33 protein-coding genes (1 of these 33 cut by a window edge) are annotated in these 41,073 nt (G+C 66.9%); 17 read left to right on the top strand and 16 right to left on the bottom strand.

Translation table 11 applies throughout. The features are described from left to right. Positions 1 to 159: 159 nt before the first annotated feature. The 9 genes from mgtA to V9L21_RS11300 all read right to left on the bottom strand — a co-directional run bounded on the left by mgtA (position 160) and on the right by V9L21_RS11300 (position 11,166). Positions 160 to 2,886: a magnesium-translocating P-type ATPase gene (mgtA, locus tag V9L21_RS11340; protein WP_337311888.1), complete on the bottom strand. Its 2,727-nt coding sequence runs from the start codon at positions 2,884 to 2,886 to the stop codon at positions 160 to 162. Between the two features lie 213 nt (positions 2,887 to 3,099). Next, positions 3,100 to 3,309, bottom strand: coding sequence for a hypothetical protein (locus tag V9L21_RS11335; RefSeq protein WP_337311886.1), 210 nt, complete (start codon positions 3,307 to 3,309; stop codon positions 3,100 to 3,102). A 358-nt stretch (positions 3,310 to 3,667) separates the two neighbouring features. Next, positions 3,668 to 3,880 carry a hypothetical protein gene (locus V9L21_RS11330; protein ID WP_337311884.1) on the bottom strand — a complete coding sequence of 71 codons (213 nt, stop codon included), beginning with the start codon at positions 3,878 to 3,880 and terminating at the stop codon, positions 3,668 to 3,670. A gap of 61 nt (positions 3,881 to 3,941) precedes the next feature. After that, on the bottom strand, positions 3,942 to 4,361 hold the full coding sequence (locus V9L21_RS11325) for an acyl-CoA thioesterase (protein ID WP_337311882.1): 420 nt from the start codon (positions 4,359 to 4,361) through the stop codon (positions 3,942 to 3,944). Between the two features lie 19 nt (positions 4,362 to 4,380). Continuing rightward, entirely contained in the window at positions 4,381 to 5,382 is a 1,002-nt protein-coding gene (locus tag V9L21_RS11320) for a Bug family tripartite tricarboxylate transporter substrate binding protein (RefSeq protein ID WP_337311880.1), read from the bottom strand. Between the two features lie 35 nt (positions 5,383 to 5,417). After that, on the bottom strand, positions 5,418 to 7,034 hold the full coding sequence (locus tag V9L21_RS11315; RefSeq protein ID WP_337311878.1) for an indolepyruvate oxidoreductase subunit beta family protein: 1,617 nt from the start codon (positions 7,032 to 7,034) through the stop codon (positions 5,418 to 5,420). Positions 7,035 to 7,042: 8 nt separating this feature from the next. After that, positions 7,043 to 9,202: an indolepyruvate ferredoxin oxidoreductase subunit alpha gene (locus V9L21_RS11310; RefSeq protein ID WP_337311876.1), complete on the bottom strand. Its 2,160-nt coding sequence runs from the start codon at positions 9,200 to 9,202 to the stop codon at positions 7,043 to 7,045. Positions 9,203 to 9,307: 105 nt separating this feature from the next. Next, complete coding sequence (locus V9L21_RS11305; protein WP_337311874.1) at positions 9,308 to 9,919, bottom strand: c-type cytochrome; 612 nt, start codon at positions 9,917 to 9,919, stop codon at positions 9,308 to 9,310. Positions 9,920 to 9,963: 44 nt separating this feature from the next. Beyond that, positions 9,964 to 11,166 (bottom strand): PQQ-dependent sugar dehydrogenase, encoded by a 1,203-nt coding sequence (locus tag V9L21_RS11300; RefSeq protein WP_337311872.1) that lies wholly within the window; start codon positions 11,164 to 11,166, stop codon positions 9,964 to 9,966. Between the two features lie 129 nt (positions 11,167 to 11,295). Here V9L21_RS11300 and V9L21_RS11295 point away from each other — a divergent pair, with 129 nt between their 5' ends. The 9 genes from V9L21_RS11295 to V9L21_RS11255 all read left to right on the top strand — a co-directional run bounded on the left by V9L21_RS11295 (position 11,296) and on the right by V9L21_RS11255 (position 24,136). Next, complete coding sequence (locus V9L21_RS11295) at positions 11,296 to 12,201, top strand: LysR family transcriptional regulator (RefSeq protein ID WP_443304674.1); 906 nt, start codon at positions 11,296 to 11,298, stop codon at positions 12,199 to 12,201. Positions 12,202 to 12,401: 200 nt separating this feature from the next. Beyond that, entirely contained in the window at positions 12,402 to 14,015 is a 1,614-nt protein-coding gene (gene xdhA / locus V9L21_RS11290; RefSeq protein ID WP_337311868.1) for a xanthine dehydrogenase small subunit, read from the top strand. Positions 14,016 to 14,017: 2 nt separating this feature from the next. Further along, positions 14,018 to 16,468 carry a xanthine dehydrogenase molybdopterin binding subunit gene (xdhB, locus tag V9L21_RS11285; RefSeq protein WP_337311866.1) on the top strand — a complete coding sequence of 817 codons (2,451 nt, stop codon included), beginning with the start codon at positions 14,018 to 14,020 and terminating at the stop codon, positions 16,466 to 16,468. A gap of 127 nt (positions 16,469 to 16,595) precedes the next feature. Then, a complete protein-coding gene (locus V9L21_RS11280; RefSeq protein ID WP_258501765.1) occupies positions 16,596 to 17,579 on the top strand; it encodes a LysR family transcriptional regulator in 984 nt (327 codons plus the stop codon). A gap of 176 nt (positions 17,580 to 17,755) precedes the next feature. Then, positions 17,756 to 19,039 carry an NCS2 family permease gene (locus V9L21_RS11275; RefSeq protein ID WP_443304684.1) on the top strand — a complete coding sequence of 428 codons (1,284 nt, stop codon included), beginning with the start codon at positions 17,756 to 17,758 and terminating at the stop codon, positions 19,037 to 19,039. A gap of 102 nt (positions 19,040 to 19,141) precedes the next feature. After that, positions 19,142 to 20,671 carry an ABC transporter ATP-binding protein gene (locus V9L21_RS11270; protein WP_337311860.1) on the top strand — a complete coding sequence of 510 codons (1,530 nt, stop codon included), beginning with the start codon at positions 19,142 to 19,144 and terminating at the stop codon, positions 20,669 to 20,671. Further along, positions 20,664 to 21,812, top strand: a complete 1,149-nt coding sequence (locus V9L21_RS11265) for an ABC transporter permease (protein ID WP_337311858.1) — start codon at positions 20,664 to 20,666, stop codon at positions 21,810 to 21,812. The genes V9L21_RS11270 and V9L21_RS11265 overlap by 8 nt, the downstream gene beginning before the upstream one ends. A 177-nt stretch (positions 21,813 to 21,989) precedes the next feature. Continuing rightward, complete coding sequence (locus V9L21_RS11260; protein WP_258501762.1) at positions 21,990 to 22,910, top strand: ABC transporter permease; 921 nt, start codon at positions 21,990 to 21,992, stop codon at positions 22,908 to 22,910. A 50-nt stretch (positions 22,911 to 22,960) separates the two neighbouring features. Continuing rightward, positions 22,961 to 24,136 carry a BMP family ABC transporter substrate-binding protein gene (locus tag V9L21_RS11255; protein WP_337311856.1) on the top strand — a complete coding sequence of 392 codons (1,176 nt, stop codon included), beginning with the start codon at positions 22,961 to 22,963 and terminating at the stop codon, positions 24,134 to 24,136. Positions 24,137 to 24,206: 70 nt separating this feature from the next. Here V9L21_RS11255 and V9L21_RS11250 read toward each other — a convergent pair whose 3' ends face one another. Further along, positions 24,207 to 25,346: a DJ-1/PfpI family protein gene (locus V9L21_RS11250; protein WP_443304682.1), complete on the bottom strand. Its 1,140-nt coding sequence runs from the start codon at positions 25,344 to 25,346 to the stop codon at positions 24,207 to 24,209. A 41-nt stretch (positions 25,347 to 25,387) separates the two neighbouring features. Here V9L21_RS11250 and V9L21_RS11245 point away from each other — a divergent pair, with 41 nt between their 5' ends. Both V9L21_RS11245 and V9L21_RS11240 read left to right on the top strand, forming a co-directional pair. Then, the gene (locus V9L21_RS11245) at positions 25,388 to 26,386 is read left to right on the top strand and encodes a GlxA family transcriptional regulator (RefSeq protein ID WP_337311852.1); all 999 of its coding nucleotides are present in this window, start codon (positions 25,388 to 25,390) and stop codon (positions 26,384 to 26,386) included. Then, positions 26,373 to 27,557 (top strand): amylo-alpha-1,6-glucosidase, encoded by a 1,185-nt coding sequence (locus V9L21_RS11240; protein ID WP_337311850.1) that lies wholly within the window; start codon positions 26,373 to 26,375, stop codon positions 27,555 to 27,557. The genes V9L21_RS11245 and V9L21_RS11240 overlap by 14 nt, the downstream gene beginning before the upstream one ends. Position 27,558: 1 nt before the next feature. Here V9L21_RS11240 and V9L21_RS11235 read toward each other — a convergent pair whose 3' ends face one another. After that, a complete protein-coding gene (locus V9L21_RS11235) occupies positions 27,559 to 28,572 on the bottom strand; it encodes a zinc-dependent alcohol dehydrogenase family protein (protein WP_337311848.1) in 1,014 nt (337 codons plus the stop codon). A gap of 138 nt (positions 28,573 to 28,710) precedes the next feature. On the opposite strand from V9L21_RS11235, the gene V9L21_RS11230 reads away from it, so the two are divergent. Further along, positions 28,711 to 29,613: a LysR family transcriptional regulator gene (locus V9L21_RS11230; RefSeq protein WP_337311846.1), complete on the top strand. Its 903-nt coding sequence runs from the start codon at positions 28,711 to 28,713 to the stop codon at positions 29,611 to 29,613. A gap of 44 nt (positions 29,614 to 29,657) precedes the next feature. After that, positions 29,658 to 31,208: a serine hydrolase domain-containing protein gene (locus V9L21_RS11225; protein WP_337311844.1), complete on the top strand. Its 1,551-nt coding sequence runs from the start codon at positions 29,658 to 29,660 to the stop codon at positions 31,206 to 31,208. Positions 31,209 to 31,222: 14 nt separating this feature from the next. Here the strand turns inward: V9L21_RS11225 and V9L21_RS11220 are convergent, their stop codons facing one another. Both V9L21_RS11220 and V9L21_RS11215 read right to left on the bottom strand, forming a co-directional pair. Further along, entirely contained in the window at positions 31,223 to 32,461 is a 1,239-nt protein-coding gene (locus V9L21_RS11220) for a glycosyltransferase (protein WP_337311842.1), read from the bottom strand. Further along, a complete protein-coding gene (locus V9L21_RS11215) occupies positions 32,458 to 33,102 on the bottom strand; it encodes a TetR/AcrR family transcriptional regulator (protein ID WP_337311840.1) in 645 nt (214 codons plus the stop codon). Before V9L21_RS11215 ends, V9L21_RS11220 begins: the two co-directional genes overlap by 4 nt. A gap of 148 nt (positions 33,103 to 33,250) precedes the next feature. Here V9L21_RS11215 and V9L21_RS11210 point away from each other — a divergent pair, with 148 nt between their 5' ends. After that, positions 33,251 to 34,954 (top strand): PAS domain-containing protein, encoded by a 1,704-nt coding sequence (locus V9L21_RS11210; protein ID WP_337311839.1) that lies wholly within the window; start codon positions 33,251 to 33,253, stop codon positions 34,952 to 34,954. On the opposite strand, the gene V9L21_RS11205 is transcribed toward V9L21_RS11210, so the two are convergent. Next, a complete protein-coding gene (locus V9L21_RS11205; RefSeq protein ID WP_337311837.1) occupies positions 34,941 to 35,837 on the bottom strand; it encodes an amidohydrolase family protein in 897 nt (298 codons plus the stop codon). The genes V9L21_RS11210 and V9L21_RS11205 overlap by 14 nt on opposite strands. A gap of 108 nt (positions 35,838 to 35,945) precedes the next feature. Between V9L21_RS11205 and V9L21_RS11200 the strand changes: the two genes are divergently transcribed. Next, a complete protein-coding gene (locus V9L21_RS11200; protein WP_337311835.1) occupies positions 35,946 to 37,007 on the top strand; it encodes an adenosine deaminase in 1,062 nt (353 codons plus the stop codon). On the opposite strand, the gene V9L21_RS11195 is transcribed toward V9L21_RS11200, so the two are convergent. Further along, positions 36,968 to 38,278 (bottom strand): MFS transporter, encoded by a 1,311-nt coding sequence (locus tag V9L21_RS11195; protein WP_337311833.1) that lies wholly within the window; start codon positions 38,276 to 38,278, stop codon positions 36,968 to 36,970. The genes V9L21_RS11200 and V9L21_RS11195 overlap by 40 nt on opposite strands. A 96-nt stretch (positions 38,279 to 38,374) precedes the next feature. On the opposite strand from V9L21_RS11195, the gene V9L21_RS11190 reads away from it, so the two are divergent. After that, a complete protein-coding gene (locus V9L21_RS11190) occupies positions 38,375 to 39,319 on the top strand; it encodes a LysR substrate-binding domain-containing protein (protein ID WP_337311830.1) in 945 nt (314 codons plus the stop codon). Between the two features lie 88 nt (positions 39,320 to 39,407). Then, positions 39,408 to 40,508, top strand: a complete 1,101-nt coding sequence (locus V9L21_RS11185; RefSeq protein WP_337311829.1) for a BMP family ABC transporter substrate-binding protein — start codon at positions 39,408 to 39,410, stop codon at positions 40,506 to 40,508. Positions 40,509 to 40,518: 10 nt separating this feature from the next. Here the strand turns inward: V9L21_RS11185 and V9L21_RS11180 are convergent, their stop codons facing one another. After that, on the bottom strand, positions 40,519 to 41,073 hold the 3' portion of the coding sequence (locus tag V9L21_RS11180; protein ID WP_337311827.1) for a LysR family transcriptional regulator. 309 nt of this gene lie beyond the right edge of the window; only the last 555 of its 864 coding nucleotides appear in the window; its start codon lies beyond the right edge, outside the window; the stop codon is at positions 40,519 to 40,521.

The following is a 41,073-nucleotide window of genomic DNA, read 5'->3' as shown; positions in this document are numbered from 1 at the left end:
GTGCACAGGGCATCGGGTGCTCCGCGCAGCGAAATAAAGGAGGAGGGGCGCAGCCCCGGGGGACATTCGCGGAGGGGGGTACCCGGTGGCCTTTGCACAAGCCCTGAACAGCAGTGCCCTAAACAGAGCGCCCTGACAAAGCACAGACAAGACAAAACCTCACTGCCACCCATACCGCCGCGCATACCACCCCTTGACCGCCTGCGTCAGCGTCGCATACCCAGCCAGCATCGCCGCCAGCCACGGAAAGTAGGCCAGCGGAAGCGCCTGCAGCCTGAAGTAGTGCGCAAACCGTCCCATTGGCAACCAGATGCCCGCCGCGGCAATGGCCGCGCCCATTGCCAGCAGCGGCCAGGCGGCACGGCTTTGCAGGAACGGGATCTTCCGCGTGCGGATCAGGTGCACGATGAGTGTTTGCGACAACAGGCCCTCGACGAACCACCCTGATTGGAACAACGTCTGGTGCCCCGCCGTGTTGGCCGAGAACACGAACCACATCACTGCGTAAGTCAGGATGTCGAACACCGAACTCAGCGGCCCGAAGAACACCATGAACCGGCCCAGGTCGGCCGGGTTCCAGCTTTGCGGCTTGCGCAGGAACTCGGGGTCGACGTTGTCGAACGGAATCGCAATCTGCGACACGTCGTACAGCAGGTTCTGCACCAAGAGGTGCAACGGCAGCATCGGCAAGAACGGCAGGAACGCACTCGCCACCAGTACCGAGAACACGTTGCCGAAGTTCGAGCTTGCCGTGAGCTTGATGTACTTGAGCATGTTGGCGAACGTGCGGCGCCCCTCGATCACGCCCTGCTCCAGCACCATCAGGCTCTTCTCCAGCAGGATGATGTCCGCCGACTCCTTGGCCACGTCCACCGCGCCCTCCACCGAGATGCCGATGTCCGCCGCACGCAGGGCCGGCGCATCGTTGATGCCGTCGCCCATGAAGCCGACCACGTGTCCGTTGGCGTGCAGCGCATGCACGATGCGCTCCTTGTGCGCCGGCGTGAGTTTGGCAAACACCTGGTGCTGCTCGACCAGCGTGCGCAACCCCGCGTCATCCAGTGCCTCGATCTCGCGGCCGAGCACCACATGGCCGGCTTCGATGCCCACGTCGCCGCAAACCTTGCGCGCGACCAGTTCGTTGTCGCCCGTGAGCACCTTGACTGCCACGCCATGCTCGGCCAAAGCTCGCAGCGCAGGCGCGGTCGATTCCTTCGGCGGATCCAGGAAAGCGACGTACCCCAACAGCGTGAGCCCTGATTCATCGGCCACGCCGTAGGCGGGTTTGCGGGCGTCGGCTCTGAGCGCGCGGCTGGCAACAGCCACCACACGCAGCCCCTGTGCATTCAGCTCCGACGCCACGCGGTGGATGCTCGCCAGCAAATCACCGTCGAGCGCCAGCACTTCCGCGCCGCGCTCGACCGCGGTGCACACCGAAAGAATCTCTTCCAGCGCACCCTTGCAGATCAGCAGGTGCTCGCTGCCGCCGTTCTCCACCACCACCGACATGCGGCGGCGCGAGAAGTCGAACGGCACTTCGTCGATCTTGCGCCAGGCCGTCTGCAGGCGGGTCTCGGGCTGCATCTCGGCGTGGTTCAGCACGGCCTTGTCGAGCAGGTTCTTAAGGCCGGTTTGATGAAAGCTGTTCAGGTAGGCCAGCTGCAGCACGCGGTTCGACGCCTCACCCCAGGCGTTGGTATGGCGCTCTAGCACGATGCGGTCCTGCGTCAGCGTGCCGGTCTTGTCGGTGCACAGCACGTCCATCGCGCCAAAGTTGTGAATGGCTTCGAGCCGCTTCACGATCACCTTCTGGCGCGACATCACCACCGCGCCCTTGGCGAGCGTGGCCGTCACGATCATCGGCAGCATCTCGGGCGTGAGGCCGACGGCGATGGAGAGCGCGAACAGCGCCGCCTCCCACCAGTCGCCCTTGGACACGCCGTTGATCACCAGCACCAGCGGCGCCATCACCAGCATGAAGCGGATCAGCACCCAGCTCACGCGGTTGATGCCGGCCTGGAACGCGCTCGTACCTTGGTCGGCGGCGGCCACGCGCTGCGCGAGCGCGCCGAAGAAGGTGCGGTTGCCGGTGTGCACGATCAGAGCGGTGGCAGTGCCGCTGATCACGCTGGTGCCCATGAACAGAAGGTTCTCGCGCTCCAGCACGCCGGCTTCGCGGCTGCTCCGGTCGATGACGGAAAATTTCTCGACCGGCATGGCTTCGCCCGTCAATGCGGACTGGCTGATGAACAGGTCCTTGGCGCCCAGCAGGCGGCAGTCGGCCGGAATCATGTCGCCGGCCGAAAGCGCGATCACGTCGCCCGGCACAAGGTCGCGCATCGGCACTTCAACGCGCGGCGCGCTCGCGGCGCCGGGCGCCGGCCGCAGCACGGTGGCGGTGTTGCTCACCATCGCCTTGAGCCGCTCGGCCGCCTTGTTGGAGCGCGACTCCTGCAAAAAGCGCAGCACCGTCGACAGCCCCACCATGCTGCCGATCACGAGTGCGGCCTTCATGTCTTCGGTCACGTAAGACACGAGCGCCAGCACCGTGAGCAGCAGGTTGAACGGATTGCGGTAGCACTGCCACAGGTGCGTCCACCACGGCAAAGGTTGCTCGTGGCGAACCTCGTTGCTGCCAAGGCGCTTGCGCAGCGCCTGTGCCTGCTCTTCGCTCAGGCCCTGTGGCGAGCTGCCGAGTGTGGCGAGCAGCTCGCTTGCATCGGCATGCGATGCGGCGGCCAGCGCCTTCGCAATGTCCGGCGGCATGGCCGCGGAGGCTACGCCGACGGGCTTCGAGCCCAGCATCGTCTGCCAGCGCTCGAAGTGATGCAGCATGCGGCGGCTGCGCAGGAAGCTCTCGAAAACGGACTTCAGGACGTTCTTCATTCTTTTTTCCTTCGCGGCGCGGGCCGCGAAGGGAAGAACCTCCCGCGTCAATCAGGCGTGGGAATCCCCTTGCGGCGCGGTGCGCTGCAAACTGTTGTTATCGATGGGTCGGAACATGGGCGGCGCGCAGGGGCGCCAATGAGAAGCGGGGTCCATGGAAGGCCTCCTTGATTCGTGCGTGCGGAGCTGTGCAATGCAGTGCAGTGCACTGCTTCAGCGTTGCGTGGTGCGGGAGGGTTGTTCCAGCAGCAGGAAGAAGCTGCGGATGCGCCGCGTAGTCCAGAGCGCGGCGGCGCGGTCGAGCATCTCGTTGTCGAGGTCCTGCCTGGTGGCTGCTTCGCGCGCAGGCACGTGCGCCGCCGGGCGAACGGTGTTGTCCTGCACCGGTTGCTGGTGCTGCTGACGAGATTGGAATTGACGCATGGCAAGGCTCCTTCGCGATGAAGGGCCTCGCGCACGGACGCACGCAAGCTGACTGAAAAAGTCAGTGACGCAGAACGGCGGGATTCGGAAGGGGGGAACCGTTGGCCTGATTGGCGAACGGGTCACGCTGCGTGCACGGCGGCCGCAGCGCAAGAGAGCCTGCGCTAGAGGGCCGGATGTGTCACGCCTGCCGAGGCACGCGTCTTGTCACTGATCCAACTGGCACTGTCCACGCACGAGGCTCCGAAGTGAAGATCTCTCGATTGTTGCACTGCGTCATGAGGCGCGTCAACCCTTGGCGGCATATTCCGCGCTGCCAGCGCGGTGGTTCCGAACGTGCGGGAGCGGCCTGCTGGCTTCAGTTGGCGATGCACTGGAACAGCACGCCCGACTCGGCGGGCGCCCTGCCGAGCCACTTGGGCGTTGCATTTCGTGCGCTGCAGTAGTCGGAGGCCTGCACGTAGGTAGGGGCACGCAGCGCGCCATCGCGAAACGACGTCACCTCGTTGGGAGGCGAGGAGCAGCCGGTAACAACAAGCAAGGCGAGCGGAAAAAGGAGGTGCCGGTTCATCAGGCCATTCTAAGTAAGAGAGAGTAAGAGCGGCCGGCTCGCCCCTCGCTAGGTAGCGCAGCTATTCGCACAGTGCGCGAATTTCCGGCGGAATCGGCACCGCGCGGATACCGCCACCCTCGCGCTTGGCCGCAAAGATGCGCACCTCCTCGCACTCGAGAATCAGCTCGTCGCCGCGCGTCACGCGATAGGTCTGCACAAAGCTCTTGTCGCGCCACTCGGCAATGCGCACCGCAATGTGCAGCGTGTCGCCGTAGCTCGCCGCCTTGACGAAGCGCGTGTGCGTGTCGACCAGCGGCGTGCCGATCACGCCCAGCGTCTTGGTGGTTTCTTCCCAGCGCGGCACGCCGCATTCCGCAAAGAAGTGGCGCGAGGCCGCATCGATCCAGCGGAAGAAGTTGGGAAACCAGACGATACCGGCCGGGTCGCAGTCGCCGAACTCGACGCGCGCGGTGTAGGTGATTTCTTTGCTGCTGCTCATCTGTTCATTGTCGCGGTGCTCAGTCGGCAACGATCTTGCGGTCGCGAATCAGCGCGCCGAAGCGCTGCGAATCGGCCGCGGCGCGCTGCTGGAAATCGGCCGGCGAGCCCGGCAACGCTTCGCCGCCCAGCGCGGCAATGCGCTCCTTCACGGCCGGCAGCGCGAGCGCGCGGTTGATCTGCGTGTTGAGTTGCGCCACCACTTCGGGCGGCGTGCCCGCTGGCGCGTAGAAGCCGAACACCGTGTCGGCATCGAAGCCGCGCAGTCCGGCCTCGTCGAGCGTGGGTACATCAGGAAACTGCGGCGAGCGCTGGGGGCTGCCCACCGCCAGCAGCCGGAGCTTGCCGGCGCGCACCTGCTGCAGCCCGATGCCGGGATCGAACGCATAGTCGATCTGGCCCGCGAGCAGGTCCTGCAGCGCAGGCGCCGCGCCGCGGTAGGGCACATGCAGCGCGAAGACGCGGGCCTGGCTCTTGAACATTTCGCCCGCCAGGTGCGGCGAGCTGCCGTTGCCCGGCGAGCCGTAAGAGAGCTTGCCCGGGTTGGCCTTGAGGTACGAAATGAACTCGCGGACGTTGGTGGGCGGCAGCGAAGGCTTGGCCACCAAAAAGACAAGCACGCGCGCGGCGGCGGCCACAGGCACCAGGTCCTTCGCCGGGTCGAAGCTCATGCGCGAATACAGGTGCGGGTTCACCGACACCATGCCGCCGGAACTCATGAGCAGCGTGTAGCCGTCGGCCGGCGCGCGCGCCACTGATTCGCCGCCGACGTTGCCGTTGGCGCCGGCACGGTTCTCGATGACCACGGGTTGCTTGAGCGACTCCTGCAGCGGCTGCGAGACCGCGCGCGCAATCTGGTCCGCGGCGCCGCCCGGCGGAAAGTTGACGACGACCTTGATCGGCTTCGCGGGCCATGCGCCGGGTTGCGCCTGGGCGTGCGTCTGCGCATGCGTGCAGGCCAGCAGCGCGCCGGCGGCGGTCAAAAGAAGGCGGCGTCGCCAGGGAAGGGTGGAATGGGGCATGGTGTCGTGTCTCCTTGGTTGTTATGAAAATTGCATCAGGCGGTGGTGGAAGGCGGCCGCTTCATCCAGCGGACAGGCTGCGCCTGCAACGGCCTTGGCGCGGCGCCGTGGCGCACCAGCGCAGCGTCGAGCGCCTTGCCGCCTTCGTCTGCCAGGGCCGCCTCGCGCGCTGCGGCAATCGCCTCCGCGCGCTTCGTTGCAGGCAAAGTCGTACGGCTCGCGAGTTCGTCGATCACGTGCAGCAGGTTGTGCTTGCCTCGCTCGTTGGTGCTGCCGTAGCCCTTGATGAGCCGCCCGCAGAGGGCCACTTCCCGGCCCAGCGCCCAGGCTTCGCGCGTGCCGCTTTCCACGGCCGCGAGCCAGCGTTCGATCAGCGCCTGTTCCTCCGCAAAGCGCTGGCCTCGGCGGCGCAGCCATTTGAGCGAAGACAGAAGGCGCAGCGACGCCATGCCGAACACCGAGTGGCTGCCCACCTTGAGCGGCAGCGCCCAAGGCTCGCGGCCGCGCGCCTGGCGGGTGCGGTCCCAGGCGGTCACGCGGCGCGCCAAGCCGGACGGCAGCAACGCGGCGAACTCAGGCGCGCCGGGCTTGAAGTGGTCGTACACCTTCACGATGTCTTCATCGGCGGCACGCACTTCCTGCCGTACGCGCTGCGCACGGCTTGCGCGACCCTTGAGTGCGGCCACGCGAACGATGTCGTCGAAGGCCATCCACAGCGCGAGCCACCGCGCGGCCTCGCGGGTGACGGCAAAGCCCTGTGCGCCGGCCGGGTCGGCGGCGCGCTCGGCATCGAGCACCCTGGCCAGTCGCGCCGCGTAGAGCTTGGCATAGGCGGCGTCCTGGTAGTCGAGCACGCGCGCATGGCCGAGCGCGAGCATGTCGTGCACCGCCGGCGGAAAGCGCCGTGCCACGTCGTCCGGCAGCGCACGGGCCGGTGGCGGTGCGTCGGCCGTGTCGCCGGCCATCACGCTGCTCACGAAGGCGGCCTGGGCGCGCGGCGCGCTCACCGCGTCGAAGGCGGCGGCAAAGCCGCGCAGGCTGGCCGCGGCCATCTTGTTCAGCTTTTCAGGCGCGCTCGTGTCGCCGCCGCGCACCACGTGCTCATAAGCTTCTCGCGGGAACGGAAAGAGGCCGCTGCCCGCAATGGCGCCGAGCATCACGGCGCTGACCACCGTGCCGGCCTCGCGCGCCACGGCGTTCATGTCGAACACATGGTGCTCGCGGCTGAAGGCCTTGACCACGTCGAGCAGGTGCTGCGCGTCGGCACGTCCGTCGCCGGGCTGCATGCGCTCGGCCGTGGTGAAGATGCGCGCCGAAGAGCTGATGACCAGCGTGCGCAGCGGCGCGCTCATGCCGTTGCCGATCTGGCGCGCGGTCTCGAGCAGTTCCGAAGAGACGATGGCGTCGAGCGCACCCGGCACCGGGCTCAGGCTGAACACCGGCCGCCTGCCGGCGAGCTGCGCGAGCGGCACCGGAAACACTTCGATGTAGTAGGTGGTGGCGCCGGTGCGCTGCGCCACGCCGGGAATCGATGTGCTCTGCGCGGCATAGCCGGCGTGGCGGGCAATGTCGACCAGCCATTCGGTGAGCACGCCGCCGCCTTCGCCGCCCAGGGCGCAGACGAGAAGGGTGATGGGTCGGCTCTGTTCCATGGCGTGACTCATGCGGGTTGAAGGGCACGCACCACCGCACCGCGAAGGCTGTGCAGAAGGCGTTCATGCCACTTCGGGTTCTGCACCACTTCGGCGCGGTAGAAGCTGGGGCACAGCGTGGCCGCATGCGCGTTCTCGCCGCACAGGCCGCAGCCCACGCAGCCGTCGATCACGGTAGCCACCGGGTCGACCTTCAGCGGATCGGGGTTGTCCTTCAGCGTGAGCGTCGGGCAGCCCGAAAGACGGATGCAGGCGTGGTCGCCGTTGCATACGTCTTCGTCGACGCCGTATTTCACGCGCACCACGCGCTCGCCCTTCTTGAGCAGGCTTGCAATCCAGGGCTTGATGCGGCGCTGCCGCTCCAGCTGACACTCGCCCTCGGCAATCACCACCTTCAGGCCGTTGAAGTCGCTGGTGAGCGCCTCGGTCAGCGTCTTGCGCATGCGCTCCACGTCGTAGGTGGTCACGGTGCGCATCCACTTCACGCCCAGGCCCGTCAGCGTGGCTTCGATGGTCTGGTTCTTGTCGACCAGGCTCTGCTGCTTGTCGACCGCACGCTCCTTCATTTCGTCGTCGGGCGTGGAGATGATGTCCTGCGTACCGGTGGCCGACGTGTAGCCGTTCTTGAAGATCAGCAGCACCGCGTCGTCGCTGTTGAAGAGCGCGCTCTGCACGCCCGTGAGCAGGCCGTTGTGCCAGAAGCCGCCGTCGCCCATGATCGACAGCGTGCGCCGGTTCATCATCGGTGTCACGCCCGCGCGGCTTGCCAGGCTCATGCCGTAGCCGAGGATCGAATGCCCCATCGAAAACGGCTCGAAGGTGCCGAAGGCATGGCAGCCGATGTCGGCCGCAATGTGCACGGGACCGGTCTGCTGCTGCGCAAGCTTCAGAGCCGAGAACACTGGCCGTTCAGGGCAGCCGACGCAAAAGCTCGGCGGCCGGTTGGGCAGCGGCGCGGAGAGCTGGCGCGCCACGGCCTCGCGCCTTTCGCGGTTGCCGGCCAGCCAGGCCGCGGCGGACGAAGAGGCTTCGCCCGGCCCGATGTATTTGGCCGCGAACACGCCGATGCCGCCCGCGAGCACCTCGACGCCGTACTCGCCCGCCGAAGGCAGCATGTCCTTGCCGTGCAGCGGTGTCTGGATGTCGCGCCGGCGCAGCAGCGTGGCGATGTCCTGTTCGATGTATTCGGGCTGGCCCTCTTCCACCACCAGCACCGCGCGCTTGCCCACGCAGAAGTCGGCCACCTGTTCGGGCACCAGCGGGTAGGTCACGTTGAGCACCAGAATAGGAATGTCCGTCTCGCCGAATGCATCGGCCAGGCCTTGCTGCTGCAGGCTGCGGATCAGCGCGTTGTACAGCCCGCCCTGTACCACGATGCCAAGATCGGCATGGCGGCCAGCCGGAATGAGTTCGTTGAGTCCATGCTCCACGATGTAGCGCCGCGCCGCCGGAATGCGCTCATCGCCCTTGAGCTTCTCGTGGCGAAAGGTGACCGGCGGATGCGCGAGGCGCATGTAGTCGAAGCCCGCGGGCTCGGTCATCAGCGCGCGGGTCGACACGGCGGGCGCGATGTTGTCCTTGCACTCGAAGCTGCCGCGCACATGGCAGGTGCGGATGCGCAGCTCCATGAGGCAGGGCATGTTCGATGCCTCCGAGAGCCGGAAACCGTGCTCGACCATGCGCACCATCTGGCCGAGGTCGGGCCGCGGATCGAGCAGGCACATGCTCGACTTGAGCGCGTAGGCATGCGTGCGCTCCTGGATCACGCTCGCCCCTTCGCCGTAGTCCTCGCCCACCACCACCAGCACGCCGCCCGTCACGCCGGGCGACGAGAGATTGGAGAGCGCATCGGCCGCCACGTTGGTGCCGACGATGGACTTCCACGTGACGGCGCCGCGCAGCGGGTAGTGAATGGAAGCGCCGAGCATCGCGGCAGCGGAGGCTTCGTTCGAGCAGGCCTCCACGTGCACGCCCAGCTCGTCCATGTATGTCTTGGCCTGCACCATCACGTCGAGCAAGTGCGAGACCGGCGCGCCCTGGTAGCCGCCAACGTAGGCCACGCCCGATTGCAGCAGGCCCTTGGTGATCGCGAGAATGCCCTCGCCGTGGAATGTGTCGCCGGCGCCCAGGCGCAGCGATTGCACTTCCTTGCTGAATGAAACTTCCAAGAGATTCGGCTCCGATGGGTTGATGTGGTGGTTGAATGTCTGGCGGCAAAGGCGCGCGTTTCCCGCGCCGCGCTTTTCGCCGGCGTTGCGCTGCGGTATCGGTGGCTACTTGCCGGGCGGCTTGGCGGCTGGGCCGGGAAAGCGCGCCGCGTAATACGCAAGGGTGTCCAGGTCCTCCGGCGGGATGCCGCTCACGGCCTCGGTCATCGCCTGCGTGTAGCCAGGCCGCTTGCCGGTGCGAAAGCCGTGCAGCGTCATCTGCAGGTAGTCCTCGCGCTGCTGTGCGATGCGGGGCACCTGCTGTCCGCCGCTCAGGTCGGCGCCGTGGCAGATCACGCAGCGGTGCGTTTGCGCCAGCGCCTGCCCGCGCGCCATGCGGGCGGCATCGGGCGGCGCGGCCGGGGCCGGTGCGGGCACGGCCGGCAGCGTGGCAATGAACTCCGAGAAGCCACGCAGGTCCTCGTCCTTCATGGTCTTGGCCACCGCCGTCATGGCGGGGTTGTCGCGCCGGCCTTCACGAAACAGAAACAGCTGCGTGATGGCATAGAACGAATGCTGGCCCGCGAGCACCGGTGTTCCCGCCATGTCGCTGCGCCCATTGGCTCCGTGGCACGAGGCGCACACCGCGGCATAGCGCTGCGCATAGCTGCCCTGCGCAGCCTGCGTGCCTTGCGCACTGGCGGAAGGCGCCGCTGAAGCGAGGAGCGTCATGGCCATGGCTACGCCTGCCTGCATGAAAGCCGCAAGAACGAAACCCCTGCTCATCGGCCGCTGTAGCTGATGCGGTAGATGGCACCCGCGTGGTCATCGCTCACGAGCATGGAGCCGTCCTTCAGCACCAGGAAGTCCACCGGCCGGCCGAGGTAGTTGTTGTTCTCGACGAAGCCCGTCATGAACGGCTCGACCTTCGCGCCGCCCTTGCCGTCCGGCCATGCCACGGCAATGTCCGCGTACTTGGTGGTGCGGTTCCATGGGCCATGGCGTGCAATGAACATCGCGCCGCGGTACTTGCTCGGGAACATCTTCCCGTTATAGAACGTGAGGCCCAGGCCGGCGGCATGCGCACCGAGCAGCGCGGCGGGTTTGGTGAACTCGCCGCAGTTCTTGCCCCAGCCGAATTCGGGGTCGGCAATGTTGCCCTGGTGGCAATACGGATAGCCGAAGTGCTGGTTGGGCGCGGTCACCACGTTCAGTTCGTCGTTCGGCAGGTCTTCGCTGAGCCAGTCGCGCCCGTTGTCGGTAAACCAGAGATTGCCGGTCTTCGGATCGAAGTCGAAGCCCACCGTGTTGCGCACGCCGCGCGCCACCGTCTCGATGCCGCTTCCGTCCAGGTTCATGCGAAAGATGCGCGCATGCGCCTCGTCGGGATCGCAGATGTTGCAGGGCGCACCCACTGCGTAGTACAGCTTGTTGTCGCGCACGCGCAGGTAGCGCCAGCTGTGGTCTTGCCCACCGGGCAGCTTGTCGTTGAGCACCGCCGGCGTGCCGGGGTTGTCGAGCTTGTCCTCGATGCCGTCGTAGCGAACGATCTGCTTGTGCGTGGCAAGGTACAGCGCGCCCTTGTGGTATTCGATGCCGGTGGCGAACTCGGTCTTGTCGACGATGGTCTTGGGCTTGCGGTCGCCCTTCTCGGCAATGGCATAGACCTTGTTGCCCACGAAGAGCGTGCTCACGAACACCGTGCCCTTGTCGCCCTGGCGCAGCGACCGCGCATCCAGCACGCCCGAGGCCCAGGTCTCCACCTTGAAGCCCGGCGGCAGCTTGAACTTGGCGGTGGGCAGTTGGTCCACCGCGGTCGGAATGGGGAAGGATGGGACGGGCGCCATGCGCGTGGCTGCCTCCGTCTTGGGGCGCCCCTTGGCCCAGCCCGGCTCTTCGGCCGGAGGCTGCTGGGCCCACGCGGCGGTGGTGGCAACGCAAAGCAGGGCGGCGGCAATTGCCGCATGCGGACGCAGTCTGGCCATGTCTTGTCTCCTTCTCGTGGGTGGGCTCTTCGTGCTCGCCGGCCCTTGGGCCGATCGGCAACGGCGGCCAGTGTGCGAGCCCTGCGCCGGGTCTTCAATAAAATAATCGAGCTAAGTAATATGCATGCCATGCATATACAAACGATAGACCTCAACCTGCTGCGCCTGTTCGATGCGGTCTATCGCGCCCGCAGCGTGAGCCGCGCCGCCGAAGAGCTGGGCCTTACGCAGCCCGCCGCGAGCCACGGCCTTGGCCGCCTGCGACTGCTGCTGAAAGATGCGCTCTTCACGCGCGCGCCCGGCGGGGTTGCGCCCACGCCCCGCGCCGACCGGCTGGCCGTTGCGGTGCAGGCCGCGCTCAACACGCTCGAAGAAGCGCTGCAGGAGCCCGGCCGCTTCGAGCCGCAGGCCTCGCGCAAGACCTTTCGCATTCACATGAGCGACATCGGCGAAGGCCGTTTTCTGCCTTCGCTCATGGCGCGGCTTGGCGAGCTGGCGCCCGGCGTGCGCGTGGAGACCCTGCCGCTGGCGCCCACTGAAATAGCGCCCGCGCTCGACAGCGGCCGCATCGACTTTGCCTTCGGCTTCTTGCCCAAGGTGCGCGACACGCAGCGCAAGCACCTGCTGAAAGACCGCTACATCGTGCTGCTGCGCAAGGGCCATCCGTTTGCGCGCGGGCGGCGCAACAGCCAGGCGCTCATCGAGGCGCTGCAAACGCTTGAATACGTGGCGGTGCGCACGCATGCGGAAACGCTGCGCATCTTGCAGCTGCTCAACCTGGAGGAACGTGTACGCCTGACCACCGAGCACTTCATGGTGCTGCCGGCCATCGTGCGCGCCACCGATCTGGCCGTGGTAATGCCGCGCAACATTGCGCGCGGTTTTGCAGAAGACGGCGGCTACGCCATCGTGGAGCCGGCTTTTCCACTGCGCGACTTCACGGTTTCGCTGCATTGGAGCAAGCGCTTCGAGGCCGATCCGGCCAACCGCTGGCTTCGGCAGGTGATCGCGGGGCTGTTTTCGGACGGCGCCTGACGCAAAAAGGCGGCGGCCCGCCTGAAATGGCCCGGTATGGCCCGGTATGGCCTAGGAATTGCTCACAGGCTCAAGGGTTTCCCCGTAGCTTGCATACCGCCCCCCACATACGCAATATGGGCGCTGCGGTATGTACCCGGCGGCGCAAGCCGCTAACGTCAACGCTTGGCCGAAACGAGCCGCCCACGAGCACGAAGAGCATGAGCACCGAGAGCAGCAACAAGATCCAACCCATCCGGTTTTTCCACCGTGGAAAAATCGTCGACGTCAGCGGCGTCCACCCCACGCGCTCCGTGCTCGACTGGCTGCGCGAGGATGCGCACTGCACCGGCACCAAGGAAGGCTGCAACGAAGGCGACTGCGGTGCCTGTACCGTGGTCATCGGCGAGCTGGCCGAGGCCGGCGGCCTGAAGCTGCAAACGGTCAACGCCTGCATCCAGTTCTTGCCCACCTTGCACGGCAAGGCGCTTTTCACGGTCGAAGACCTCAAGGACCAGTGCCAGACCCATGCGGCAGGCGAGACCGAAGTGAAGGCGCAAGACAAGCGCCCGCACCCCGTGCACCGCCTGCACCCGGTGCAGCAGGCCATGGTCGATTGCCATGGCTCGCAGTGCGGCTTTTGCACTCCGGGGTTCGTGATGTCGCTGTGGTCCGCCTACGAGCACCACCAGGCCGAGGGCACCCAGCCCACCCGCCAGCAGTTGGCCGACGAGCTTTCGGGCAACCTGTGCCGCTGCACCGGCTACCGGCCGATTCTCGACGCCGGCCAACGCATGTTCGACCTGCCGCCGGTGCGGCTCGACGCGCAGCCGGTGGTGGCCGCGCTCGCGGCGCTGCAGGGAAACCTGCAGGGAGAGGGCCTCGACTACGCCGCGCCGCTCGGCGCCCGCATCGACCACTTTCACGCGCCCAGAACGCTCGCGCAGTTGGCGGCGCTGCGCGTGCAGAAACCGGGTGCGCAGCTGCTCTCGGGCTCCACCGACGTCGGCCTCTGGGTCAACAAGCAGTTTCGCGACCTGGGCGACATCATCTACGTGGGCGACGTGGCCGAAATGAAGATCGTCGAAGCCCGTGCCGAGGAGGTCTACATCGGCGCCGGCGCATCGCTCGAATCGGCATTCGAAGCCCTGGTGCAGCGCGTGCCCAGCCTGCAGGACGTGTGGCTGCGCTTTGCCTCGCCGCCCATCCGCCATGCCGGCACCATGGGTGGCAACGTGGCCAACGGCTCGCCCATCGGCGATTCGCCGCCGGTGCTGATGTCGCTCGACGCAGAGATCGAGCTGCGCCGCGGCGATGTGGTGCGCCGCATGCCGCTGCCCGATTTTTATATCGACTACATGAAGAACCAGCTGCAGCCGGGCGAGTTTGTGCAGGGCCTCGCGGTTCCGCTCGCGGCCATGCACCGCCAGGTGCGCGCCTACAAGATCAGCAAGCGCTTCGACTGCGACATTTCCGCGCTGTGCGCCGGTTTTGCGGTGGAGCTGGAAGAGGGCAGCGACACGGTGAAGGCCGTGCGCCTGGCTTTCGGCGGGATGGCCGCCACGGTGAAGCGCGCCGCCCAGGCCGAGGCCGCACTCGTGGGCAAGCCCTGGACGCAGGCCAGCGTGAACACCGCCAAGCTTGCGCTTGCGCAAGACTTCAAGCCGCTGTCGGACATGCGCGCATCGGCCGACTACCGGCTGCAGGTGGCGCAGAACCTCATCCAGCGCCTCTGGCTCGAAACCCGCGCCGACGACGCACTCTCGCTCGAAGAGACCAGCGTCTGGAGCGTGATGCCCCATGCCTCGGCCAAGGCCGCGGCGGAAGGAGTCTGACCATGAACAAGCCCATCGACGCCCGCCTGCTGCAGCCCGCCGAGCCCTTTGCCGACTACCTGAAGAACACCGCCGCGCGCATCGACCCTGCGGCCGAGGCGGTGGCGCACGAACTCGGCGCGCGTGTCGGCATCAGCCGCCCGCACGAATCGGCGCACCTGCACGTGGCCGGCGAAGCCACCTACATCGACGACATTCCCGAGATTGCGGGCACGCTGCATTGCGCGCTGGGCCTCTCGCCCGCAGCCAACGGCCGGGTGACGGCGCTGTCGCTCGACGCCATCCGCGCTATGCCGGGCGTGGTGTCGGTGCTGACGGCCGACGACATTCCGGGCACCAACGACTGCGGCTCGATCGTGCACGACGACCCGATACTGCTTTCGCTGAAGGACGGCGGCCAGATCCGCTACCTGGGCCAGCCGGTGTTCGCGGTGATTGCGGAAAGCCGCGATGCCGCGCGCCGTGCCGCCGCAAAGGCGAAAGACGCCATCGCACTCGAGGCGGAGCCGCCCGTGCTCACGCCGCAGGATGCGCACGCCCGCGGCCAGTATGTGGTGCCGCCAATGCACATCGTGCGCAGCGGCGGCAGCGCCAACGAAGGCGACGAGGCGGCGGTGCGCGCTGCCATTGCCGCCGCGCCGCACCGCCACAAGGCCACGCTCGACGTGGGCGGGCAGGAACAGTTCTACCTCGAAGGCCAGATCAGCTACGCCATTCCGAAAGAGGGCGGCGCGCTGCACATTCATTGCTCCACGCAGCACCCGAGCGAGATGCAGCACCTGGTGGCGCATGCGCTGCACCTGCAGTCGAACGAGGTGCATGTCGAATGCCGGCGCATGGGCGGCGGCTTCGGCGGCAAGGAGTCGCAATCGGCGCTGTTCGCCTGCGTGGCCGCGGTGGCGGCCAGCAAGCTGCGCCGCCCGGTCAAGCTCAGGCTCGACCGCGACGACGACTTCATGATCACCGGCCGCCGCCACTGCTTCTGGTACGAGTACGACGTGGGCTATGACGACGACGGACGCATCCTCGGCGCGGAGATCACCATGGTCTCGCGGGCCGGCCACTCGGCCGATCTTTCGGGCCCCGTGATGACACGGGCGCTCTGCCACTTCGACAACGCCTACTGGCTGCCCAACGTGGCGATGCACGGCTATTCGGGCAAGACCAACACGCAGAGCAACACGGCATTTCGTGGCTTTGGCGGGCCGCAGGGCGCCATTGCCGTCGAGAACATCCTCGACTCCGTGGCGCGCGAGCTGAAGCGCGACCCGCTCGACGTGCGGCGCGTCAACTTCTACGGCAAGGCGGAGAACAACGTCACGCCTTACCGGCAGACGGTGACCGACAACATCGTGCACGAACTGGTGGCCGAGCTCGAAACCAGCAGCGACTACCGCGCCCGGCGCGAGGAGATCGCCGCGTTCAACCAGAAGAGCGTGGTGCTCAAGCGCGGTCTTGCGCTTGCGCCGCTCAAGTTCGGCATTTCGTTCAACGTGAAGCATTTCAACCAGGCCGGCGCACTGGTGCATGTGTACACCGATGGCTCCATTCTCGTGAACCACGGCGGAACCGAGATGGGGCAGGGCCTCAACACCAAGGTGGCGCAGGTGGTGGCGCACGAGCTGGGCGTGAGCTTCGAGCGCGTGCGCGTGACCGCAACCGACACCACCAAGGTGGCCAACACCTCGGCCACCGCCGCATCGACCGGCGCCGACCTGAACGGCAAGGCCGCGCAAGATGCGGCGCGTCAGATCCGCGAGCGGCTTGCGCAAAGCGCGGCCGAACGCCATGGTGGCAAGCCGGGCGAGGTGCGTTTTGCCAACGACAAGGTCGAAGTCAACGGCCGCACGCTGGCCTTCAGCACCGTGGTGGGCGAGGCGTATCTCGACCGCAAGCAGCTGTGGTCCGACGGCTTCTATGCCACCCCCGGCCTCAGCTGGGACAAGGAAAAGATGCAGGGCCGCCCGTTCTACTACTACGCCTATGGCGCGGCGGTGAGCGAGGTGGTCGTCGACACGCTCACCGGCGAGTGGAAGCTCTTGCGCGCCGACATCCTGCACGACGCGGGCAAGTCGCTGAACCCGGCCGTGGACATCGGCCAGGTCGAAGGCGCGTTCATCCAGGGCATGGGCTGGCTCACCACCGAAGAGCTGGTGTGGCATCCGCAAAGTGGCAAGCTCACCACGCACGCGCCCAGCACCTACAAGATTCCGACGGCCAACGACTGCCCGCCCATCTTCAACGTGCGCCTGTTCGAAGGCCAGAACTTCGAGGACTCCATCCACCGCAGCAAGGCCGTGGGCGAACCGCCGCTGCTGCTGCCGTTCTCGGTGTTCTTCGCCATCCGCGACGCGGTGTCCGCCGCGGGCGGCCACAGGGTCGATCCGCCGCTGAAGGCGCCGGCCACGAGCGAATCGATTCTTCGCGCCATCACGGCCGTCCAGTCCGCATAGCCCACTCGTAGACTTTGGCGCATGTCCAAAGTCCTTCCAATGCCCCACGCCCTCGTCCTCTTCGCGAACCACCGCGGAACCGGTTTTTCCGGGCCGTGGCTGCAGCCCGCTGCGCAGGGAGGACGGCATGCGTGACCAGGCCTTGTTCGACAAGATCGATTTGCACCTCATACGGGTGCTGCACACCGTGCTGACCGACCGCAGCGTTTCGCGCGCCGCCATTCGCCTGGGCATGTACCAGCCGGCCGTTTCGGCCGCGCTGAAGCGCCTGCGCGAACTCTCGGGCGACCCGCTGCTGGTGCGCTCGGGCTCGGGCATGGTGCCGACCGATGCGGGGCTGCGCATGATCGAGCCCGCGGCCAGCATTCTGCGTGCCGCCGAAATGCTGTTCTCCGATGCGCGCGGCTTCGAGCCGCAATCGGCGGCGACCACCTTCCGCATTGCGGCCAGCGACTACATGGACCCGCTGTTCCTGCCGATGCTGGTGGCGCACGTGAAGCGCGAGGCGCCGCTGTGCCAGATCGAGATCCATGCGCTCACGCCCGATTCGGACTACCACGGCCACCTGGCCCTCGGCCAGGTCGACCTGGTCATCGGCAACTGGCTCAAGCCGCCCGAAGACCTGCACATGGCCCGGCTCTTCGGCGACGAGGTGGTGTCGCTGGTCAACCAGGACCATCCGGCCGTGCGCCGCGGCTGGGACCTGGAGACCTGGCTCGCGGCCGAGCACATCGCGCCCACGCCCATGCACCCGGGCGGGCGCGGCATCATCGACCAGATGCTCGACGAGCTGGGCAGGCAGCGCAACATCACGGCGCGCTGCGCGCACTTCAGCCTCATTCCGGACATGGTGGCCTCGAGCCTCCTGGTGCTCACCACCGGCCGCCAGTATTGCGAGCGCTTTGCCGCACGGCTGCCGGTGAAGATTCTCGATTGCCCGGTGGCGCTGCCGCGCCTCATGTACTACCAGCTCTGGCACGAGCGCACCCATTCGTCGAGTTCCGCGCGCTGGCTGCGCGAATGCATCAAGGACGTGGCGGCCTCGCTGCGGCCCGCCTTCACCACCCAGGCCCAGCGGGCCGTCGCAGCGGAGGCTCCCGACCCGCCCTGACGAATCCTTCGGCCGCGCCGGCGTCGCGGCCGGGGCGACGATGAACGAACCGCCAAATACAACAGCTGGAGACAAGCGACATGAACAGGTTTGAAGAGGTGCCCAAGGTCACCGATCCCCACGCCTCGGGGACAGCCGCGCGCACCGCGCCGCGGAATGCGGGCTTGCTTGAACGCATGTTCAAGCTCACCGAGCACAACACCACTGTGCGCACCGAAGTCATCGCAGGGCTCACCACCTTCCTGACGATGGCCTACATCATCTTCGTGAACCCGTCGATCCTCGGCGACGCGGGCATGCCCAAGGGCGCGGTGTTCGTGGCCACCTGCCTGATCGCGGCGCTGGGCACGCTGATCATGGGCCTGTATGCCAACTACCCGATTGCCATGGCGCCAGGCATGGGGCTGAACGCCTACTTTGCCTACGTGGTGGTGCTGGGCGTGGGCTACACATGGCAGGTGGCGTTGGGCGCGGTGTTCATCTCGGGCTGCCTGTTCCTCATTGTCACGGTCACCGGATTGCGGGAGCTGTTCATACAGGGCATACCGCAGTCGCTTCGAACGGCGATCACCGTGGGCATCGGCATGTTCCTCGCGCTCATCGCGCTCAAGAGCGCGGGCGTGGTCGCTGCCTCGCCGGCCACCTTCGTCACGTTGGGCGACCTGCATTCGGCGCCGGTGGTGTTGGCCACGCTGGGCTTCCTGGTGATTGTGGCGCTCGACCGGCTCAAGGTGCGCGGTGCCATATTGATCGGCATCCTGCTGGTGACGGTGCTGTCGTTCTTCTTCGGCGGCAACAAGTTCCACGGCGTGTTCGATGCGCCGCCGTCCATTGCGCCCACCTTCATGCAGCTGGACATCCTTGGCGCACTGAAGGGCGGCATTTTGAACGTGGTGCTGGTGTTCTTTCTGGTCGAGATGTTCGACGCCACCGGCACGCTGATGGGCGTGGCCAAGCGCGCCGGCCTCTTGGTGCCCGGCAAGATGGAGCGCATGAACAAGGCGCTCCTGGCCGACAGCGGCGCCATCTTCGCGGGCTCGCTGCTCGGTACCTCGAGCACCACGGCCTATGTGGAAAGCGCGGCCGGCGTGCAGGCGGGTGGCCGCACCGGCCTCACGGCCGTGGTGGTGGCGGGGCTGTTCCTCGCTTGCCTCATGATCTCGCCGCTCGCGGGCTCGGTGCCGGCCTACGCCACCGCACCGGCGCTGCTGTTCGTGGGCTGCCTGATGCTGCGCGACCTGGTCGAGCTCGACTGGGAAGACACCACCGAGGTGATTCCGGCGGCGGTGACCGCGCTGGCCATGCCTTTTACCTACTCGATTGCCAACGGCCTGGCCTTTGGCTTCATCACCTACGCCGTGCTCAAGCTCTTCACCGGCCGGGCACGGGAAGTGCATGCGATGGTCTGGGTGATCGCAGCAATTTTCCTGTTCAAGTTCGCCTACATCGGCGGACACTGAGCAAAGCGCCGTCGGGCGCCGATGGTTGCGGGGACGCTATTAAACTTGTAGCTATGTTTTCCGCTTGTTGCTGTTGAACGAGACAAACCCACGAAACCCGGCATGACAACCCCCAGACTCCAGCTCGCGAACATCACCAAGCGCTACCCCGCGGTGGTGGCGAACAGCGACATCTCGCTGGCCGTGGCGCCCGGCGAAATCCATGCAGTGCTCGGCGAAAACGGCGCCGGCAAGTCGACGTTGATGAAGATCATCTACGGCTCGGTCAAGCCCGACGAAGGCACGGTGGTCTTCGACGGCCAGGCCGTCAACCTGCGCAACCCGCAGCAGGCAAGGGCGCTGGGCATCAGCATGGTGTTCCAGCACTTCAGCCTGTTCGACACGCTCACCGTGGCCGAAAACGTGTGGCTGGGCCTGGACAAGTCTCTGCAGCTGGCCGAGGTGGCCCGCAGCATCACGGCCAAGGCGAGCGAATACGGGCTCGACATCGATCCTTCGCGCCCGGTGCACACGCTCTCGGTAGGCGAGATGCAACGGGTGGAGATCATCCGCGCGCTGCTCACCAACCCCAAGCTGCTCATCCTGGACGAGCCGACCTCGGTGCTCACGCCGCAGGCGGTCATCAAGCTCTTCACGGTGCTCAACAAGCTGGCCTCCGAAGGCTGCAGCATCCTCTACATCAGCCACAAGCTGCACGAAATTCGCGAGCTGTGCACGGCGTGCACGGTGCTGCGCGGCGGCAAGGTCACCGGCGTGTGCAATCCGCAGAACGAAAGCAACGAGTCGCTCTCGCGGCTGATGATCGGCGCCGAGCCGCCGCCGCTCAAGCACCGACCGGTGCATGCGGGTGCGGTGGCGCTGCATGTCGACAGGCTTTCTCTTGCGCGTGAAGACCAGTTCGGCGTCGACCTCGACGGCATTTCGTTCGACGTGCGCGCCGGCGAGGTGGTCGGTATTGCGGGCGTGTCCGGCAACGGCCAGAAAGAACTGCTCTACGCGCTCTCGGGCGAAGACGTGCGTGCCGAGGCCGCGATGGTGCGGGTGTTCGACAAGCCCGCCGGACGACTGCGGCCACGCGCGCGGCGCGCGCTCGGCCTGCACTTTGTGCCGGAAGAACGGTTGGGCCGCGGCGCGGTGCCCACGCTCGGCCTTGCGCACAACCTCCTGCTCACGCGCGGCAATGCGGTGGGCAAGGGCGGCTGGATCCGCACCTCGGCGCTCGAAAAACATGCCCGCGGCATCATCGAGCGCTTCAATGTGAAGGCCGGCGGACCGAATGCCGCGGCGCGGTCGCTCTCGGGCGGCAACCTGCAGAAGTTCATCGTCGGCCGCGAGATCGACGCCAACCCCAAGCTTTTCATCGTCGCGCAGCCGACCTGGGGCGTGGACGTGGGCGCCGCCGCACTCATTCGCAGCGAAATTCTTGCGCTGCGCGATGCAGGCTGCGCCGTGCTGGTGGTGAGCGAAGAACTCGACGAGCTGTTCGACATCAGCGACCGGCTGCACGTGATTGCCAAGGGCCGGCTGTCGCCCTCGATCGACCGCGCCGCCGCCACGCTGCCGCAGATCGGCGAGTGGATGAGCGGCCTTTGGGATAAGAAGAACAACAACAAGGAGGCGGCCCATGCTTAAGCTCGAACCTCGCCCGGAGCTTTCGCGCTTCTGGACCTTTGCCTCGCCGATCCTGGCGCTGCTGATCACCGTGCTCATCGGCGTGGCGCTGTTCGCCGCGCTGGGCAAAGACCCGGTCAAGGGCCTGCTGGTGTTCTTCTACGAACCCATCAAAAGCGGCTACGCCATCGGCGAGCTCACGATCAAAGCCACGCCGCTGCTCATCATCGCGCTCGGCCTGGCCGTGTGCTTTCGCTCCAATGTGTGGAACATCGGCGCAGAGGGCCAGTTCGTGTTCGGCGCCATTGCCGCGGGCGGCGTTGCGCTCATGGCCGACAAGACCACCGGCTCATGGATCGTGGTGGCCATTCTTGTTGCGGGCACCCTTGGCGGCATGGTGTGGGCCGGCATCGTGGCGTTCTTGCGCGACAAGTTCAACGCCAACGAGATCCTCGTGAGCCTGATGCTGGTGTATGTGGCCACGCTGCTGCTCGGCTACATGGTCTTCGGCCCCTGGAAAGATCCGCAGGGCTACAACTTTCCGCAATCGAAAACCTTCGAGGCCGTGACGCAGATTCCGCGGCTCTTCAAGGGTTCGCGTGTGAGCATCGGGTTGATCATCGCGCTGCTCGGCGTGGGCGCCTTGTGGGTGTTCCTGTTCCGAACGCGCGCGGGTTTCGCGCAGCAGGTCGGCGGGCTCGCCCCGGCGGCCGCGCGTTATGCAGGCTTCTCGGCGCGGCGCGCAATCTGGATCGCGCTGCTGACCTCGGGCGGCGCAGCAGGCCTGGCCGGTGCGCTCGAGGTGGCCGGCCCGCTCGGCCAGCTCACGCCCTACGTGCCGGCCGGCTACGGCTTCGCGGCCATCATCGTGGCCTTCGTCGGCCGGCTGCACCCGGTGGGCATGGTGTTCTCGGCCATCCTCATGAGCATGTTCTACATCGGCGGCGAGCTCGCGCAGTCGCGCCTGGGCCTGCCCAAGTCGCTGACCGGTGTGTTCCAGGGTTTGCTGCTCTTCACGCTGCTGGCCTGCGACACGCTCATCGCCTACCGCATCCGCCGCAAGGCAGCCGCCAAGGCCGTCGCCACCCACACGACGAGCTCGCTGCAAGTCAGCACGCCGTTGACTGCCCCGGCCGCGCGGTCGACCGAAGGAGCGCTCTGAATGAACCGCCGAACACCAGCAGCGTGCCCCAGTGCACAGGGCATCGGGTGCTCCGCGCAGCGAAATAAAGGAGGAGCCGAAGGCGGGGGACATTCGCGGAGGGGAGTACCCGGTGGCCTTTGCACCCGCCCTGAACAGCAACACCAAACAAGCACCCCACGCCGGAGCAACTGAAAAATGGACAGCTACGCACTCCTGCTGGGTTCCACCCTCAGCGCCGGCACCGTACTTGCCATCGCCGCACTGGGCCTTTTGATCAACGAGAAAGCCGGCATCGTCAACCTGGGCGCCGAAGGCATGATGCTCTGCGCCGCCATCGCCGGCTTTGCGACGGTCGTCATCACGCACAACCCCTGGCTGGGTTTCCTGGCGGGCATGGCGGCCGGCGCATTGCTCGCGGCCTTCTTCGGCGTGCTGGTGATCTGGCTCAACACCAACCAGTACGCCACCGGGCTTGCGCTCAGCCTCTTCGGCGTCGGCTTCTCCGCCTTCGTGGGCATCAACTTCGTGCAGGCCAAGCTGCCTGAAAGCGTGTCTTACGCCGTACCGGTGCTCAGCGACATTCCGCTCGTCGGACCCGCGCTGTTCCGGCACCACCCCATGGTGTACTTTGCCGTGGTGCTGACCTTCGGCCTGATCTGGTTCCTGTACCGCACCCGCGCCGGCCTGGTGCTGCGCTCGGTGGGCGAGTCGCCCGAATCGGCGCATGCGCTCGGCTACCCCGTGCGGCGCATCCGCTTCATGGCGGTGATTGCGGGCGGCGCGCTGTGCGGTCTGGCGGGCGCTTACCTCTCGACCGTCTACACGCCGCTCTGGGTCGAGGGCATGGTCGCGGGCCGCGGCTGGATTGCACTGGCGCTCACCACTTTTGCCACCTGGCGGCCCATTCGCGTGCTGCTGGGCGCCTACCTCTTCGGCGGTGTCTCGATGCTGGGTTTTCACCTGCAGAGCAGCGGGGTCGATGTGCCGCCGCAGTTCCTCAGCATGCTGCAATACATCGCGCCCATCGTCGTGCTGGCGCTGATTTCGCGCAACCCGGCGTTCATTCGCATCAACATGCCGGCATCCATCGGAAAGCCGTTCTACCCCGGCTCATAATCTCGTTTTTCGTTTTCCGCCAACCTGTCCTTTTTTGAGGATTTCCGACAATGAATGATCTGAACAAGCGCTCTTCCCTGCTCAAGCTCGCCGCCCTCACCGCGGTGGCTTCGGCAGCCCTGATCGGCTGCGGCAAGAAAGAAGAGGCGGCGCCACCGGCCGCGGCCCCCGCGCCCGCCCCGGCGCCTGCTGCCGCCGCACCGGCACCGGCCGCGCCGCTCAACATCGCATTCGCATACATCGGTCCGGTGGGAGACGGCGGCTGGACCTTCGCGCACGACAACGGCCGCAAGGCGCTCGAGAAGGAATTCGGCGACAAGATCAAGACCACCTTCGTCGAGAGCGTGCCCGAAGGCGCCGACGCCGAGCGCGTGTTCCGCGACATGGTCGGCCAAGGCAACAAGCTGATCTTCGGCACCACCTTCGGCTACATGGAGCCCATGCTCAAGGTGGCCGCCGACAGCAAGGAAGTGAAGTTCGAGCATGCCACCGGCTACAAGACCGCCGAGAACATGCGCACCTACGACAGCCGCACGTATGAAGGCGCCTACATGGCCGGCGTGATTGCCGGTGCCATGACCAAGAGCAACACGCTCGGCGTGGTGGGCTCGGTGCCGATTCCCGAGGTGCTGCGCAACATCAACAGCTTTACGCTCGGCGCGCAGTCGGTCAACCCGAAGATCACCACCAAGGTGGTGTGGGTGAACGAATGGTTCAGCCCGCCCAAGGAAACCGAAGCCGCTACGGCCCTCATCAACGGCGGTGCCGACGTGCTGTTCCAGAACACCGACTCGCCGGCCGTGCTCAAGACCGCACAGGAAAAAGGCAAGCGCGCCTTCGGCTGGGATTCGGACATGACCGCCTACGGCCCCAAGGCCCACCTGGCCTCTGCCACCATCAACTGGGCTCCGTACTACATCAAGGCCACGCAAGACGCGCTCGACGGCAAGTGGGCCACCGGCCAAAGCTGGTGGGGCGTGAAGGAAGGCGCCATCGACATCGTCTCCATCGCCGAAGACGTGCCGGCCGACATCAAGACCAAGGTCGAAGAGGTGAAGAAGGGCCTGAAGGACGGCAGCTTCGTGATCTGGAAGGGCCCGATCCTCGGCCAGGACGGCAAGGAAGTGGTCGCCAAGGACGCAGTGGCCGACGACAAGTTTCTCTCGGGCGTGAACTTCTACGTCAAGGGCGTGGAAGGCAAGGTGCCGGGCGGCGACAAGAAGTAATCGCTTCGAGCCTTGCATTCAGAAAAGGGTCGCCTCCGGGCGGCCCTTTTTGTTTTTGCGCGGCTGAAGATCAGCTCGGGCAACCGCTCAACGGGCCGGGATATTCCATCTCGAGCATGACCCAGTCGCGCCGCGATGCGCCGTAACGCTCGCCAATCTCGCACAGCGTGCGGTCCAGTTGCTGCACGGGCTTGAGCGTTGCCGAGAGCGGAAGGGGCGGCGCTTTCCCCTTGCCGGAGGGCTGCGCAATGAGCTCCAGCCCGCTGCGCAGCGTCACCGGCCCTGAAGCCGACACCGCCTCGACGCTGGCGCGCCCGCTGCGCGACCAGGCATCGGCCACCAGCGCCAGGGCGATGTCGTCGCTGCCATTGCGCACCTCGATGCTGCGCCGCTGCTGGCGCCAGAACGCGGCCTTGTTCAGCAGGAAGTCGGCTCTGCGGCCTGCGTCAAGATAGAACGGCGTGCTGTCGTGCCCGGGGCTCCAGGAGGCCACGCCCAGCTCGACGGCGAGCGCCTTTGCCTTTTCGGGCCCGCCGATGGCTTCGACCAGTGCGAGCATGGTCGGCACCGAGGCGGTGATGCCCGTGGTCGTGGCAACGCCGCGGTCCACCACGTAGCGCTGGTGCGGCACGTAGGTGGCGCCCGGGTGGCGCTTCTGCAGCGTGCCGCGGTCGTACCAGTGGCCCGCAAAGCGCCGCCCGTCGAGCAGGCCGGCGCGGCCGACCACCAGCGCGCCGGAGCAGACGCCGATCACGCGTGCACCCAGTGCTGACTGCTGCTTCAGCCAAGCGGAAACGGCGGGGTCGCCCTCGGTGATCATCGCGGGCACGATCACGTAGTCGGCGCCCGACGGGTTCTGCCGGTCGAAGCCCGCAAAGTCCTGCGCGCCGTCGATCTCCAGTGCGGGATACAGGCTCACCCGCCCGGCGCGCGGGGCCACGATGCGCACCTCGGCCACATCGGCACGCCTGAGCACCGCATGCGGCAGCAGCAGGTCGGTCATTTCGGTGCCTTCGTTCAGTGCGAGCACGGCCACCACGGGCCTGCCGGCACGGCGGGGCTCGAGGGCCTCGACAAAGGCCTGCTTCTCGCGCTCGCTGCGGGCCGCATCGGTAGGAGGGGGTGGCAGCGGTGTCGCGCTCCCGCTGCAGCCTGCCAGCGCAAAGGCTGCAATACTTGCTCCGATCAGCGCCCCAACCCATCTCCACATGGCCATACCCTTGTCGACGTGACGATGCCCTGAGACTACGAATGCAGACCCTGACCCACAAGGACGAAGAAGCCGCGGTTTCTGCCAGCGATGTGGTGCTTGTCGCGTTCGACGGTGTCGAGGCCATCGACGTCGCCGGCCCCGCAAGCGTGTTCAGCAAGGCCGAGCTGCTGCGCCCTGGCAGCTATCGCTTGCACATCGCGTCGCCATCGGGCGGCAACGTGCTGACGAACGGCGGCCTGAGCTTTGCCGGAACCTGCAACCTGCGGCAATTGCCCGCCGTCATCGATACGCTCGTCGTCGCAGGTGGCGACGAACCGGGCGTGCGCGCGGCCATCGTGGAGCAGCGCATCGGCGCATGGCTTGCGGAAGTTGCGCCCGGCGTACGCCGCATTGCCAGCGTATGCAGCGGGGCGTTTGCGCTCGCCGCGGCCGGCCTGCTCGACGGCCGCGAGGCCACCACGCACTGGCGCGCCTGCGACCAGCTGCAGGCGCTGTGGCCGCAGGTGCGGGTGCAGCGCGAACGCATCTACGTGCATGACGGGCCGGTGTGGACATCGGCCGGCGTCACCACCGGCATCGAGCTTGCGCTCGCGCTGGTCGAAGACGACCTCGGCCATGCCGTGTCGATGGAGATCGCCCGCACGCTGGCGCTGCCCATGCTGCGCGGCGCCGAGCAGCCGCAGCTGAGCCAGGCGCTGCAGGCGCAGGCCTCGGCGAGCCATCGGCTGCGCGAACTGGTGGCTTGGATCGGCACGCATCCGCAGGACGATCTGTCGGTGGAGGCGCTGGCCGAGCGTGTGCAGATGAGCCCGAGAAATTTCGCGCGCGCCTTTGCGGCCGAGACCGGCCGCACGCCGGCGCGCTTTGTTGAACAGATTCGCGTGGCAGCCGCCGCGCAACTGCTGCGTCAGACGCAGTGGCCGCAAGACCGGATCGCGAGCCTCAGCGGCTTCGGATCGGTGGATGCACTGCAGCGCGCCTTCGCGCGGCAGCACGGCCTGACGCCGCAAGCCTATCGAACCCATGACCAAACTTGACGCCAGCACCCTCGCATTGATCGACAACTGCGCCCAAGCTTCCATCCAGCTCCTGGAACGCAACCTGACGCCGCACGGCATCCTGGCCGCCAGCCCCACGGAGGCGGCGGTGGCGCGGCGCTACACGCGCATCTTCGGGCGCGACGCCGCCATTTGCGTGATGGCAATGTGCGGCAGCGGCGTGCCCGCGCTGGAGAAGGGCGCCGTCGCCAGCCTCGATGCGCTCGCGGCGCAGCAGGCCGCCAACGGGCAGATTCCCAAGTACGTCGACCCCGAAGGCCTCGACGCCGACTTCTGGTACCTGGGCTGCATCGATGCCACGCTGTGGTGGCTGATTGCGGTGGACCATGTGCGCCGCCATGGCCAGGTCGGTGCCTCGCATTGGAGCGGCGAGGTGGAGCGCGCCATCGGCTGGCTGCTGGCGCAGGAGCACCAGCACTTCAGGCTGCTGCAGCAGAACGAGGCCAGCGACTGGGCCGACATCATGCCCCGCTCGGGCTATGTGCTGTACACCAACGCGCTCTGGTACGACGTGAAGCGCCGCTTCGCGCTGGACCGCGCCGAGGCCACCGAGCACCACTTCAACCACCTGTTCAATCCGTTCCAGCAAGACCTGCCCGAATACCACCGCGCACGCTTGCTTCGCCATTACGCGCGACGCGGCCGGGACGACCCGGGCCTGTATCTCAGCTTCGTCAATCTTTCATTCGTGGGCAACGAGGGCGATGTGTTCGGCAACGTGCTGGCCATACAGAGCGGGCTGGCCGACGCTTCCATGGCGCGCCGCATCGTCAAGACCATCGTGGCCGCGCGCGCTGCAGAACCTTACCCCGTGCGCGTGGTGCTGCATCCGCTCACGCGCGAGCATGCGCTGTGGCGGCCGTACATGGCGCGCCATCAACAGAACGTGGTGCACCAGTATCACAACGGCGGCATCTGGCCGTTCGTCGGCGGCTTCTGGGTGATGGCGCTCGCGCGCATGGGCCTGCACGATCTGGCCTGGCCCGAACTCGCGCGCCTTGCGCACGTGAACGAGCTCGGCGACTGGCGGTTTACCGAGTGGTTCCATGGCCGCACGCTGGTGCCGATGGGAATGGCGGGCCAGAGCTGGAACGCCGCCACCTTCCTGCTTGCGCAGCGTGCCCTTCAGGACGGCGAGGCGGCCTGGTAGCTCAAACCGTGAGAACGATCTTGCCGATGTGGCCCGCGCGTTCGAGGTACTGGTGGGCCTGCACCACATCGTCGAGCGCAAAGCTGCGGTCGATGCGCATCTGCAAGGCGCCGCTGGCCAAGCCCCCGTTGACGAAGCCCAGCCCGCGGCTGAACGCATCCTCGTCGCGCGGCAGGCCCATGGTGGGTGAGCCGATGAACTCCAGCACTGTGTAGACGTGGAAGCGCCAGCTCTTGCGAAACTGCGCAAGAACCGGATACCTGAGCTCCGCGCCGCCGGAGAGTCCGTACAGCACATACCAACCGCGCTGCGCGACCACGCCGCCGAGCCGCTCGAGCTGCGCACCGCCCACGCCGTCGTACACCAGGTCGACGCCGCGCCCGCCGGTGAGCGCCAGCACGCGTTCGACCACGTCTTCGTCTTGCGTGACCACCACATGCGTCGCGCCCGCATCGAAGAGCGCCTGTCGCTTGGCCGCCGTGCGGGTGGTTGCAATGGCAACGATGCCGGCCGCACGCGCCATCTGCAGCGCCGCAATGCCCGTGCCCGACGAGGCGCCTGTGACGAGCATCGTTTGCCCGCGCTGTAGCCGCGCCATCTCGAACATCGGAAAGTAGCCCGTCAGGTAGGCCATGTAGGCGCCGGCGGCTTGCGCGGGGGAGAGCCTTTCAGGGTAGCGGACCACGTGGGTGGCGGGGAACAGGATGCTCTCGCCATAGGTAGGGTAGCGGCCCTGGTTGGCACCGGGCAGAACCGCAACCCGGTCGCCGATGGAGAAGCCGCTGACACCCGCGCCGACCGCGTCGATGGTGCCGGCCGCCTCGTTGCCCAGGCCGGCCGGCAGGGTCGCGTCTTCGATGTACAAGTTCTGCCGCCACAGCGCATCGGCCCAGTTCAGGCCGATGGCCTGCACCGCGATGCGCACCTCGCCGGCACCGGGCGAGGGCGTAGCCACCTGCTCGATCTTCAGCACCTCGGCACCGCCGAACTCGTGGAAGCGAACCATCTTGCTCATACAAAAACACTCCTTGAAAGAACGAGGGTTGCAACACTGGGCAACCGACCACGCCAATCTAGTGGCCCCAAGACAATCAAGGAAATTGATTCATACGATATTCGGTATGCACGCAATCGATAGCTCCAACGCGCCTGCATGAAACCTATCGAACTCAGCCGAATCGACCTAAACCTGCTCACCGTTCTGGCGGCACTCATGCGCGAGCGGCACGTGAGCCGCGCCGCCGAGCGCCTCAACCTGGGGCAGCCCGCGGTGAGCCACGCGCTTGGGCGGCTGCGCGAGCTCACGGGCGATCCGCTGCTGGTGCGCCAGGGACGGGTGATGGAGCCGACCGAGCGCGCGCTGGCGCTGATGCAGGGTCTCGGGCCGGCACTCGAGCAGATCGAGGCGACGCTGCGCGCGCAGGCGGAATTCGAGCCCGAGCGCGCCGCGCCGGTGTTTCGCATCGGCCTGACGGACGACCTGCAGATCGCGATGCTGCCGCGGCTGCTTCGCGCGCTCGGTGCCGAGGCGCCGCGCGCCAGGCTGGTCACGCTCACGGTCTGCTATCGCAACGCTGCGCAGCATCTGGACGACGGGCAGGTCAGCGCGGTGATGAGCTTCCTGAAAGACCTGCCTGCGGGCGCGAAGGTCCGCAAGGTTCGCACGGCGCGTTTCGCACTGCTGCGCGCCGACACCGGCGCCGGAAAGCTCACGCTCGACGACTACTGCCGCCGGCGGCATGTGCTCGTGACCTACGCAGGTGACCTCTGCGGCACCGTCGACGAAACACTGAGCGAGATCGGCAGGCAGCGCGATGTGGCCTTTTCTGTGCCGCAGTTCGGCAGCCTGCCCGCGGTTTTGGCCGGCACCGAGCTGCTGGCCACGGTGCCCGAGCACGTGGCGCAGGCGCTGTCGGCGCAAGGCGGGCTTCGCTACGAGGCTTTGCCGTTCGAAAGCCCGAGCTACCAGATCAAGCTGGCGTGGCGCGCCGTAACCGACAAAGACCCGGCGGAGGCCTGGTTGCGCAAGGCGATGCTGCGCGCCTTTGGCGATTGAAGCAGCGCCGATATGATCGGCGCCAAACTCACTGGGAGACCGGTATGCGGGTGCACGGCAAGACAAGCCTCCTGGCCACCATGGCGGCCTCGCTGCTCTTTGCGGCCTTGCCGCTCAGGGCCGCACCGGCCGACGAGCCGGCCGTCTGGCCGACTGCCGGATGGCTGGCAAGCACACCCGAGGCGCAAGGCATGGATTCCGCCGCCATCGCCAGGCTGGTCGACTTTGGCGCCGCCAACGCGATGGACAGCCTGCTCGTCACGCGCCACGGGAGGCTGGTTGCCGAGGCCTACTACGCACCCTATCGCGCCAATCTCAAGCATGCGGTGAACTCCACCACCAAGGCCGTCGTCGGAACGCTCACCGGCATGGCAATCCAGGACGGGCTGCTGGCTTCGCGCGACCAGCCGGTGATCGACTTCTTTCCAGAGCGAAGCATTGCGAATCTCGATGCATCGAAGAAGGCAATGACCCTCGCGCACCTGCTCGATATGACCTCGGGCATCGACTGGAAGGAAAAGCTCGACGGTTCGGCACCAGAGACAGGCCTGCAGTTTGTACGCAGCCGCGACTGGCAAGGCTTTGTGCTCGACCGCCCGATGGCGCAGCCGCCCGGCGGAAGCTTCAACTACAACAGCGGTAACACGCATCTGCTGTCGGCCATTCTTGCGAAGAAAACAGGCGGCAGCACGCTGGCCTATGCGCAGCGCAGGCTGTTCCAGCCGCTGGGCATCGGCGACGTTCGCTGGCGCAAGGATCCGCAGGGCATCGAGACCGGCGGCTTCGGCCTTTATCTGCATCCGCGCGATATGGCGAAGATCGGCTACCTCTACCTACGCAAGGGCCAATGGGAAGCGCGCCAGCTGCTGCCCGCCGCGTGGGTGGAGCAGGTCTTTCAAGCATCGGTGGACATGGGCTTCAAGGATGCGCCCGTTTTCCGCTATGCGAACGGCTGGTGGACCATTCCGGAAAAGCGTGCCTACATTGCCGCGGGCATGAACCGGCAACTGATCATCGTGATGCCGGACATCGATGTGGTGGCCGTGGTCACGGGGCGGCGCAACTACCTGCTGCCTCCGTTCATCGACATGATCGCGGCCGCCGCCCGTTCGGCCCGGCCGCTGCCTGAAGACGGCGCTGCGCAGGCCTTGCTGGCCGATCGCATTCGCGCCGCGTCCGTAGAAAAGCAAAGTCCCGTGGCGCCCGCACCCGAGCTTGCCGCGGCGGTCTCACGCAAGGTCTGGCAATTCGACCGCAATGTGTTGGGGGTTAGACGTCTGATGCTCGATCTCACGGCCGCCACCCCAAGCTACGAAATACTCTTCGACAACGGCCGCACCGATGCGCCGGCCGAGCCGGTGACCGGGCCGCTGGGGCTCGACGGCTACTACCGCATCAACGAGAAGGTTGCCGAAGCACCGGTCGCAGTCAGGGGCGACTGGACCGACCCGCAGAGCTTTCGCATCTTCTCGCGTTCGCTGAGCGATGGCGACGTGTCGATGTACCTGCTGCGCTTCGATGGCGCCAGGCTGAACGTGGCTTTCGAGAACAACCGAGGCTTCAAGACCCAGGTGCAGGGCAGGGCCGCGGATTAGCGGCAACCATCGAATCAGGCAGCAGTCGCCACGATTTTGTCGATGGCCTCCACGGCACGCGCCAAGCCATTTTCCGCACGCATCTTCTCGCCCAAGGCGTGCGCCTTGGCACGCACTTCCGGGCGGTCTGCAAATGCAATGGCCCGCGCCAGTTGGTCCGCGCCCAGGCGGTTGCCCGCGACCGCCTCGGGCGCAACGCCTGCCAGCGCCAGCCGGTGCGCCCAGAAGAACTGATCGCCCGCAAACGGCACCACCACCGACGGCACCCCCGCGCGCGCGGCCGAATGCGCGGTGCCCGAGCCGCCGTGATGCACCACCACCGCCATTCGCGGAAACAGCCAGTCATGCGGCGTGTCGCCCACCACATGAAAGTTGGCGGGGAGCTGCTGCACGTCGATGCCGCTCCAGCCGGGGTTGAGCACGGCGCGCCGGCCCGCGACGGCATCGACCACCACCTGGCGCAGGCGGCTCGCATCGAACCCGGTCATGCTGCCGAAGCCGATGTAGACCGGTGGCTCGCCCGCGGCGAGGAAGGTGCTCAGCGACTGCGGCGGCTGCCAATCAGGGACCGGCGGAATCCACTGACCGCACACGGCGGCGTTTGCGGGCCAGTCGGCCGGCCGCGGCACAAGGCTGGGCGAAAAGCCGTAGAGCGCCGGATGCGCGGTCCACATGCGGCGGCGCGGCGGCAGGCCGCACACTTCGGCACGTGCCGCATTCAGCGCCGGCCGGAATGCACGCCACAGCATTGCGGTGACCAGATGATGGCTGGCGCGGTTCAGAAAGCGCGGCACGCGCGAAGGCGGCAGGAAAGGCGATGCGAACTCACGGGTCGGAGTGAGCGGGAACATGCCGGCACCGATAGCCGGCACATCGAGTGCTTCCGCCGCCGACAGCCCCACGAAAGCGGTGAGCCCTGCGCACACGATGGCGTCGCAGCCGCGCGCGGTCTCGACCGTTTGCCGCAGCCAGGCCGCGGCTTGCGCGTTGGCAATGTCCGCGAGCGCCTTGGCGGCCGCTCCGGGCCGCTCGCTCTGCGCCACGACGTTGGCAATGGCCCCGCCGGAGCCCAGCGCGCCGCGGATGTCGCCTGCCAATGCATGCGAGCGCACGCCGAGCCGCTGCGCGGTGCCGAGCGTGGATGCGTCCGCCAGCAGCACCGACGCGTGGCCCGCGTTGTCGAGCGCATGGCACAGCGCCGCGAGCGGGCGGGTATCGCCCTCGGTGCCATAGGTAACGACGGCGATCTTCATGCGCGCTTTCTCCGCAGTGGCTTGTCGGCGGCACGGGCGCCGCCGACAAAGATTTCGACAATGACCGCAAACTCGTCGCCGAGCACCAGGCCCGGCTGCGTGAGCCATCGCATGAGCGCGCCGAAGTACAGGTGGTGCAGCAGCGAAGCCAGGTGCTCGGCGGGCAGGTCGGCGCGCAGCGAGCCGTCTTGCTGCGCCTGCCCGATCAGCAGCGCAAAGAGCCCTGCAAGGTCGCGCGGGCGTCCCTGGGCATCGCCGGCGTCGAGCTCGTCCTCGATGTTGAGAAAGCGAAACCGGAAGTAGTCGAGCAGGTAGGCCCGGTAGCGCTCCGACCATTCGGCCGACGCGTCGAGCAGCTGCATCAGCCGCGACTCGAAGCTGCCGGGCTTCTCGGCCAGCCGGCTCAGCCGTTGGGTGTCCTCGGCCAGCTCCTTGTGCACCCAGTGCGCGAGGATCGCTTCCTTGGTTGGAAAGTGGTTGTACAGCGTGCCCTTGGCCACGTCGGCCTGCAGCGCGATCTGTTCCATGGTGGTGGCGTTGTAGCCATTGGCCTCGAAGAGCCGCATGGCAACGGTTGCCACGCTGTCGAGCGTTTGGGCGCGGCGCCGCTCGCGCCTGCCTGTAGGTTCTGCGTCTGCCAAAGGTCAGCCATTGAAATGTGAACGTCGTGCAAGTTTATACGATGTTCATAATTGACGCGGGTCGAGTCGGGCGGGTGCGGAAGATCCAAGGCTGGTGTCCGCCCGCGGCACGGGATATAAGACATTTTTTCCTGGGAGCCGCATCGCCATGCCAAGCCAAACCGCCTCGGTCGCAAGCGCAACCCTTTTGCAGGACACGGCGCCGATCGTCGAGCAGTTGCCCGCCGCAATTTTTCGCAAGGACACCGCGGGACGGTTCGTCTTCGTGAACGAGCGGTTCAGCCAGCTCAAGCGCACATCGGCCGACCGCATCCTTGGCCGCACTGCCACCGAGATCGCCTCTTCCGATGCGGCGCAAGAGGCGGATTCGCCGTGGCGGCCGGAACTCGCCGAGCGGGAAGACCGGCAGCACGCGCAGGTCATCCAGACGGGGCAGCAGCTCGAGCGGGAAGAAGTTCTTTGTGGCGCGGGCGGCCAGCCGCAGATCTGGCAGGTGGTCGAATCCGCGGTGCTGGGGCCGGGTGGGGCGGTCATCGGCAGCCAGGGCGTCATGCTCGATGTGACCCGGCGCCACCGCGAAGACGAGATGCTGGCGAACGAGCGCGATCTTCTTCGCGCGCTCCTGGACAACTCCCCGGACCACATCTACTTCAAGGACGCGCAGTCCCGCTTCATCAAGACCAGCACGGCCCAGGCCCTTGAATTTGGAATGTCCACGCCCGAGGGGCTGGTGGGCAAGTCCGATTTCGACGTCTTCTCCGACGACCATGCACGGCCGGCCTTCGAAGACGAGCAGGAGATCATCCGCACGGGCCTGCCGATGATCGGCAAGGTGGAAAAAGAAACCTGGATCGACGGGCGGCCCGACACCTGGGCCTTGACCACGAAGATGCCGCTGCGCAACCGCGCGGGCGAGATCATCGGAACCTTCGGCATCACCAAGAACATCTCGGACCTGAAGGAGGCCGAGCGCCAGATTGCCGAGGTTCACAAGCAGCTGGTCGAGGCCTCGCACCTGGCGGGCATGGCCCGCATTGCCACCAATGTGCTGCACAACGTGGGCAATGTGCTCAACAGCGTGAACGTCTCCGCAGCGCTCATTCTTTCGCGCGTTCGTGCTTCCAAGGTGGCCGGGCTCGCGCGGGCGGTGCAACTGCTGGATGAGCATGCGGATGACCTGGGCGCGTTCCTGGCATCGGACCCCAAGGGCAAGATGATTCCCGGTTATTTGCGCCAGCTGGCTTCAGCGCTGGTGACGGAGCAAAACGACGCCATCAAGGAGCTTGCGGTGCTCAGCAAGAACGTGGAACACATCAAGGAGATCATTGCCGCGCAGCAGGCCCATGCCGGAGCTTCGAGGCTGCTGGAGAAGGTGCAGATCCGCGGTCTGGTCGAAGATGCGCTGCGCATCAACGAAGAGGCACTGAAGCGGCGCCAGATGGTGATCGACAAAGAGATCGCTTCCGTTCCCGAATTGATGCTCGACCACGGGCGAATACTTCAGATTCTGGTGAACCTCATCAGCAACGCCGAGCAGGCGATGGACGGCGTGACCGACCGCGAGCCGAGGCTCACGGTGCGGGTGAACCTGACGCCCGCGCAGCGGCTTCGCATCTGCGTGGCGGACAACGGCGTGGGCATAGAGACGCAGGCGCTGACCCAGGTGTTCGTGCACGGCTTCACCACCAAGAAGACCGGCCATGGGTTCGGCCTGCACAGCGCGGTGATTGCCGCGCATGAAATGGGCGGCACCCTCACGGCGCACAGCGACGGGCCCGGCACCGGTGCGGCGTTCACGCTCGAGCTGCCGGTCGAAACCAAGGCAGCAGCCGCCCCGCTCAGCGCAGGCTGAACAGCGCGGCTGCGTTGCCCCACGCAATGCGCTGCGCCACGTCGGGCGGCAGGTCGCCAAGCCAGGTGCGGTAGCCGCGCATGATCTCGTCGTAGGCGCTCCAGCGCTGGTTGACCCAGGTGTCGGAGCCGACCACAAAGCGCTCGGGGTACTTGAGCAGCAGCGCGCGCCATTCGGGGCACAGCTTGCCGCCCTCGCAGGTGAGCCCGGGGCGATAAGAAAGCTCGCCCATCAGCAGCGGATAGCGCTCCAGCAGCGCCTGCACCCGCTCGATCGGCGCGCCGCCGATGCCCGTGTGCGCCCAGATGAGGCGCAGCGATTGGCCCTTCGAAGGCGCATTGGCCATCAGCAGGTCGATTGCCACGTCGTCCACGTGCGCAAGCACCGCCAGCTTTTGCCGCTCCGCCAGCGCAATGAGCTTCTTGGCAACGGGGCCGTTGGCATTGGCGCTCTCGTACAGGTGGAACTCGCCGATACCGCGGTAGGGCCCGCTTGCGGTGCCGCGCGCCAGTTCGGTCTGCACCATCTCGTGAATGGTTTCGTCGCGGAACCAGTTGCTGTAGTCGTCGCGGTTGCGGTACAGGCGCACGAAGGGCACCACGGTAACGCCCGCCTCGCGGGTTTCGCGCGCCGCGGCCAGGGTTTGCGTGCCGGCGTTGGGCCGCGAGTTGGCGATGATCGCCTTCACGTTGTTGCGCTGCATGCGCGCGAGCGCCTCGGCCGGCGGATACGGCCCGGTATTGCCGTCCCAGGCTTCCTGGTTGTAGTGCAGGTGCGTGTCGAACAGCGGGCCGGCGTACGGGGTCTGCGCAAGGGCGGAAGGCACGGCAACCGCCGAGCAGGCGGCCAGAAGCAGGGCTGCAATAGGCGCAATGGCTCTCATGGAATCCTCATGCGGGTGGAAGCCCGATTATCCGGGTCGCGGCGGCCTCGCGCACGGGCGCGGCAGCGCTTATGCTGTGCGCAATCACAACGCCCGATTTGCCCCACCATGACCGACTACCGACCCGTCTTCGACAAGAGCTTCGGCAACATTGCCGCCGACCGCCTGCCCGAGCTGCTGCGCGCCATGCCCAAGGCCGAGCTGCACATGCACATCGAAGGCTCGCTCGAGCCCGAGCTGATCTTCGCGCTCGCGCAGCGCAACGGCGTGAGCATTCCCTACGCGAGCGTGGAAGACTTGCGCCGCGCCTACGCCTTCACCAACCTGCAGAGTTTTCTCGACATCTACTACGCCGGCGCCAGCGTGCTGCTGAAGGAGCAAGACTTCTACGACATGGCCTGGGCCTACCTGGAGCGCGCCGCGGCCGACAACGTGGTGCACACCGAGATGTTCTTCGACCCGCAGACGCACACGGCGCGCGGCGTGCCGATGGAGGTGGTGGTGAGCGGCCTGCACCGTGCGTGCGTCGACGCGGGGCCGAAGCTCGGCGTGAGCGCGGCGCTCATCCTGTGCTTCCTGCGCCACCTGAGCGAACAAGAAGCCTTCGAGACGCTGGAGCAGGCGCTGCCGTTCCGGGACTTGTTTCTTGGCGTTGGGCTCGATTCGAGCGAGGTGGGCCATCCGCCCGAAAAGTTTGCGCGCGTGTTCGCGCGCTGCCGCGAACTGGGCTTGCACCTTGTCGCACATGCGGGCGAGGAGGGCCCGCCAGAGTACGTGTGGAGCGCGCTCGACGTGCTGAAGGTAGAGCGCGTCGACCACGGCGTGCAGAGCGCGAAAGACCCGGCGCTGATGAAGCGGCTTGCGCAAGACCGCATTCCGCTCACCGTGTGCCCGCTGTCGAATCTCAAGCTCTGCGTGTTCCCGGACCTGGCGCAGCACAACCTCGGCGCGCTGCTCGATGCGGGCCTGGTCGCTACCGTCAACTCGGACGACCCGGCGTACTTTGGCGGCTACATGAACCAGAACTTCACGCAGACCTTTGCGGCTACCGGGCTGAATGTGCAGCAGGCCTGGCAGCTCGCGGCCAACAGCTTCGAAGGCAGCTTCATCGACGCCAGTGCCAAGCGCGCCTACGTCGACCGGCTCAACGCGGTCTTCGCGACCTTCTGACCGGCATCCGCGGCGGCATGTTGCCGCGGAACCAGCAGCGGCATTGCCACCAGCGCACAGGCGCTGGCTGCAAGCCACACCAGCGCCCAGCCCTGCAGCGCGAGCAGGTGCGGAATGGAAAAGGGCGTGACAAAGCACACCAGGAACACGCTGGTGTTCGCCATGCCCAAGGCGGTGCCGGCGCGGGCCGCACCGGCCAGCGTGGCCAACTCTGTGTAGGCCACGCCGTGCCAGGCCGATACGCAGACACCGCTCGCCGCCAGCAGTACCACCAGCGCCACGCGCAGGGCCGCTGAATCGGCCGCGTGCGTGCCTGCCGCCACCACCAGGCCCGCGAGCCCTGCAAACAGCAGCACGCTCAGTGCGCTGCAGGCGCGCAGATAGGCGGGGCGGTTGAGCCGGCGGTCGGTCCAGCGGCCGCTCCATACGCGCATCACCATCGCGCCGATCTGTATGAACACCATCGTGGCGGTGATGGTTGCAAGCCTGGCATGGCCGAAGTCGTGCAGGAACACGGTGCCGAAAGAGAGCACCGCGAACTGCGGCGCACACAGAATGCCGATGCCGCCCACGATGCGCCAGACGCGCGCGTCGCGCAGCGGACCACTCTGCGGCGCGGCAGCGGCTTGCGCAACGTCGGCTTTTGTCCGCGGCGCAATCGGCGGCTCATGCACCCAGGCCCAACTCATCACCGCGCTCAGCATGCACAGCACCGCCAGCAGACCGTAGAGCGCGGCAAAGCCGAAGTGCAGCGCCACAAAGGGCAACACCAGTGCGCCGATGCCGCCACCCAACGGCACGGCGGTCTGGCGGATGCTCATGGCGAGCCCACGCTCTCCGGCATCGAACCACGTCATCACCGCCCGGCCGCTCGCGCCGTTGACGCTGCCGCCGAGCAGGCCCACCAGCAGCAGCCCCGCACCCAGCCAGCCCAGGCCGGGAATGTGCTGCGCGCTGGGGGCCGCCCAAAGCGCCATTGCCGCGAGCGCGATGGTGGTGCTGCCCAGGCCCATCAGCAGCACCGGCCTGTCACCCCAGCGGTCGGTCAACAGGCCCCAGGGCAGCTCGCTCACCGCAATGCCCAGGCCCATCAGGCCCAGCACCAGGCCGAGTGTGGCGTTGTCGAGCTGGTAGCCGGTGCGCATCAGTACCGCGGTCATCGGAATGCCGCTGAAGGCCACGGAGAAGGCCGCATTGGCGGCCACGCCCGCGGCCAGCACCTTCCAGCGATGGCTGGGCGGGAACGAAGAAGAGGAGGTCGATGGATTCATTTGCGGTGCAGTTTCCGCCGTTGCAAAGGTTTTGAAAATCAGAAAATAATGATGCAACCGTTCAAAAAAACAGGACGATTGCTGAAAGGTGAATCCATGTCCCAGGTGATGTTCGATCTCGACGTGCTGCGCAGCTTTTCCACCGGCATCGCACTGGGGAGCTATGCGCGCGCGGCCGACCGGCTGGGCCGCTCCACGTCGGCGGTGAGCGCGCAGCTCAAGAAGCTAGAGGCGCAGGCCGGCACGGCGCTTTTCCGCAAGGCCGGCCGCGGCCTGGAGCTCACCGATGCAGGCGAAACCCTGCTTGCCTACGCGCATCGCATGCTCGAACTCAACGAAGAAGCCGGCGCCGCCATGCGCGGGGCGGACTTGCAGGGCTGGGTGCGGCTCGGCCTGCAGGAAGACTTCGGCGAGACGCTGCTGCCCGCCGTTCTCGGGCGCTTTTCGCGCGCGCACCCCAAGGTGCGCATCGAGGCCTGCGTGGCGCGCAGTGCCGAGCTGCGCGAGCGGCTCGAACTCCGGCAGCTCGACCTGGCGCTGGTGTGGGATACCGGCGAACAGATGACGCCGCACGGGGAGCGCGTGGCGCGGCTGCCGCTGCAGTGGATCGGCCCCCGGGCGCCCGATGCGCTCGACGCGCCCTGGTGGAAAGAGCGCGAGCGCCGCAGCGGCGCCCGCAAGACCAGGGAGCCGCTGCCGCTGGTGCTGCTCGATGCGCCGTGCCCGCTGCGCGAGATCGTCACCGCCGCGCTCGACCGCGCGGGCACGCCGTGGCGGCATGCGTTCACCAGCGCCAGCCTTGCGGCCTTGTGGGCGGCCACGTCGGCGGGCCTGGGGCTTTCGGTTCGCACGCCCTTCGGCCTGCCTGCGCATGTGCGCCCCATCGATCGCACGGCGGTGGGCCTTCCGGCGTTGCCGCAGATGTCGCTCATGCTCTACCGCGCGCAGGCCGCGGCCGAGACCCCCGTGGAGCGGCTTGCCACGCTGCTGCTGGAGGCCGTGCGCCAGCATGTGCAGCTGGAGCCCGCGCAGCTTCACTGAACGGCGCCCGCTAGAATCCGCACCCCGCAGCAGGGCGTCCCGGCCGGCTGCGGGTTTTTGCTTTTTCGGGGCCATGTAGAGGACCACCATGTACAAAAACCTCGCGGGCCGCGCCGTTCTGGCGTGGGCAGCCGCCTGTTTTTTATCTCCCGCCTTTTCGCAACCGCAGGCTCCCAAGGAGCCGCTGAAGATCGGCTTCGTCTACGTGGCGCCGGTTACCGATGCCGGCTGGGTGCGCCAGCATGAAGAGGGCCGCAAGGCCGTCGATGCGGCACTCGGCGGCAAGGTCAAGACCACCTTCGTCGAGAACGTGCCCGAAGGGGCCGACGCCGAGCGCGTGATCCGCGACCTTGCGCAGCAGGGCAACCGGCTGATCTTCACGCCCAGCTTCGGCTACATGGAGCCAACGCTCAAGGTGGCGCGCGACTTTCCGGATGTGAAGTTCGAATCGGTCACCGGCTACAAGGCCGCGCCCAACGTGGCAACGGCCAACGCGCGCTACTACGAAGGCCGTTACCTCGCAGGCATTGCGGCCGGCCGCATGACAAAGACGAACGTTGCGGGCTACGTGGCGGGTTTTCCGATTCCCGAAGTGCTGCAGGGCATCAACGCCTTTACGCTTGGCATGCGTTCGGTCAACCCGAATGCGAAGGTGGTCGTGGTGTGGCTCAACGAGTGGTTCGACCCGCCGAAGGAGCGCGACGCGGCCATGGCGCTGTTCAACCAGAACGCCGACGTCGTCGCTTTTCACACCGGCTCCACCGCGGTGATGGCCGCGGCGCAGGAGCGCGGCAAGATGGCCGTGGCCTACCACTCCGACATGCGCAAGATTGCGCCCGATGCGCAGATCGTCGCGGTCACCCACCAGTGGGGCGGCTACTACACGCAGCGCGCGCAGGCGGTGCTCGACGGCAGCTGGAAGAGCGGCAATGTCTGGGGCGGCGTGAAGGAAGGAATGATCCGCGTCGGCGACTTCGGCACCAAGGTGCCCAAGGCCGTGCAGCAAGAAGTGCTGGCGCGGCAGAAGGACATTGCCGCGGGCAAGCTGCAGCCGTTTCGCGCGGTGAACGGCGACGTGCGCGACAACGAGGGCCGTGTCGTCATCGCGAAAGGTGCGCAGCTGAACGACGAGCAGATCCTGAAGATGAACTGGCTTGCCGAAGGCGTGCAGGGGCGCGTCGCGCGTTAGCCCAGTCGCGCTAGCCCAGCCGCTCGACCACAAAGTCGACGAAGGTCCGAAGCTTGGCGCTGGGCCGGGCTTCGGGCAGCCGCATGATGTGGACCTGCCTCGTCGGCAGCTCCCACTTGGGCAGCAACCGAACCACCTGACCCGAGGCCAAGGCAGGGCCGAGCAATGCATCGGCCTGCACGATCACCCCGACGCCCGCAATCGCCGCGGCCAGCAACGCCTGGCCGTTGTTGGTGCTGAGCGGGCCGCGCACCGGCACATGCACCGTCTGGCCGTTGCGCGTGAAGCGCCATGAATGGTTCGGCCCCCACGCCGCGAAGCCCAGCAGCGGAAAAGCTTCCAGCTCGGACGGGTGCTTCGGAAGCCCGTGGCGCGCAACCCAGGCGGGGCTTGCCACCGCGAACATGCGTGCCAATGCGAGCGGCCGTGCAATGAGCCGTTCATCGACCGCGGCGCCCGAGCGGATGCCGCAGTCGAATCCCTCTTCGGCCAGATCGACCACGCGGTCGTTCAGGTTCAGGTCCACCTTCACCTGCGGATAGGCCGCGATGTACTCGGCAATGAC

This window comes from Variovorax sp. CCNWLW235 (assembly GCF_037204085.1).
Lineage (GTDB): Bacteria > Pseudomonadota > Gammaproteobacteria > Burkholderiales > Burkholderiaceae_C > Variovorax.
The sequence above is the reverse complement of the archived record's forward strand: the minus strand, read 5'-3'. Positions and strand labels throughout refer to the sequence as shown.

What these genes read in the sequence shown, in the direction of transcription:
- mgtA (WP_337311888.1), bottom strand. Translation starts at nt 2,886, where the DNA reads ATGAAGAACGTCCTGAAGTCCGTTTTCGAGAGCTTCCTGCGCAGCCGC.
- V9L21_RS11335 (WP_337311886.1), bottom strand. Translation starts at nt 3,309, where the DNA reads ATGCGTCAATTCCAATCTCGTCAGCAGCACCAGCAACCGGTGCAGGAC.
- V9L21_RS11330 (WP_337311884.1), bottom strand. Translation starts at nt 3,880, where the DNA reads ATGAACCGGCACCTCCTTTTTCCGCTCGCCTTGCTTGTTGTTACCGGC.
- V9L21_RS11325 (WP_337311882.1), bottom strand. Translation starts at nt 4,361, where the DNA reads ATGAGCAGCAGCAAAGAAATCACCTACACCGCGCGCGTCGAGTTCGGC.
- V9L21_RS11320 (WP_337311880.1), bottom strand. Translation starts at nt 5,382, where the DNA reads ATGCCCCATTCCACCCTTCCCTGGCGACGCCGCCTTCTTTTGACCGCC.
- V9L21_RS11315 (WP_337311878.1), bottom strand. Translation starts at nt 7,034, where the DNA reads ATGGAACAGAGCCGACCCATCACCCTTCTCGTCTGCGCCCTGGGCGGC.
- V9L21_RS11305 (WP_337311874.1), bottom strand. Translation starts at nt 9,919, where the DNA reads ATGGCCATGACGCTCCTCGCTTCAGCGGCGCCTTCCGCCAGTGCGCAA.
- V9L21_RS11300 (WP_337311872.1), bottom strand. Translation starts at nt 11,166, where the DNA reads ATGGCCAGACTGCGTCCGCATGCGGCAATTGCCGCCGCCCTGCTTTGC.
- V9L21_RS11295 (WP_443304674.1), top strand. Translation starts at nt 11,296, where the DNA reads ATGCATATACAAACGATAGACCTCAACCTGCTGCGCCTGTTCGATGCG.
- xdhA (WP_337311868.1), top strand. Translation starts at nt 12,402, where the DNA reads ATGAGCACCGAGAGCAGCAACAAGATCCAACCCATCCGGTTTTTCCAC.
- xdhB (WP_337311866.1), top strand. Translation starts at nt 14,018, where the DNA reads ATGAACAAGCCCATCGACGCCCGCCTGCTGCAGCCCGCCGAGCCCTTT.
- V9L21_RS11280 (WP_258501765.1), top strand. Translation starts at nt 16,596, where the DNA reads ATGCGTGACCAGGCCTTGTTCGACAAGATCGATTTGCACCTCATACGG.
- V9L21_RS11275 (WP_443304684.1), top strand. Translation starts at nt 17,756, where the DNA reads ATGTTCAAGCTCACCGAGCACAACACCACTGTGCGCACCGAAGTCATC.
- V9L21_RS11270 (WP_337311860.1), top strand. Translation starts at nt 19,142, where the DNA reads ATGACAACCCCCAGACTCCAGCTCGCGAACATCACCAAGCGCTACCCC.
- V9L21_RS11265 (WP_337311858.1), top strand. Translation starts at nt 20,664, where the DNA reads ATGCTTAAGCTCGAACCTCGCCCGGAGCTTTCGCGCTTCTGGACCTTT.
- V9L21_RS11260 (WP_258501762.1), top strand. Translation starts at nt 21,990, where the DNA reads ATGGACAGCTACGCACTCCTGCTGGGTTCCACCCTCAGCGCCGGCACC.
- V9L21_RS11255 (WP_337311856.1), top strand. Translation starts at nt 22,961, where the DNA reads ATGAATGATCTGAACAAGCGCTCTTCCCTGCTCAAGCTCGCCGCCCTC.
- V9L21_RS11250 (WP_443304682.1), bottom strand. Translation starts at nt 25,346, where the DNA reads ATGTGGAGATGGGTTGGGGCGCTGATCGGAGCAAGTATTGCAGCCTTT.
- V9L21_RS11245 (WP_337311852.1), top strand. Translation starts at nt 25,388, where the DNA reads ATGCAGACCCTGACCCACAAGGACGAAGAAGCCGCGGTTTCTGCCAGC.
- V9L21_RS11240 (WP_337311850.1), top strand. Translation starts at nt 26,373, where the DNA reads ATGACCAAACTTGACGCCAGCACCCTCGCATTGATCGACAACTGCGCC.
- V9L21_RS11235 (WP_337311848.1), bottom strand. Translation starts at nt 28,572, where the DNA reads ATGAGCAAGATGGTTCGCTTCCACGAGTTCGGCGGTGCCGAGGTGCTG.
- V9L21_RS11230 (WP_337311846.1), top strand. Translation starts at nt 28,711, where the DNA reads ATGAAACCTATCGAACTCAGCCGAATCGACCTAAACCTGCTCACCGTT.
- V9L21_RS11225 (WP_337311844.1), top strand. Translation starts at nt 29,658, where the DNA reads ATGCGGGTGCACGGCAAGACAAGCCTCCTGGCCACCATGGCGGCCTCG.
- V9L21_RS11220 (WP_337311842.1), bottom strand. Translation starts at nt 32,461, where the DNA reads ATGAAGATCGCCGTCGTTACCTATGGCACCGAGGGCGATACCCGCCCG.
- V9L21_RS11210 (WP_337311839.1), top strand. Translation starts at nt 33,251, where the DNA reads ATGCCAAGCCAAACCGCCTCGGTCGCAAGCGCAACCCTTTTGCAGGAC.
- V9L21_RS11205 (WP_337311837.1), bottom strand. Translation starts at nt 35,837, where the DNA reads ATGAGAGCCATTGCGCCTATTGCAGCCCTGCTTCTGGCCGCCTGCTCG.
- V9L21_RS11200 (WP_337311835.1), top strand. Translation starts at nt 35,946, where the DNA reads ATGACCGACTACCGACCCGTCTTCGACAAGAGCTTCGGCAACATTGCC.
- V9L21_RS11195 (WP_337311833.1), bottom strand. Translation starts at nt 38,278, where the DNA reads ATGAATCCATCGACCTCCTCTTCTTCGTTCCCGCCCAGCCATCGCTGG.
- V9L21_RS11190 (WP_337311830.1), top strand. Translation starts at nt 38,375, where the DNA reads ATGTCCCAGGTGATGTTCGATCTCGACGTGCTGCGCAGCTTTTCCACC.
- V9L21_RS11185 (WP_337311829.1), top strand. Translation starts at nt 39,408, where the DNA reads ATGTACAAAAACCTCGCGGGCCGCGCCGTTCTGGCGTGGGCAGCCGCC.